The following is a 57,671-nucleotide window of genomic DNA, read 5'->3' as shown; positions in this document are numbered from 1 at the left end:
TTGGATCGTTGCGGGCGTCTTCTACTACGAATGCCTGTTTGGTTATAAGAACCCGTCCATACACATAACCCGCCTCTTTTTTTCCGCCCTCTTCTATCGTATTGATTCTTTTCCTGCACTCTCCTGTTCCAGCCATGACGGTCATTGTTTCATCTATTATTTCTGTTTCGACTTTCAGCGCTGCCGATATCGCATCTGCAATCTGTTGTACAAGCTCCTGTATTCCCTGTAAAAATGTCACGACCTCACTCCTATTCCTCTCAGATTTATCTACCCACTTACTTCTATTTTCCAATTTAAAAACCCTCTTATTTATGGAAGAGCTTACTATGTACGGCTTCTTAGTTCAGCCTTTTAAGGCCAAAAAAGCCCTCTACATTAGCAAAAGACAGGGATTCTCTGTGCAAGTCTAATATAAAAGGCTTTCTTGACTATTATGGACTTATAAACCATTTGTGTGAGAAAAGGTTATACCCGCTCAGTTTCAACCTGGTCTAGTTTTTTACTTTCCGTATGATAAAATTCCATTCTTCTATCTTTTAACGGTGTAACCGTTCCGATATTTCGGCTTCTTCTTAAAGTTTCTAAATCTACTTCCCCAACGATGATCGTTTCAATGTTTGGATTGCACTCACCAACAATTCCTTTTTCCGGAAAAGTAAAGTCACACGGTGAAAAAATACCTGATTGTGCGTATTGGACATCCATATGCGGAACATGTGTTAAATTCCCGGCAGTTCCAGCAATAACCGTATAAACTTGATTTTCAATCGCCCGGGCCTGTGAACAATACCGAATTCTCAAGTACCCTTGTTGGTCCTCTGTTGAAAATGGCGTAAAAATGATTTGTGCTCCCTTATCAACAGCGAGGCGAGCAAGCTCTGGAAATAAAATATCATAGCTAACTAACATGGCGATTTTCCCACAGTCTGTATCAAACACATGAATATTATTGCCCGGCTGTATCCCCCACCATTTTTGGTCATCCGCCGGGATATGAATTTGACGCTGCCTGTCAACCGTCCCATCCCGTCTGAATAGGTAGGCAATATTGTATATAGAATGATTTTCCTCGACAAAGTGAGAGCCGCCGATAATATTTACGTTATACTTGATCGCCAAGTCAGTAAATGTTTTTATATATTGTTCAGTAAAGCTAGTTAATTTTTTCACCTGCAAGCTAGGAATATCTTCTCCAAGAAAAGATAGAAGCTGCATTGTAAAGGTTTCTGGAAATACCACAAAGTCCGATCTGAAATTAGCGCTCGCATCGATAAAGTACTCGCATTGATTCGCAAAGTCAGTAAAGGAGTGGATCTGCTTCATCATGTATTGCACGACTGAAATTCTCACGGGAAAAGCCCTTTTATAATGATGTTGGGCTTTTGGCAAGTAATCGACGTTATACCATTCCATTAGTGTTGCATGTTTAAGAGACGCTTGATCATCTGATAAATAATCGGAATTTACTCGCTTTAATACGAAGCCATTCATCATTTGAAAAGTTAATACCGGGTCATATAGATTTTGCTTCATTACCTCATCAACGTATTCCCTTGCTGATAACCGATGAGCATGCTTACTGTAGTTAGGAATTCTTCCGCCTATAATAATACTCTTTAAATTTCTTTCTCTGCAAAGCTGCTTTCTAGCTTCGTAGAGCCGCTGACCTATTTTCATACCGCGAAAATCTGGATGGACAGCCACATCAATTCCATAAAGATTCAATCCTTTCGGATCATGGTTTCTAATAAAGCCGTCGTCCGTAATCTCATCAAAGCTGTGGTCATCATCATATTCTTCAAAATCAACAATCAAACTTGAACATGACCCAATAATTCTTCCGCCGTATTCCACACAAAATTGCCCTTCAGGGAAGACCTTTAAGTGGCTTTCCAAATGTTGAGCTTCCCACGGCTCCATTTGCGGGAAAGCAATTTTGGATAACTCAATGATCTCATGAAAATCATCTGTTCGAATCGTACGGACAATGATCTTTTTATCAAAGTTTGATGGTTTTTTAACCGGCATAAAAACCGCCCTTTCCTCATTACATCGAAGATCATGCTAATTTATTGCTTTACCTCTGCCCACACACGGTCATAGATTGCTGTTGCTTCTCCTACATCCTTTGCATATATGCCTCTTTTCAGCTCATCTGTAGGCAGCTCGATCAAGCTTCGGAGATCCTCCGGCAGTAGCTTTAAAGCTTCCTTGTTCGGATTTCCATACGGGTAGCTCATAGTAATCTCCTTACTGATTTCAGGCTGCAGTAAAAAGTCAATAAATTTTTCAGCGTTTTCTTTGTGCGGCGCTCCTTTTGGGATCACTAAATTTTCCTGCCATAAAAGAAGGTATTCTTTGGGCAGTACAAGCTTAATATCAGGGTTTTCCCTTTGTGCCAGGATAGCTTCACCCCCATATAAAATCCCTGCCTTCACCTCGTTATTTGCCAGAACGGTTTTAGGACTTTCGTTGTCAAACAGTTTAATATTGGGCAGCAGCTCTTTCATTCGCTTGCCCGCTTCTTCAATTTGTTTTTCGTCCTGTGTGTTTGGATCATTTCCTTCCATAGCGAGCATGGCACCTAAAACAAAGCGCATATCATCGGAAGCAACAATACTGTTTTTAAACTGCGGATCAAATAAATCCTTGTATCCTGTCACTTCCTTATCAATGAGCTTTTCATTGACGGCAATAATGCCTGTCCCCCACATAAAAGGAACAGAGTAGTCATTCTTGGGATCGACGTACAGACCCATAAAATCCTGGTCAATATTCTTCAGGTGAGGAAGATTGTCTTTATTGATCTTTTCGAGCATCCCCTGTTTCTCCATAATTTCCAGGTAATATAAAGTAGGAACCACAACATCATACCCTGATTGACCAGCGCTTAATTTTGCATACATTTCCTCATTAGATGCGTACGTATCATAGTTCACTTTTATTCCCGTCTCTTCTTCAAATTTTTCGATGACGTGATCCGGAATATACTGTGACCAGTTAAAAATATTTACAGCTTTTTCATCTTCTTTTGATTTCCCCTCTTGGTTGCAGCCGCCTAGAATGAACCCAGCCAATAGTATAAGTGAACTGATGCTAAACCAATATATGATCCCCCGCTTGCCTCTTTTCATCTTCTTTTCATCCTCCCAAAGAGTTGCTAAATGTAGAAGACTTTATTGAATAGCTAATTTTCCAGACAATGCCTTTTCATAAACAACAGCTCCGTCCATAATTGTCAGTTTTACTTTCGCCCGCAGGATTTCTTTTGCAGGCAAATTGAACAAATTCCGGTCTAAAACAGCAATGTCGGCCAGCTTTCCTTTTTCCAGCGTGCCAAGTTCATCCTCTGCAAAAACTCCGTAAGCAGAACCGGAAGTGTAGCATCTTATTGCATCAGCCAATTGAATTTTCTCTTCCGGGTTCCATCCTCCATTTGGTTCACCGCTATCATTCACTCTTGTAACCGCCCGATAAATTCCCGGGAGCGGGTTAATTTCAACGATGGGATAATCGCTTCCAAAAGCCAGCTTGGCTCCGGAATCTTGTAAACTTTTAATCGGCCATGTCCGCTTGGAACGTTCTTCTCCAAGACGAGACAAATAAACGTTGTTCGCAAATTCTTCTGTGTTCATATGCTCCGGCTGCATGGATGCCATTACACCTAATTCAGAAAAACGGGGAATATCTGCCGGATCAATAACTTCAATATGTTCAATTGTATGTCGGGCATCCCGGCTGCCGTTGGCTTTCATCGCCTCTTCATAGATATCGAGCCCTAACCGTACGGCCCCGTCCCCGCAAGCATGCAGACGAATTCTAAAGCCCTCTCGATCGGCTTCAGTAACCCACGATTTAATTGTTTCCGGAGGTAAGAAAGGCTCACCTTTGGTTGGGAAGTCTGTATAGTTCTCCAGCAGAAGAGCTGTATAAGTAGCCGGTACGCCATCCAGAAACTGCTTTAAGCCGGAAAACTTCAATTTACTGGAATTAAACAACTGGCGAACTTGTTTAGCATAATCCAGGTTTCCGTTCAACACAGTCAAAAAATTAATTCTTGCCGTTAACTTTTCTTCTTCTTCAAATTGTTTATATAAGTGGATATCGCCTAATTCATACCCTGTAAGCGGCAGCATGTCACTAACACTGGTGATCCCGAAGCTGGCCGCTTTTCTTAAAAACCTCTCCAGCAACCTCTTTTCTTTTTCTTTTGGCAATTGAAAAGCAGCCTGAGCTAAACTGATCGCCGTTTCATAGAGAACACCCGTCGGCTCCCCCGTCTCGTCTTTAAATATTTTTCCAAAAGCCGGTTCTGCAGTATGTCTGTTGATGCCTAGCATTTGCATGGCTCTCGTATTCAACCAGACACCATGTCCTTCTTCATTGACTAAAAGAACAGGCCGATCCGGAATCAACTCATCAAGGGTTTGACGGCTTGGGAGTGTATGATTATCCCAATGGACGTGATACCACCTAAAACCGAACACCCAGGGATCTTCCGGCCGCTGATCGGCAAACTCTTTCACTTTTATGGCGGCTTCCAGCTCCGACTTGGCATCGATGAGTGACACGCTGTCCGCATATAAACTTCCCAAGAATAAATGAAGGTGGAAATCGTGAAACCCCGGCATGATCAGCTCGTCATCAAAGCTATATACTTTCGTGTCGCTGCCAATATAATCTTTGCTTTTTTCTTTTGAACAAATGTCACTAATTCTATTGTCCTTAATAATGACTGCCCCCGAGACGGGTTCATCATTTACTCCTGTAAAAATAGCATTTCCTTTTAAAACGATATCTGCTTTAGCCACTGAGCCTTTTCCCCCGATCTTTTCTTAATTGGATACTATAGGAACCTTGCTATAATTAACTGTTTGTCAGATATGTCGTTGACTTCTCCCTTACATACCACTGCATTCCTCGCTCCTTTAATTTCTTCATAAATACCTTCGGCTCAATTAACTCAGGCGGAATGCAGCCTTTGGCAGCAAGTGTCCCTTCAGCAATCATATCGACGGCCACTACTGGCGGGATACCTGTCTGCCAAACTGTAGCCTGGAAGCCCGACTGTTTATAGACTTCATCATGATTGGCTAGCGTATAAATAAACAGCTCTTTATCTTTTCCATCTTTGGTTCCTTTAACAAGAGCCCCAATACAAGAAAAACCATGAATTTTACCAGCCAATTCTGCTGGTTTTGGCATTAAGGCAACGACCATATCAATCGGCGCTACCTTTACGCCTTTGACTTCTATCTCCTCTTCGCTGTTCAACCCTAGGTCTCGGATGACTTTCAAAGCATGTACCGTGTCATTAGGCAAGGCATATTTAAAATCAACATATTTACAACCTTTTTTTCTACCTATTGTTTCTCCAAGCGTTGTTTGTTCCTCATGGTCGACGTTATACACATTCAACCGTCCAACCGGCTCCGGAAATTCAAATTCTTCCTTGTTTGCGAATGGAACAGGGTAAACCCGCTCGCCTTCTACTATTGTCCAGTAGTTAGGCAGAGCGAGGCATTCTTCAATTGCTGTTTTAGGACTAAAGTACATGCAGAACCCTTCGTAATCCACATTTGAGCAGTCGCCGTCTCTAATGGAAATTTCAGTAACTGTATCCAATTCATCCACACCGTAACGGGCAGCGATGTTGGCAAATCCCGGATCGCATCCCAGACCCATAATTCCCAGAATGCCTGCTTGTTTAAATTTCTTATCCCATGATAGCTGCTTCCACAATGAATCGTTCGATACTGAAGCCATATCAATATAATTGGATTGGGCATTTATGCAAGCCTGCATGACATAAAAGTTATTTTCAGGCAATCCAGTGTGAAGAACTACATCAACCTCCTTAAAAGCAAGAGTCATTTCCTTTACGTTGCGGGCATCTAATTCTTTCACAAGAATTTCGCTCCTTGTCTGTGTCTGCAATTTCTCCCCAATGCTCATTGCAGCTTCTATACAAATGTCCGCTAGCACTAACTTTTCAAGAGACTCTTGCTTGACTAGTTCCGAAGCGCACACCTGGCCTACACCGCCTACGCCAACAATTGCTACCTTCACAGAAGAACCCTCCCTATTGATCAGACCAAAATAAAGTGGCTATTTGCCTTTATTGCTTTAACTCCGCCCACACTCTATCGTAAATAACCGTTGCTTCTCCTACATCCTTCATATATGTGCCTTTCTTTGCCTCTTCTGCTGGAATATCAATTTCTTTTTGAATATCTTCAGGCAAGAGCTTTACGGCTTCTGTATTTGGATTGGCATACGGATAATCCATTACTACCTCTTTGCTTACTTCTGGGCGAAGAATGAAATCAATAAATTTCAAGGCGTTCTCTTTATGCTTCGCTCCTTTTGGGATAACAAAGTTGTCCTGCCACAAACTTAAAAATTCTTCCGGATATATTTTTTCTATCGCCTTATTTTCTCGAATAGCGAGGCTTGCCTCAGCTCCGTAGACAATGCCGCCTTTCACTTCTCCGCTCGCCAATAGTGCTTTGGCGTTATCGCTATCAAACACTTTAATATTCGGCTTTAATTTCTCGAGCCATTTTCCAGCCTCTTCTATTTCTTTTTCATCTGTACTGTTTGGGGAATAACCTAGAACAGCCAGAGCGGCTCCAATGACTGTACGCGGGTCATCCAACATGACAAGACTATTTTTAAATTGCGGGTCCAGCAAATCTTTAATAGAAGTCACCTTTTTATCTACAAGCTCTGTATTCATGACGATCAGTTCCTCTCCCCATAAATAAGGGACGGAATACTTGTCATCGGGATCTGCATCCTTTCCTAAAAACTCTTTTCCAATATTTTTAATGTTAGGGATTTTCTCTTTATCTACTTCTTCAACAAGCCCTTCCTTTATAAGCACATCAACATAATAAAGCGAGGCAACGGCCAAATCATACTGGCCTTGACCGGTATTTAATTTAGCAAACATCTCCTCATTGGAAGAGTAAGTCCCGTAATTGACTTTAATACCTGTTTCTTTTTCAAAATCTTTAATAACTTTTTTCGGTAAATATTCGGCCCAGTTAAAGACGTTGAGCACTTTTTCGTCTGAGCTGTCAGTTGCTTCACTTCCACAGCCTCCCACAACGAGAGAAGTTAACAGCAGCAACACAAGCAGTAAACGACCCTTCTTTCTCGCTTTCACATTCCATTCCCCCGATTCAGTAATTTTCCTTATAATCAACCACTCTTACCTTTTTTTCGTTTGTAACCTTTGAGCCACAATAACAAAGGTAAGAGTGACAACAAGCATTAAAGTCGATAAAGCATTAATTTCCGGCGTTACCCCGTGTCGGACCATCGAGAAAATTTGCAGCGGCAGCGTGGTGCTATCTGGGCCAGCAACAAAAAAGCTGACAATAACATCATCAATTGAAATGGTAAATGCCAGCATAGCACTTGCCGCAATAGCCGGGCCTAAAAGCGGAAAAGTAATTAAACGAAATGTCTGCCATTCGTTTGCTCCTAAATCTTTGGATGCTTCTTCGATGGATTGGTCGAACCCTTTTAACCTTGCATTAATGACAACCACTACAAACGGGATCGAGAAAGTTACATGCGCCACAAGCAGCGTGCCCATTCCTAATGGGATTTGTACCATCGAAAAGAACGCTAATAATGCAATGCCCATGACTATTTCAGACATTACAAGAGGAACATAGAGCATGGCATCTATTATTCCTTTTCCTCTAAATTGATATCGGTACATCCCTACAGCTACCAACGTTCCTAACATAGTGGAAATAGCAGTGGAGAAGAATCCAACGGTGAGGCTGATCTTCGCTGCTTCCAAAATGCTGGTATTGGTCCATAGCTTGGCATACCACTCGAATGTAAATCCTTTCCAAACTGCGTTGAGCTTAGAATCATTAAATGAGTAAGCAACTAATATAACAATAGGGACATACAGGAATGAGTATATAAACGCGGCATAAGCAACAGAAGGCAAACGAGTAAGTTTGCTCATATTACAACAACTCCGTATCATCAGTTTTTCCGCCAGATACTTTCAAATAGAAGAGGATCATCACCAAGGTGAGAACCATTAAAATAATCGAGGCTGCTGAACCAAATGGCCAGTCTCTAGCAGTAAGAAATTGATTTTTAATTAGGTTGCCAATGATCATCGTCTTAGCCCCGCCCATTAAATCCGAGATAAAAAACAGCCCTAAAGTTGGGATAAAAACAAGCAGAGAGGCGGCAACTACTCCGGGAAAGGTAAGCGGCAAAGTGACGTTTAAAAATGTTTGCCATGGCCTCCCTCCAAGGTCGCTCGACGCCTCCAGAAATGTTCGATCCAGCTTTTCAATAGAAGCGTATAAAGGTAAAACGGCAAAAGGAAACAATGTGTATACAAAACCAATCAGAGTTGCTCCACTGTTATAAAGCAAAGTAAGCGGCTCAGCAATCAGTCCAATTTTTAATAAAAGGGTGTTGATAACGCCCTCTGTTCTTAACAAAACGATCCATGCGTACGTACGGATTAAAGAATTCGTCCAGAAAGGAACAATAACAAGCAATAGCAGCAAGGTCCGGTATTTAACAGGTGACTTGGCGATTATATAAGCAAATGGATAGCCGAAGACAACACAGATGAAGGTAGTCGCCGCTGCCATAACAATAGAGACAACAATAATTCGAAGATACAGAGGTTCAAAGAACCGAGCGTAATTCTCAAGAGTAAATGTATATTCAATTCCTCCGTAAGTCCCTCTTGACATCACACTGACAATGAGTATGAAAAAGAGCGGTACAAATAAAAACAACAGCAGCCAAATCGTAACGGGGGAAAGTGTCCAAATCGCAGCAAAGTTAATTTTTTTTTTTGAAGTTTTAACTTTGGGCTTGATAGGAAGATCGGTAGCAATAGTCACATTTTCTTTTTTCAATCGTTCTCACCTGCTTTTCCGTAAATTTTAATGAGGGGCTGTTCCCGGCAGATACACACTCTGCTCTCCAGCCCCATCCATGTGTAAAAGTATTTACATACCGAAAAAAGAGACAGAATATTCAGTTAATTAAGCGTTTGTTAGCTCTTTATTCTTTGCTTTATAGATCGGTGCTGTCTTCTCGATGATGTCCCAATTCATCCCTCTGGCCTTTATTTTTTCTAAGATAGGAGTGGGTTCAATTAACTCGGGCGGGATGCAACCTGTTTGATTCATCAAGCCGGCTGCCATCATATCAACTGCTGCCACTGGCGGAACCCCCGTCTGCCAAACCGTTGCCTGAAACCCGCTTTGTTCATATACCTCGTCATGGTTAGCCATCGTATAGATGAACAATTCCTTCTTCTTCCCGCCTTTTGTTCCTGTTACAAGAGCGCCAATTGCTGAGTACCCATGGATTTTGCCGGCTAAGTCTGCTGGCTTAGGCATGGTTTTCACCACTACATCGATGGGTGCAACGGTTGCTCCTTTCACATTAATTTCTTCCCTGCTATCGAGCCCCAGATAACTTAGAACTTGAAGCGTGTTTACAAAGTCTGGATGAAGAGCATATTTAAAATCAACATATTTACAGCCTTTTTGCTTGCCGATTGTATCTCCAATCGTTACCGGTTCTTCATGTTCTACGTTGTAACAATCCATCCAACCGACTGGCTCGGGAAACTCAAATTCATCTTTATTAGCAAACGGTGTCGAATAATATTGAATTCCCTCTTTGTCTGTCCAGTAATTTGGCTTTGCCAAGCATTCCTCAATTGCCGTTTGCGGACTAAAGTAAGCACAAAATCCATCATAATCAACCTTTGAATTGTCCCCATCCCGAATGGAAATGGACTCTACTGTATCTAATTCATCAACGCCGTAACGAGCGGCGATATTTGCAAATCCAGGGTCACAGCCCAGTCCCATAATTCCCAATATGCCAGCTTGCTTGAAACGATCATTCCATGATAATTGCTCTTTCAAGCCGGCTGGGCTGGCTGCAGCCATATCTATATAATTGGTTTTAGTGTTTAGACAGGCTTCCATCACAACAAGGTTGTTATCTGGAAGTCCTGAGTGAATAACAACATCTACATCTTGAAAGGAGGCTTCGACTTCCTTTAAGTTACTTGCATTTACTTGTTTAACAATAATTTCAGCGTTGGTTTTTTTGCCGTACTCCTTTGCAAGCTCACCTGCATGATCCGTAACAATGTCAGCTAATACTAATTTCTTAAGATAATCTGATTTAACTAATTCCGACGCTACCACCTGTCCAACTCCGCCTACTCCCATAACAATCGCTCTCATGAATATTCCTCTCCCTTTTGGTATTTAATGAAATACAAGTATTTGCCTAACAGATACATCTCTGCATTTACATAGTTTTCCGATTTTCCCACCTCCTTTAAAGCTGCTAGGACGTTAGCAATACAGCATCCTGCGGATGCCAGCCAACATAGAATTGCTCTCCTGTCGCCATTGCTTTTCTGCTTTCTTCTGTCTCATTAACCGTTACATGCTGTCCATTCGGCAGTGCAAAGATTAATTTCGTCACCGAACCAACATAAATCTTTTCTTGAAACAGGCCCTTTATAACCGTCATTTCTTTTTCCGGAGCAGCAAGGACTTTAATCTTCTCAGGACGAACCGTCACATAGGCTTCATCTGATATATGGCTGCCGAATTCGTGACAAACTTTCATTTCGTGGCTGTCGCAGTTAAGAAAGACATATTGATCGTCCGCCCGGACTACAGTGCCTTGGAATAGATTCGTTTCACCGATAAAATCTGCAATAAATCTCGTCTTCGGACGTTCATAAATTTCAGTCGGTGAACCAATTTGCTCAATAACTCCCTCGTTCATGATGATAATTCGGTCTGACATCGTTAATGCTTCTTCTTGATCATGGGTAACGTAAACGAATGTAATTTGAAGTTCTTGCTGAAGATGTTTTAACTCTACCTGCATCTGTTTTCTCAACTTTAAATCAAGCGCTCCTAACGGCTCATCAAGCAGCAGCACCTTCGGGTTATTCACTAAAGCCCGTGCAATAGCAACCCGTTGCTTTTGGCCGCCGCTCAGCTGATCTGGCTTTCTTGAAGCGAACTTTTCCAGCTGTACGAGCTTAAGTATTTTCTCTACCCGTTCTTTAATTTCATTTTTAGGTACTTTCTTCATGCGCAGCCCGTACGCAATGTTATTGAATACATTCATATGAGGGAAGAGAGCATAGTTCTGGAAAACGGTATTTACATCTCGTTTATATGGCTCCACGTGATTGACCATCTGTCCATTCACCCATACCTCACCCTCTGATGGCTGCTCAAATCCCGCAATCATCCTCAAGGTTGTGGTTTTCCCACATCCTGAAGGCCCAAGCAGCGTGAGAAACTCTCCAGGCTTTACAGAAATGTTAATATCTTCTGCAGCGACAAAATCTTTAAATCTTTTCGCTACACTTTTCAATTCAACCATGGGCACACTCAAGTTATCCCCTCCCATTCCTCTTTTTGAAAGTGATCAATCCGCGAACCACCCTGTCGGCTCTACCTTTAATGTATTAATAATTTGTTTCACTTCTGTATACTCATCAAATCCGTAGGTTCCAAGCTCTCTTCCAATCCCGCTCTCTTTATAACCGCCCCAAGGCCCCTCTACTAAATTTTGTTCATACGTATTAATCCACGTCACTCCCGCTCGGATATATTTGGCCATTCGTTCTGCTTTCGCCGTATTTGATGTGAAAATCCCTGCTGCTAGTCCATAAGGAGAGTCATTGGCGATTTCAAGCGCTTCTTCTTCTGTATCAAATGGAATCACACAAAGAACTGGGCCAAAGATTTCTTCCCGGGCAATTGTCGCTTGCGGATCCACATCGATAAAGATGGTCGGCTCAATAAAGTAGCCATATTCACGGCCTTGGTCAAGCAAGCGGCGGCCTCCGCAGAGGAGTGTTGCTTTTTCCTGCTTACCTACTGCAATATATCTTTCTATCTTTTCCATGTGCTGCTTACTGATAACTGGCCCCATCTGTGAAGAAGGATCGGCTCCGTTGCCTACACGGATTTTCTTAGTCGCCTCAGCTAAATCACTAGTAAAGCGATCATAGATTTTCCTTTCAACTAACAGCCGCGAGCCTGCCGAACATACTTGTCCCGAGTTGTTAAAAATAGCGAAGGCCGCATAGTCTAAAGCGCTTTCATAATCAGCGTCAGCAAAAATGATATTTGGAGATTTCCCCCTAATTCAAGCGATACTTTTTTTAAGTTTCCTACTGCTTCCTTCATAATCCTCTTTCCAGTGACAGTGCCGCCTGTAAAAGCGATCTTATCAACGAGAGAGCTAGTAACTAACGGCTGCCCCGCATCCGGACCTGTGCCGTTTATTAAATTGGCCACTCCTTTTGGAAAATCAATTTCATCAATTAGTTCAAAGAGACGGATAGCTGTTAATGGTGTTAATTCTGAGGGTTTTAAAATACATGTATTGCCTGCTGCTAGTGCTGGTGCCAGCTTCCAGGCAGCCATAAGAAGAGGATAATTCCATGGGATGATTTGGCCGCACACGCCGATTGGTTCTCTTACTACACGCGAAACGAGAGGCTCGCCTGTCTCGAAGGTTTCACCTGATGGCTTCGTCGCTAATCCTGCGTAATAACGAAACGTTTTTGCTGCCTCCGCAACGTCTGCTTGTGCTTCTCTCAAAGTTTTTCCATTGTTAGCTGTTTCGATTTCGGCCATTTCTTCCTGATGTTCTTCAATTTTTGCTGCCAATTCCATGAGCATGTTCGCCCGCTCGTGAGCTGACATGGTACGCCACTCGCCTTTATCAAATGCGGATCGTGCTGCGTGTATGGCTCTTTCTGCATCTTGCGCGTTAGCAGAGGCTACTTTAGCAAGCTCTTCACCTGTAGCCGGATTAATAACAGACAGGATCTCCTTGCTAATTGGCTCAATCCATTCACCGTTTATATAGAATTTCTGTAGATTTGTGGCATCTGTCCACTCACCAATTACTGATAACTTTTCTGCCTGGCTCATTCACTATCTATCTCCTTCTTCTTTATTTGAACAGGGCCTTCCACAGCCCTGTTATTAACTAGTTACAGCCGTTTTTTTTGCCAGATTGGCTACATGTTTGTCAATCGCACCAATAACCGTATCAATCTGCTCATACGTAATAACAGCAGGCGGCTCAATGCGGATCACCGTAGCATTATTCAATGTCCCTCCTACGAGGATTTGATCGTTAAATAATCGTTTGGCCAGCTCAAAGCCAATCTCATTCGTGGCGAACTCCATGCCAATTAACAATCCCTTTCCGCGCACGGCGACCATGACTTCCGGATAACTCTTTTGGATTTCAGCTAACTTCTCCACAATATAATCGCCTTTTTCTTTCGCTTGCTCGACGATATTTTCTTCTAGTATCGTTTTGATTCCCGCAATGGCTCCTGCACAACAGAGCGGGTTTCCGCCAAATGTGGAGGAACCGAGCAAGAAAGGATTTTCCTCCATCTTTTTCCATAAATGAGGGCGGGCAACCATAGCAGTGATCGGCATGACTCCGCCGCCGAACGCTTTGCCGAGTGTCATGATATCCGGAACCACATTCCAATGATCTATACCAAACAAAGTTCCTGTTCTGCCCATGCCAGTTTGTATCTCATCAACGATCAGGACACAGTTATGCTCGTCGCAAATTTCTCTTAATCTTGGAAAATAATCAGCGGATGGAATGTTAATGCCGCCTTCTCCCTGGATCGGCTCAACAATAATCCCCGCCACTTTCTCTCCAGTCGCTTCAAGCTGGTTAATCATGTTCTCCATAGCATCGACATCGCCGAACGGCACGTGGTGGAATCCAGGGACGAGCGGTAAATATGGCTCTCTGAATACTGCCTTTCCTGACGAAGATAGAGCCCCAAATGTTTTGCCGTGGAACCCATTTACAGTGGAAATAAAATGAGTTTTTCCTGTGGCGAGCCGCGCCAGTTTAAGTGCCATTTCATTAGCCTCGGCGCCTGAATTCGTGAAGTAAGTATACTGCATATCCCCAGGTGTAATAGCAGCTACAAGCTTAGATAAATATCCGCGCAGCGGATCAACTAACTCCTGGCTGTGCAAAGCATACCGCTTTAATTGCGCTTCTACTGCTTTTACCACTTTCGGATGACGATGCCCCAGCAAGTAAACGCCATAACCGCCAAGACAGTCGATAAACTCCCGATTCTTCGTGTCACGGAAAATAGCTTTCTCATCTTCCCACTCTACAAATGAAAAGTCGGTAGAAGCCGATTTACGGTGATCAAGAATTGCCTTATTTACAAAGTTAGTAAAGTTATAAATCGAATCTTCAATAATTTGATCTTTCTGCTTCTCACTAAGTGAATCGCTTTCAATTAACTCCAATATCTCAGTCGCTATTTGGAGTGCTTCTTCATTAGATTTCCTCATATTTTTCTTCCTCTCCTTTTATGTGTATAGCTACATTTCTATATAATGCAACTGCTATGCCAACTTCTAAAACAAGTGAAATCAGCATCAAACAGATGTGTCTTTCTCATTTATGAGAAGAGAAATACCCACCTTAAAAAATATTCTGAATATTCGTAGGCTTTTCTTTACCTTTTGCTTTTTTCTCATTTATGAGAAGTTATTATCAAAATTGATAAATTATTTATCAAGCTTACACTAACAATAAAAGCTGTCCGGAAAACCAGCTATTTACTGGCTTTCAGACAGCTATGTTAAAAAGCTTACTCAGAAAATGAATTAGAAAAATTTATCTAAAAGCTGATAATAATATTTCATGACACTAACGATCTTGGCGTGCTGACGGTAAAAAGGAATAGGGGTTAAGGTTGTTTTCTCTAGTGGGTTTTTCCCTTCTTCCAGTTGAAGGACGTTCGCTGCGAGTAGTTTCCCCATCAGCGTTGACATGGCTGCTCCATGGCCTGCATATCCAAAAGCAAAATGAGTCCCATCTTCAAGCTGCCCCATGTACGGGATTTTCTCTCTTGTAAAGCCTACCTTCCCGCTCCATTCATATTCAATACGGGCGGTTTCCAAGTCAGGAAATACCCGGTTCATCCCTTCACGAAGTTGGAAGAATAAGCGTCCAGCATCACGCCGGCTCGTTGTTCTCCCCGACCCGCCAAAGGCAAGACGATGATCAGCTGTTTTTCTAAAGTAATACAGCAAATTTTTCGTGTCGTAGACCCCTCGGTTTTTCTTGATTAATCCTTTTAATGTATCAGGTGGCAGCGGCTCCGTTGCAATCATAATACTTTCAATAGGAATAACAGATCTGCCAATGGCTTCATGGAGGCTTCCTGAGTAAGCATTCGTAACGATCACGATCTGATCCGCTGTGATTTTGCCTTCATTTGTTGTCACGGTTACTTTTCCATTCGGGATTCTGTCAATTTTAAGGGCCTCTGTTTTTTCATAAATTGTCCCTCCCAGCTCTTCCACCCGATTCGCCAGCGCCAGTGCATAGTTAAGCGGATGAAAAATAGCGCTGTTTCTATCAATGCATCCCCCAGCATAAAGCGGAGTATTCAACTCCTGCTGCATCTCCGCTTTTTCGACCACTTGCACTTCATAGCTAAAATCCTTCATCAATCTCTCCTGTTCACGCTTCAGTGTTTCTAAATGTGCTGGTTTATAAGCTGCATGCAGATGCCCCTCACGATAAAAGTGACATTTAATGTTATTTTCCTGAATAATCTCTTCAATAAGATCAATGGAATCCAACGTTAATTGCAGCATTTGCTTTGCTGCTGACAGCCCGTATTTTTTGGTAAGCTGGCTTATAGACAGCACATACCCGGTCAAGATCTGGCCCCCATTTCTTCCACTTGCCCCGCTGCCGACCTTTTCTTTCTCAAGGATAACTGTTTGGCAGTTATTTTTTTGTAAATGATACGCTGTTGATAAACCAGAAAAGCCCCCGCCGATAATCACTACCTCACACGTTCTGTCTCCCTGTAAATTCCCCCTATGTGTTCTCTCTCTTTCCGTCGCTTCCCATAATGATATTTGCTTCACACTTTCTCCGCCCTCCTTCCGCTAGCTCTTCTAGCTACATTTCCACGTATGGACCTTGCGAAGGTTTTCCAACGCAAACAAGCATTTTCTTCTCTGAGAGATTCATAATGATAGAAAAGATAGTTTCCATTCTTCTATGAGGAGGTAGCTTGTCGTTGATAAAATGATTGATTGAATCGGGAAAGTTATATTGATCTGAAAGCCATTGTTTAAAACTGGCTTCCCCCGCTTTTTTATTTTGAGCCGCCTGTCCCCTGATTAACTGTCTTGCCCGGTTCATTCTGACCAGTGAGTCTGTTTCAATGTATTCATTTTTATCTGCTATATGAGATTTAATAAATGAGGAACAAATATGGTTCGTATGAACAACATAGCCATCCACGCTTTCTTCAATATCAATGCCGGCTGGGCTCACTTCTACATTCATAACTATGCCGTTTTGATTTTCTGCTGAACCGATTAAAAAATTAGCAGCGGATGCCATGAGACCTTCATCTATTCTCAAAATAGCTTCTGAATAGGTAAAAGAATTTAATACACTTCTTAGCCCTAAATGTATAGGTATACGATTAGACTTCTTGTCTGTTAGCAAGGCATTTAAACAAACACCCAGCCCAGCGGAATTGCAACCGATCTTTCCAATGATCCCTCCCTCTGTCATCATTTTTATATTTGGCTTTCCTGTCTGCTCAATTTCTACATACAGAAGGCTCTCTGACTGTGCTGATTTCCAATCCCAATTCTGTCCAATGATGACACCCGAAGACATAGGGGGCATGACACCAATTGCTGTGCATCCATCAGAAAATTGGCTGTATTTACCGGATAAAGCTATTTCACTTCGTGTATTTAATGCCAAAATATCCTCAAAATCAACGCCAGCTCCAGCAGCGACTCCTTCCATTTCTTTAATTAAATCATCATCATACTTAGAAATGGCTTCCGCGTGCTTCAAAGCCATCTCCCTCGCTTCATTCCAACGAATTTGACTATAATCATAAAAGAGAGTTTCATAAGTTTCCAAACTTTTCAGCACTTCTCTTTTCCCTTCTGAACCGTGCCCTTTTCCTATTTCTTTATAGGAACCTTTTAAGCGCAATTTTTTTATCATCCCATCACCATTTATTAAATATTCTGATTATTTTCCTCACTTTAGAACAAAGTTTATTAACGAAAAGATAAAGCTCTATACTCGGATAAATTATGGAGTAATTTTGTCTATGTTTCTTACAAGTTCTTCTTTCGCGAGTTCTTCTCTAATCGGAATCCGATCTATCTTAATGTTTAGATAGGCGTATACAATAGCGATCAGTGGACTGATCCAGGCAAGAAAAGCATATGGCGCATACTCAAAAGCGCTAACTCCGAGAACACCGAGCATAAAGACGCCGCATGTCGTCCAAGGAATTAATGGTGAACTCATCGTTCCTGCATCTTCTAATGTTCGTGCTAAGACTTTAGGATGAAGTCCTCTTTTTTGTATTCCGCTAAGTACATACGACCTGGTATGATGATCGACATGTATTGTTCACATCCGACTGCATTGGCTGAAAAGCATGTGACAACTGTAGTGGCAATTAAGCTGCCCGTTCTCTTTACTTTCCTTACTAATACTTCCACAATTGTTTCAAGAATTTGCGCTTTTTCAAGCACTCCCCCAAAGCTCATGGCAATCAAAACTAAGGCAATCATGCTCATCATATTTTCAATTCCGCCCTGATTCAACAATTCATCTGTAATCGTATTTCCCGTGTCCGCTGTAAATCCAGTGTGCATGGCAGCAATAACATCCTGCATACCTGCTCCCTGTACAAACAAAGCACATAAAGCGCCAACAATGGACCCAATGGTCAGTCCCGGTATGGCAGGGATTTTTAAAACTAATATGACGATAATAAGGAGAGGCGGGATAAGCAAAAATGGAGAAATAACAAACTGGTCTGTAAGGATGTTTTGAATCAATTCTACATCATTCACACGGGAACCCTCGCCAAAATATTTGATGCCAAGAATGCCGTATAGAATGAGAGCGATGATTAATGCCGGCCCTGTCGTATAAATCATATTCCGTATATGTTCAAACAGACCAATTCCCACAACAGCTGGCGCTAAATTAGTCGTTTCCGATAAAGGAGACATTTTATCCCCAAAGTAAACGCCCGAGACAATGGCACCCGCTACCATTGGCAAAGGGATACCTAAGCCTTGTCCGATTCCCATCAATGCAATGCCAACTGTTCCTGCCGCTGACCATGCATTACCGGCTGCCATGCTCACAATACAACAAATGACACAAGCAGCAAGCAAATAATAGGCGGGAGAAATAATTTCTAATCCATAATAAATCATCGTTGGAACGATGCCCCCGCCAGCCATGTACCCATGAGCGAGCCGATGATCATTAAAATTAATATGGCCTGAAGTGACAACATAATGGTCTTAAAAATACTTTTCTCAATATCTGACCAGCTATGGCCTAATTTTACAGCAATCACCGCAGCGACAATTGTACTAAGAAACAGTGGAATATGTGGATCAGCTTCAAATTTAATGACTGAAATGGATAAAGAAACAATCATAAATAAAACTGGTACTAAAGCTAGCCATATAGATGGCTTTTTTACTTCTCTCCTGGCTTTTTCCTTCATATTTTGACTCCTCTCTCCCCTTATTTTCTCCATCTGCTGTTTTACCAGATCGGCATTTTTCCTCAAAAATAAAACGCTTACAAAATTAATGCAAATTGCATACCAAAAAAACACAGCGCCTCTCTTTAAAAACTTTGCCGATTATTTCTCATTTTTAAGAAGAGAAAACAACCAGCCAACCTATTAGTAGATACTTTTGGTTGTTTTATAGGCTGTTACTAGCAAGAAGCTGCATTTCGCAATTTTTATAATCATTTCTTAATAATGAGAACTCAAGAAGCGATCATGCTCATTCGCTAGCTAATTTCTTTATAACGTATACTCACCGGCAGATTGCTGCAATTTCTTTTTACTCTTATTCTTCTTTACTCCTTATCTACACATCAAAAGAAAGAATGTATCATGCTTTATAAATGAAGAATCCGCGCCTCTTAACCTCCTCTTTCAAACTCCCAGCGCTATATTTTAGGTTTTGTTTCTACCTACATGGTTAGATAGGAAAGCTGCAATTAAAATTTCATCGTCACTCTAAGTGTGTTTTAGCCAGACTTTGTCTATACTCACATTAAGATGAGTTTGTATTTGGATTCACTCTTTGACTGCTCAAGTCACCATCACAGGCCTTTTTCTTTTCCTATGCTAAAATAAAAGATATTCAATTTATGAAAGGCTGATTTAAAATGAATAAATTTGATTCCATAAAACTAACTACTTTGTCTTCAAAAGGCGGCTGTGGATGTAAAATAGGCCCTGCCGACTTGGCTCAGGTTTTGCATACACTGCCGCCTGCTGTATCTGATCCCAATTTGCTTGTTGGACTTGATACGAGCGATGATGCAGGAGTATATCGCTTAAATGATACGACAGCTATCGTTCAGACTGTCGATTTTTTCACACCGATCGTTGACAGGCCCTATGACTTCGGACAAGTGGCGGCTGCCAATGCCATCAGCGACGTGTACGCAATGGGAGGAACACCCATAACAGCATTGAATATCGTTGCCTTTCCTATCGCTACACTAGATAAAGGCATCCTTACTGAAATTTTGCGCGGAGCGGGTGATAAACTACAAGAAGCGGGTGTTACATTGGTAGGCGGTCACTCTATTGATGACAAGGAGCCTAAATTCGGCCTTGCCGTTACAGGAGTCGTTCACCCAGAGAAGGTAAGAACCAATGCTGGAGCAAAGCCAGGAGATCGGCTCATCTTAACAAAACCGATCGGCGTCGGCATCCTAACGACCTCTCTAAAGAAAGATTTATTATCTGAAGAAGAAATCGCACGCGTAACCAAAGTAATGGCTACTCTTAATAAAACAGCCGCTGAAGTAATGGCAGACTATGACGTTCACGCTGCTACTGATGTCACTGGCTTCGGCCTTTTAGGGCATGCTTCGGAAATGGCAAAAGGAAGCGATGTCGGACTGCGAATTTATTCTGATCAAGTTCCTGTACTTCCAAGAGTGAAAGAACTGGCTGAAGCAGGTTCTGTGCCAGGTGGAACAAAAAATAACTTCGAACATGTAAAAGAGATCGTTACTTATCCTGAGTCGCTTGATCAAGTGGATCGTTGGATTTTATGTGATGCTGTAACGTCTGGCGGGCTGTTAATTTCAGTAGCGGGCCATGAAGCGGAGCAGCTTGCTAAGGAGCTTCAAGAGCGAGGCGTAGAGGCGAAAATTATTGGAGAAGTAACGGAAGAAAATAAAGGCCGTATTGTTGTACAACCGCTTAATTAACTATAGAAGGTGAACTAGATGTTTCAAGATATCTCGCTGCCTGATTTATTGGCCTCACAGGAAAAAGAGACACATACACTGGTTGATGTTCGTTCTCCAAAAGAATTTAATGAAGCCACCATCCCGGGCAGCATCAACATTCCTATTTTTAACGATGAGGAACGCGCAGAAGTTGGAACCATATATAAACAGCAAGGGGTGGAAGCAGCAAAAGAAAGAGGACTGCAAATTTTTTCACAAAAGCTCCCCGCATTTATTGCTGAATTTAAACAAATTGAAACGCCTATGACTGTATTTTGCTGGCGCGGAGGAATGCGCAGCAAAACGGCCGCCACTGTTCTTGAATTAATGGGCATCCGTGCTAACCGTTTGATGGGAGGTATCCGCACCTATCGTCAATGGGTCGTCCAGGAACTAGAAAACCAGCAATTCAAACCGAAGCTATTCGTGCTAAATGGATACACTGGCTCGGGGAAAACTGCTATCTTGCAACGGTTATCGAAACATGGTTATCCTGTCATTGATCTTGAAAAAATGGCCGGTCATCGCGGGTCAATTTTTGGACAAATCGGCCTTGAGCCAAGCAACCAGAAAAAATTCGACTCCCTTCTTATCAGTGAAATCCGGCGTTATCAGGATGAACCCTTTGTTTTCATTGAAGGAGAAAGCAAACGAATTGGAAAAGTATATTTGCCTCCTTTTTTGAATGAGAAAAAAGAAAACAGCCTTCAGCTGTTTCTTCATCTGCCTGTCGAAGAAAGAGTGCGAAATATTTTAGAAGATTATCAGCCCTGGGAATATCCACATCATTTCGAGGAAGCCTTTCAACTAATTAAAAAGCGCATTCACACACCTATCGCCAAGCAGATTGAAGAAGCGCTAGAAAGCCATGATTTTGCTTTGGCTATTAAACTTTTGCTTGAATATTATTATGATCCTAAATATGAATATTCAACTAAGCATTACCCTGATAAGCAAAGGATTACTATTGAAGCTGCAACTACAGATGACGCTTTTCAAAAAATCCTGCAAATGGTTAAAGTATCAAATCAGCATAGCAACTAAATCCTTATCTATCAAAAGCAGCTTTTATAAAAGCTGCTTTTTGTGTTTCTTCGTTCAAATGACACCCATCCTCCTAAAACCGAAGAACTATTATCAATCTCATTTATAGATCTATTTACCCATCATCTCATTATTTACACAGTTCTTTTATGCACTCAAGGTTAAATTATTCAAAAATTCATAAAAATTATCTTTTTCTAATATACATGTTCACTATCCATTCAACGGATTTATCGTTTATTTAAACAAATTAAGCCTATGAGCTAATAAATACCACTAATTGGCGCGAAAATTGCAAATGTTTAAAGCGAAGAAATTTTGAAAGCAGCTATCAAAAGGAGGGACTAATGTATGATGAAACGCCCACCTTGAAGCCTCTCTGTAGTTCTGAGTATCCAATAAATGAAAGCGTTTCAAGTTGTTGAATGACACCTTGAGAACAAAAGGGAGAGTTGATATATGTCAGGAAATCATACACTTAAACGTTCACTTGGACTTTGGGCGATTGTTGGTCTCGGGCTCGGTTATATGACTCCAACGGTTGTCTTCGATACGTTCGGCATCGTATCGAAAGAAACAAATGGAGTGGTTCCACTTGCCTACATTGCGGCCCTAGTAGTTATGTTATTTACGGCTATTAGTTACGGAAAAATGGTCCAAGTATTTCCAAGCGCAGGGTCTGCTTATACGTACACAAGAGAAACAATGAACCCTCACCTCGGCTTTTTAGTCGGCTGGTCGTCATTATTGGATTATTTGCTGCTTCCCATGATCAATGCACTAATTATCCGTCTTTATATGGAATCTGTTTTTCCGGATGTTCCTTCATGGATTTGGGTTGTCGGTTACGTAATTATCATCACTGCTATCAACATGTGGGGCATGGGAAAAACATCCAGTCTCAATTCTATTCTCGTTGTATTTGAGGTAGTCTTAATCGCGGCATTTCTATTCCTTGCATTTAAACAATTATCTAACGGTATGGGGCAAGGAACTATTTTCACAACCGAACCATTGTTTCATTCCAATATACATTTAACTGCTATTTTGACAGGGGCCACAGTCGTTTGTTTTTCATTTATCGGTTTTGATGCGGTGACGATGTATACAGAAGAGGCCGTTGACCAGAAGATCATGCCTAAAGCGATTATGCTGACAGTTCTGATTGGCGGAGGAATCTTTTTTGTTTGTAGTTATTTTGCACAGGCTCTTTTCCCGGATTTGTCTGGCTTTAAAGTAACAGACGATACCTTGCCGGAAATCGGATTATTTGTCGGTGGATCTATCTTTAAGCTCTTTTTCTTATCAGGAGCTTTTGCTGCTACTGTCGCTTCCGGACTCGCATCTCATGCCAGTGTTTCCCGCCTTTTATACGTAATGGGCCGGAATGGCGTACTGCCGCGCAGACTGTTCGGCTACGTTCACCCCAAATTTCGAACACCTGCCTTTAATGTCATATTAGTCGGAGCCGTTTCATTGCTCGCCATCGCGCCAAGTCTAGAATTAATCTCAGCGGTCATCAATTTCGGTGCACTAATCGCCTTCACATTTGTGAATTTGTCTGTTATTGCTTACTTTGTGTTCCGGAAAAAAAGATATAAAACATCAAAGGATATTTTTTCTTTCCTAATTATGCCTCTTATCGGAGCTGGCTTAACAGGGATTTTATGGTATCATTTGCACATCGATGCCCTTGTAGCTGGACTTGTTTGGGTAGCCATCGGCATCGTTTATATGCTAGCTCTGGCAAAGTTCTCTAAAAATAAACTATCCGATCTAAATATGGAAGAAGAGAAGGACTCATCCGCTTCACTGTAAAATAAAAGTGAATACAACAAGAAAAGCCGCAGGATAGAAGTCCACCTTTCCTGCGGCTGCTTACTTTCTATCGCCCTTCTTGAGCTGTCTGTTCTTGGGCGATCTGCGGGGAACGGGCACGCTTGAAAGACACTGCTGTTGCTGACACGATCATTGTCACAAAAATCATTAATAGCAATTGTCCCATATTTCCACTTATATTTCCTGAATCCCCGCCAAAGACAATCGTGTAATAGCCATCGGCTGCATAAGTCGCCGGAAGAAATCCTCCAAGGCTACTATACCCATTGGCCAGTACCGCCTTTGGCACAATGACGCCAGAAGTGACTAATTGGAGAGATAACGCCAAAATATTAAATACCATTCCCCCGTTGCCGAACAAGAATACAAACATTTGGGCAAAAGATAGAAAAGCCCAAAATACTAAAGCTTGGAAAAGGTAGATGGCTATGAGTGAATGTTCACCACCAATCTTAAAAATAACCATTAACCCTACTGTTAGAATAACTAGCAAGAAGGATACAGCAATGTTCATGATCTGCCTTGAGAAAAAAAGTTCCCACTTCCCGAAAGAGCTCTTTAACTTTTGTGCTGCATTTTGCAGCTGCATCGTCAGCACCATCGCGCCTACAAATGATGAAAGCACAATCATCATCGGTACCATTGTAGCAGCGAATCCTTTTGCTTTATTTGTTTTTACAATAGAGCTTTTGACAGGCTCATCCTTTACTTGTTTAAGCAGCTCTGTAACCGACTGGCTAACAGCTTCAGCTGACTTTCCAGCAGGCATCATATGAGTAATCTGCTGTTGAAAAGCTCCAGATAACTCGCTCTTTTGGACTAAAAATAAGCTGTTATTCACCTGGCTGGTTACCTGACTAGCTGTGCTTTCCATCATAGACTTCGCCATACTTGCATTTGCTTGATTAATCCAATAAACGACATTTCCAGTGCTTCCAGATTGAATATCTTCACTAAGTGTCTTAGGTATTTGAATAATCATATCAATATGACGCTTATTCATATCCACTCTTGCCTTCGCCAGTGATTCATACTTTTCTAGTTTAAACGGCAGAGCCCTCGCTAAGTTTTGTTCGACGGTTCTTCCAACTCTTGTGTCTTCATTGACAATCCCGATCTGTAAGTTTTCAATCCGTTCATCTACTCCATCATAAGCAGTCATCCACACACAGAAAAAGATAATCTGAAAAGCTGCTGCTGCTAAAATACCAACAAAGGTTTCCGGTTGCCGAAAAAAATATTTAAGTGCATTCATTTTTATCCCCCTGTAAGCAAGTACATACTTGCATATTATTTAAAATTTTTTCTAGGGGGTGATCCCCCTAGAAAAAATATGTACACTGTTTTTTAAATAGTTTTCGATGGATAAAGACGATACTTTTGAGCCAAGCCTTGCCTTTGATAAAAAGAAGCCGAAATTCATATAGATGAACTGTAGAGCCGCTGATTCAATATCTGGACAGTCCACCTTCCCTTTTTCCTCCATTGCTTGAAAATAATCCATCATAACTTTCTTTAATTCTAATGGAATATTGGCGATCTCTTCATCTACTTCCGGAAAAAGCCCCGCTTCCTTAAACCCTATCAATACAAAGTCTTGAATGGAAACTAAATAATCCATATAAGCTTTTGACAGTAAATATAGATCCTCTTCCAACTCCCAGACGACTTTTTCGCGGATCGCTTTAGATAAAAGCGGCACATAAGAAAACCTTTGGACAGCAGATTCTAATATACTCTTCTTGCTGCCAAAGTGACGGAAGATGGTCACTTCATTCACACCGGCTTTTTCAGCGATGGCTTTTGTCGTCGTTGCTTTGTAGCCCTTTTCTCGCACAAGCTCAATGGTTGCATTAATAATTTTATCTGCGGTTTCCTGAGTTGCCATGACATTCACTTCCTCCAAAATGCAAGTATCCACTTGCAATACCTATTATAGCTATCTTTTTATAAATGTCAATATTCGTATCCAGTCTCTTCTTTCTTTCTTCAAATGCGGCTTCTCCGTGACCAAATAACAACTGGGATAAGCAAGAAAGAAAGAAGACCGCCGGTTATCGAAAGAGTGGCATAGCTTGAATGAGCAGCAATCACTCCTGAAAGTCCTCCACCTGCTGCTCCTGATAAAGCGATTAACACATCAACCGTCCCTTGTGTCTTCGCCCGTGTAGACGGGTGAGTAGCATCAACAATAAGCGCTGTCCCGCTAATCAGCCCAAAATTCCAACCAAGCCCCAGCAAAGCAAGTGCAGTAATCAACAGAAACATTGAATTAGCAGGTGCTAGAGCTGCCAATCCTCCAGCTGCAAGCAGAGTAATGCCAGAAGCAATCGCCATAGCCATGCGTCCAACCTTATCAACAAGAAGACCGGTCACAAGAGAGGGAAGGTACATGGCACCAACATGAATACCAATCACAAGCCCCACCTCATTTAATCCATGTCCGTGGTGACGCATATGGACTGGCGTCATGGTCATAATTGCCACCATCACTATTTGCGTTAAGACCATGACTGTTGCCCCCACAATAACTCCTCGACTATTGGCAGCAGGTACAGCGGCCTTTTTAGCCGAAATATCAGGTTCATTCATTATGCGCCTTTCTTCAATAGCTCTTGCCACAACAAAAGGATCGGGGCGCAGCAAGAAAAGAAGCACCAAACCGGCAAGAATGTAGGCTGCCGCCGCCAGAATAAATGGTCCAGATAATGCAGGAACACCAATAGATGTAGCAAATCGCCCTGTAACACCAACCAGATTTGGGCCTGCCACCGCACCGAGTGTCGTAGACACCATTGCCATACTCACCGCTGTTGCCCGCTGTGTAGAACTGGCTAAATCCGTACCGGCATAGCGCGCTTGCAAGTTTGTGGCAGTCCCGGCTCCATAGACGAACAACGAAATAAAAAGCAGGATAACATTGCTTGTTACCGCCGATATAACGACTCCAATGGCACCAATGCCGCCCGCTAAGAATCCTGCTCCAAGCCCTAAACGGCGTCCAAATCGCTGAGAAAGCCGGCCTACAAACAGAGCGGCACCAGCAGAGCCAAGAGTAAACAACGCTGTCGGCACTCCGGCAAAACTATCTGTTCCTAACATACTTTGGGCGAGAAGAGCGCCAACAGTGATTCCCGCTGCAAGCCCTGCCCCGCCAAAAATTTGTGAAAGAATGACAATCATTAACGTCCGCCGGTAGAGCTGGTGCTGCTTCTCGGGTAAATCAATATAGCTGTCCCATCGACCCTCCTGATTAACTCTAGTAACCGCCCCCTCAGTTTTATGCTCCATTCCCTCGCCCTCTTTTCTTTGTTTAAGTTTTTCTGTCTGCCTTATCCCCCTGAACAATTGACAGGATATCTATTAAAAAGAGCCGTCATCAATAATTTTAGAAAAAAATTAAACAATTATCGTTGCGACTCGCCTTTCTCATTCATTTAAGTTATATGTTAATTAATGATCGCATCAGGTAGTTAAGCTATCCTTGATATTTAGAGTATCAGAATCTTTAGTGGAAATCACAATTATTTGGGACACATAACTTTCACACACATATTACCAAAAATGGAAGATAAGAAGCTATACTGATTCTATATACATAAAAGAAAGCGAATTCAAATGGCAAAAAAGTATCTACAGCCACATGAAATTTAGGGGGTTTGAAATGTCTACCTATTCATTAATTGATTTAAGCAGTACAGCGTTATATATTTCTTTTCTCATCTATTTAGTTGCTATTGTGCCGTGGGGATTATCAGTAAAATCAAAAAAGAAGATTTTTTCTCAAATCGGGCTTTTACTAACAATAACTGGATTTCTCTTGCAGCTAGTATATTTTGCGAGTAGATGGTATGCTTCCGGACACGCTCCTGTAAGCAACCTTTATGAATTTATGACTTTCTTTGGAATCATGTTGGTGGGCAGTTTCTTAATCATGTATTATATATACCGCCAGAGTGTAATAGGTCTCTTTGTTCTTCCCATATCTTTGTTGGTCCTTGGTTATGCAAATGCTTTTTCAAAAGAAGTTTCTCCTCTGATTCCGGCTCTCCAAAGCAAATGGCTAACGATACATGTCATTACCGTTGCTTTTTCTAGTGCCGTTTTATCCATATCATTTATTACAGGATTAATTTTTTTATTGAAAACTGTTGATCCACACCGAAAAGGCAAGCAAACATTTTTTTTAGAATTAATTATGTATTTTTTAACAGTCGTTTTAGGATTTATCATTATTACGACGTCCTTTAATGTAACAGATTATACCAAGAGCTTGCGATTCGAGAACCAACAGCAACAAGTGGAGGTCTATCAATACCAGTTGCCCGCTATCACTGTTCCTAAAGGATCGGTTGTTATAGAGTCACCAAATAGCACAAAAGTTCTTAATCATAAAAATGGTCTCATTGAAATACCGGTTTTTATAGATGCTAAAAAATTAAACGCAATTCTTTGGTCATTTTTCACTGGGACCCTAATTTATGCACTCATCCGCTTAACAACTAAACGCAAAATCACTTCTTTGTTAAAGCCCTTTTCACAAAGAGTAAATATTGACTTGATGGATGAGGTTACCTACAGATCAGTGGTTATTGGCTTTCCTTTATTTGCTCTTGGCGGCTTGATATTCGCCATGATTTGGGCCCAAATGGCCTGGAGCCGGTTTTGGGGCTGGGATCCAAAAGAAGTATGGGCACTTATCACTTTTTTATTTTATGCTGCTTTGCTTCACCTGAGAATTGGCAAGGGATGGGAAGGTGAAAGGACGGCCTGGATGGCTATCATAGGCTTTGGAATTATTATTTTCAATCAAGTATTTGTTAATTTAATCATCTCTGGATTGCATTCTTACGCATAATGACAGCTCACCCCGGCCAAGTAATGAATTGGACGGGGTTATTTTTTATCGGCACAATCTTTTGGATAAACCATTCATTAATCAATTCCATGATCGCTTCTTTCGATGAAGGAAAGTGAAAGAAGCGCATCTCGAAAGGCAGATAAGGCTTTAGCATGTCAGAAAACAAGTCGATATCCCCTCTCTCACCTCAACCCACTTTCTGTTAAAATATACGCATATTGGAGGGAGATTTGTATGGAAGAGATTCACTTCGGTCTGTTAACTTTTTTAATGGTAGCGGGCTTTGCTGCTGCTTTTATTGATTCTGTAGTCGGAGGCGGCGGGCTCATTTCCATTCCTGCTTTACTATTTACCGGGCTTCCCCCGTCTATCGCCTTAGGAACGAACAAACTGGCCGCCACGATGGGCGCCTTAACAAGCACCATTTCTTTCTTGCGTTCAGGAAAGGTCAAGAAGCAATTGGTTCTGAAGCTACTTCCTTTGTCGATCATAGGATCTGGAATAGGTGTTTATATAGTTCAGCTTATCCCATCAGAATTTTTAAAACCACTCATCTTAATACTCTTAATTCTAGTAACGATCTATACGCTGTTCAAAAAAGATTGGGGAATGGAATCCACTTTTACAAAGCTGTCCTTTAGAATGACGCTATTTATTATTTTTGCGGCATTCATCATTGGGTTTTATGATGGGTTTCTAGGCGCGGGAACGGGTTCATTCCTTCTCTTTGCTTTTTTAATTTTAGGATTTGATTTTGTTGAAGCAGCCGGGAATGCAAAAGTATTAAACTTCGGGAGTAACTTGGCTGCACTCATTACATTTATTTTATTTGGTTCCGTTCATTTCGCTTATGGAATACCTATGGGCATAGCGATGATCATAGGAGCACTCGCAGGGTCAAGAGTAGCCATTAGAAGCGGTGCTGCCTATGTTAAAGTACTATTTATCGGGATGACGGTTATATTAATCGGCAAAAGCATTTGGGATTATCTGCACGCTCACCTGCTTTCTTAATATGGAAAGAATGAGGGACTATACACATACTTAAAGCCTTTCTGCTTAATTTGTGTCTCCTTTCATCACGCTTGTATGCTTTATAATTAAGTTACCTACGTTACTTGAAAGGATGATGGGCAATGATGGTAAGGGATTTTTTGCAGTTGCCAGTGGCAAAGGGTTTTTCGGTGGTAGCCGGCCGTAATGCATTGCGCAATGTCATTCAGACTGTCGAAATTTTAGACTTTGAATTTGCTGCAGGTATTCAGCAAGTAAGGGATACGATCTTCAACCCCCATAGCCTCGTACTCAGCAGCTTGTTATTTGCTAATCAAAATCCCGGGTGTTTGATTGACACGGTGAAAAAACTGATTGACTTAAAGGTAAGTGCCTTAGCCTATAAGCCAGTCGTTTTTAAAGATCTACCCGATGATGTTCTAGCTTTTGCAAATGAACAAAACTTCCCCATTTTGCGCTTCGGCGGAGATGAGTTTTTTGAGGACATCATTCTAGAAGTGGTGAACCATATAAAGAAAAGTGATCATGCGCTCTTTTTAGAAAATATGATGCGCTGCCTCATTGAAGAGGAGGTAGCAGCTGATCAAATACAGACCTTTCTACAGCAACTAAATAAATCATTCGACGACTATGCGTTTGCGGCGAATATTCATATGAAACAGACGGATAGCGACGAATGGATGTCTGCCTTTTCCCGCCTGGATTCTTTTTTAAAATCGGGCATTGTTTCTACATACAAACAAAGTGTGCTCGTCATTTTTACAGACAGAAACAAGCAGCTGCAATTTGAAAACATACTAAAGGAATGGATGGGGCTCTATGCGATTCCATCAGATGCATTAACAATTGGTTACAGTCAGGCTCACCTTACGCAGACCGGGCTCCACCTAGCCGTCAAAGAAGCTTACTATGCCCGTATTATTGCCGAAATTGAGAGCCGTCCTGTTTGCCATTATAAGCAGCTGGCGTCTGTTCGGCTGTTGATTGAGCTTTATCGAAAAGATGGGCAATTCGCGGACAATTATGTAAAAACGTACTTGGGAGCGCTGCTGGAGAAAGAATCAGACCGGGACTTACTAAATACGGCGATCACCTTTGTGATAAAAAAAGGGAATGTAAAAGAAGTATCTGCCGTCCATCACTGTCACCCCAACACGATTCGTTACCGTCTGGCGAAAATACGCCAATTAATAGACCCTGTTAGCAACGATCTCGTTTTTTATGAAAATTTATCTTCAGCAGTGACATTATACTTGCTGCTCCAAACGATCGAAGAAAAGACTGTAACATTGGAATCCGTCCAAAAATAAACTTAAAAATTTAGAAAAACACTTAAATCATTGTATCCCTTCTCATGATATCCTTATTTTAGTCAGGAGGAGAAGAGATGAAACAATATATAGGGGACGGAATGCTGCTAATTACAGCAGTTATTTGGGGAAGCGGATTTGTTGTCACTGCCATGGCACTCGAATATTTAAACGCTTATCAAGTAATGGCAGGAAGATTTACTTTAGCTACACTCATCCTTGCACTGCTGTTTGGATATAAATTTAAAAAATTCACTAAATCGGTCCTATGGAAAGGAGCCGTTTTAGGAACCATTTTATATATTGCCTTTGCTTTACAGACAGTCGGTTTGCAATACACTACCCCTTCTAAAAATGCCTTTTTAACAGCCGTCAATGTTGTGGTGGTACCGCTTATTGCTTATCTCATTTACAAGCGCAAGCTTGATCGATATGAGGTAGCCGGCTCAATCATGGCTCTTGTAGGGATCGGTTTTTTATCATTGCAAGGTTCCATGACGATCAATATAGGTGATACATTGTCGCTTGTGTGCGCCTTTGCCTTTGCCTTTGATATTTTTTATACGAATCTTTTTGTTCAAAAAGAGGATGCCATTTCACTGACAATGATGCAATTCATCACAGCTACGCTGATTAGCATAGTTGTTGTCTTCATTCGAGGCGACATACCAACAACCATTGAAAAAGAAGCGCTATACTCAATTGGATATTTAGCGGTTTTTTCAACAGCGATTGCCTATCTTTTTCAAAATATTGCCCATCAGTATGCCACAGCTACAAAGGCAGCCATTATCCTATCGACAGAGTCATTTTTCGGTATGCTGTTATCTGTTTTAATTTTACATGAAGTATTAACGGCACGGATGGTAATAGGAGCTGTACTAATTATGACAGCGATCTTAATTGCTGAGGTAAAACCAGCCTTCCCTAAAAAACACGTTGTAAAGAACGTGCGTTAGCGACAAATGAGGTAGCTTATAAAGTATAAAAGGAGGAGAGTTGTTTCCAACAACTCTCCTCCTTTTTTATCTGCTTATTGGAATTTTTGTTTCAATATTCTCTTCCACCCTATTTTCCTTATCCGGAGTAAGTGTAAGGAAAGCTAAACAACAAACAATGCCAAAGACAACGAGCAGCCAGACGACTCCGTCATAGGAACCGTTAAAAAGATCAATCATAAAGCCGATTGATATCGGAGCAACAAAACCGGCTACCTGCATACCAAGGTTAATCATTCCGACAGCTGATCCACCCACCGCCTCCGGCAGGCGCTTGATCGGCAAGCTAAAAATAACAACTGATAGCACCCCCGCGAACATAGGCAATATCGATTGATAGATCACTAACCCTGTAATCGTCTGGGCATTGAACATTAAATGCACCATCACTGCAATTCCTATTCCAGCAGCAGCTCCAAACCATTTTTCATTGCCAGACTTGACTCTATCCAGTACATAACCAGCTAGAAGAAAGAAACCAAATCCCGTGACAGCAGGAATCATTTGTAAGATACCTAAAGCCCGCAAATTAAGCCCTCGTTCATTTACCAAATAAGTCGGCACCCACGAGGCAGTTCCCCAGCTAATAAAACCGTAGGCAAAAGAGGCTATCATTAAGCTCCATACAATAGGATTTTTCAACAACACTTTAAATACACCTTTTACCGGAGGCTCGGCTTGTTCATCCATTGATGGTGAGCTCTCCTGGTGCGGACGCTCTCTTTTCGGCTTTAAGTAATACCAATACAACAAGCCGATTAAAGAGCCGCACACCCCAATGACCACGAACATCATCCGCCAGCCAATTTGAAGAAGCATCGTTGTAGCTAATAAAGGCGCGGCAACACCTGCAATCGTCAGTGCGGAAAGATAAAAAGACATCGCCCGGGATCTTTGCTCTTGAGGAATGGTGGAAGAAATTAATTTTGCCCCTGCAGGGAAAAAACTGCCTTCTGCCAAGCCAAAAATAAAGCGAATGGCAATGAGCGAAGCAAGCGACCAAGCTAATCCTGTCAAGCCAGTGAACAGGGAAAAACCAACGATGGAAAGGAAAAGTATTAATTTAGCACCAAATCGATCAGCTAACCATCCACCGGGAAGCTGCATAATCGCATATCCCAAGAAGAAAATACTTAATATCAATCCTGTTGAAGAAGCGTTCAATTGCAAATCCTTGGAGATGTGTACAATTCCATAATTAATAAGAAAGCGATCCAGACCAGAGATCAAATTACCCATAAATAGCAAAAATATGATCATTTTTGGATTAAGACCATATGTGGATCCGTTCAAATGGATTCCCCCTAAAGTTTATTGGTCCGTAAATAGCTTCAGCATACTGTAAATTGCCCTTAGTCCCTATCTTGCCATGAGAATCAATTTTTTGAGCCATCAGCCTTTTAATAGCCGGTTTAGGAAGTTTTTATCGCTTCATGTCCATAAACTGGTTGTCCGGCAATATAAGTAGCGAGGATGGAAACGTCTTTAATTTCCTCTGGGTGGATTGCTGTAGGGTCTGCCTCCAGCACAGCAAAATCAGCCTGCTTTCCAATCTCAATACTTCCTAAAACGCTTTCAGCAAAGTTTAGCTGGGCTCCGTAAATAGTCATGGCTTTTAACGCTGCGATGACATCAATGCGTTGCTCAGGTCCGAGAATGCTGCCGTCCTTTTTCAAACGGTTCACTGCTGCCCACACAGAAAATAACGGTGAAATAGGCGTAATCGGGCAATCAGAATGAAGCGTAAACAACAAGTTGAACTTAATAGCTTCCGCTAACGGACTGATACGCCTTGCTCGCTCTGGTCCTAAAAAAATTTTTTCATGGCGGTCTCCCCAATAATAGACATGGTTAATGAAAAACGAACCAGCTATCCCAAGCTCCCTCATTTTTGCTAAATCCTCTGATGTAGCGGTCTGGACATGTTCAATGCGGTGCCGATGATCGCCGCGAGGATGCTTAGATAAAGCATATTCATATGCCTCTACTATCGAACCAATAGCGCGGTCCCCATTTCCGTGGGTCGCAATCCGAAAGCCGCGCTGATGAAGATCGGCCACTTCTTCATTAAAGGCTTCCTGTGGATGAATCAAACCACCAGTAACATCAGGATTCTGATAATATGGCTGTCGCAAAGCTCCCGTCAACCCCTGAATAGAGCCATCCTGAAACAATTTCGCACTATCAAGTCTGGCCATACCGCCAGAGCGCTCCCTAATTTCTCTGTCCAGTTCAGCAGCCGAATACCCCTCGAACATGCCTCCTTTACGAAGAAGGTGATGCATAATCAGCAATTGCGTGCGCATAGGGTTTACCCCTTTTTCTGCCGCCTTTAAATGAGCTTCAAAATCATCCTTTCCGAAGATGGCTGCATCTGAATTCGTTGTAATTCCTTGTGCTACATAGTCCTTTGCCGCTTCGCCTAATGCATTGACCATATCATCTACAGTCAGTTTAGGCATCTGATTCATAACTGGCTGCATGGCAGCTGATTCATACAGCACTCCATTCAAGCGGCCTTTCTCATCTCGTCCATAGTGTCCGCCTTGTGGATCAGAAATCGTGTCCGTTAAACCACCTATTTGCAAAGCCAGTGAGTTGACTGCAGCCAGGTGCCCGGAGGTGTGTGTAATGTAAACAGGATGATGAGGAGCCGCTTGATCTAAATCCTTTCTAGTAATATGACGCTTTTCCAGAAGAAGAGTGTCGTCATAGCCATATCCTTGAATCCATTCTCCGGCCGGTATTTCTTTGGCTTTCTCTCGAATAATCTCCACTATATCGTTTATTGTCCGGTTAGGCGGCGTGCCACAGTTCAACTGGTTTTTCATTTGTCCGTATGCCAAAATATGATTATGGGTGTCGATAAATCCCGGAATAAGCGTGGCTCCTCTTAAATCCACCACATCTGTTTGGGCTGTTATTTCCAATTCACTTTTTGAAGGTTCCTTCTCTTTCCAAATGCCAACAATCCTGCCTTCTGATACTGCGACGGAGCCAGCCCGATGATTTTTGCTGTCTAATGTTAGTACATTGGCGTTTTTAAATAAAAGATCGACTTTGCTCATTTGTCATCCTCATTTCTTATATGGATTTGAATATTTTACGGCAGACTCTACAGACACGGCCAACAAGCTTTCCCTCCTAGTTATTTGATCCTGCTTGATGAATTTTCAATACATTTAAGTTATTAAAATTTTAACGTCTAAATTTTGAATATTCAATAAATTTTTACCGTAAATTTATCTGACTACCTCATAACTATTATCGGGAATCTTAATGAATGGCAGAGAAAATGAGAACGCCAAAAGAATGGATTGGCATATAGTATTTTTTATTGGCTTTCAATAAAATATATCTTACCAACTCCTTCTAACTCTTCTCTAAAAAGGCATCAAAAGTACACATTGCCGGGAAACTTCTCTTGAGTTTTCCAACTAAATCTGCCTCATCAGTAGTTACAATGACAACGGTCGTATCAAAAAAACCAAATTCAATTCTTGCTTCTTTAAGCGGAGACTTGTAATTTCTGCTCCAATAGTAACTGTTATCGTTAATAGAAGGAAATTCATTCACTTCATCTATATTAAAATCAAGGCTAACACAGGTAATGACTCCGAATATTAATAGAATGTTATATTCTTGAATAATAGAATAGAGTTCACTTCCTGTTAACACTACGAGATCCCCTTCAAGCTCTGGTAATGTAACCTCCTTCTCTTCATGAAAAATGTAGCCTTCAATATCAGTAAAAACCCAATTAAAGTCTTTAACTTCCTCACCAAAAACAGATAATACTTCGTCAACATAAAAAGGATACGAACCTTCGAAACTCTCTATACAAACTCTCATTTCTTCCCCCTGTTCTCTCCAAAAGAATGGATTTTTTAAGTTCAATCATATATATAAGAGCTGAACGAACCCGCTAACAGCGAATATGGCAGGCAGCCAATAGGATAAAGGCTCCTTGGCTATTGCAGTCTAGACCTCTAAAGTACACAAAGTAAGACTGGTGTCCCACCTTCCTCCTCCTTCACCTTAGCCGCATATTCAAATCTAAAGTTGCCCATATTATCGTACAAAGTATCGTAAATTCTAAAGTGCTCGCTAAAATTAGCTTTTAAATATCATTCTGCTTCCTTGCTTCTTCTTTGGCATTATTCAGCTTCATACTTACAATGATTTTCACTGCAAGCGGACCCTTTCCGTTACAATCGGCAATTGAAAAAAACAGCATGCCTCTTTAACAGAGCCCATTATTTAAGAAAGCAATAAAGCTTTTTCGGGCTTGTTCTTTCTTTATTATTATTGAAATTTGTAAATATCGTCCAGCCTCTCCACAAAATTACTATAAACTATTTGATACTGGTGATCATTTAATTTAGACAGTATTCTATAATTAGACGATAAAAATGAATGTAAGCAGAGGACTGATTACGTGTTTAAATACAATGTTTGTTTTTTAAAAGTCATGATAGGATCTTAATGTTAAACCGCAAAAAGCCGCCTATCATGGGCGTGTGGAACGGTGTTGGCGGTAAATATGAAGCGGGTGAAACAGAGGATGAGGGTGCCATTCGCGAGGTGTTTGAGGAGACTAGCTTCAAAGTAAATCAATATTATTCAAAAGGGATTATTACCTGGGATACGAGTGATCGAAAAAAAGATGGATTATACGTGTACTTATTTGAAGTGGATCCCGCATTAGGAAATGAACCAATAAAAAAACAAGAGAAGGCATTCTCGATTGGAAACACATCGATTGGATAATGAACCCTGACAATTTAGGGATTGCTGAAATGATCAATCAGTATTTGCCTGTTCTATTAGCCGAAGAAGGCGATTATTTATTCGAATATAAAGATGGCAGAGTAACAGTCATAGAGTAAGAAGATTTATTTAAATGTTTCCCATTCAACCACTTGATTGAATGTTTGACTTTTACAGAAAGGAAGATGATTTTATGAGGACAGAAGAATGGGACCTAACGAACTTTAAGCTGCTTCCTTCAGCTAAACCTCCAATGTTTCACGGAAATACGGTCAGAAAGACGGTCACAGACCACCTTTGGAGGAAAAAATTGCGCCCGGCAGTATTGGAGCAGCAAGGAAAAAAATGCTCGATTTGTGGATGGGTCCCTGCGGCTGGGAAGGAAATGAGGCACCTTCATCTTCACGAGATAGAAGAATACGATTTTGCAAATAAGGTGTGCCATCTCATAGATATCCAACTTATTTGCAGAAAGTGCCACTCATTTCAGCACATTATGAGAACTCAATTAGTTTCGACACAGGAGCAATGGGATGACTTGATGCAGCACTTCATAGAAGTAAACGGCTGCTCTCCTGACATCGCAGATCACTTTGATCTTATCATCGCAAGAGCATTACAGCTTGAGGGCTGGCTGAGATTACTTCCTTTGCAGGAAACAATGGGATTAACCCCAAATCCGGTCCGGTATACGATTCATCCCCATCTCCCCTTTGCTGAAGAATTAACCAAACAAATAGAAAAAAAGGGGCTTCTCTATCAACCTGGACTGCAGGGTTAATTGGGCGAGCTCAGAGAAATCAAAAAGCCGGCCTATAAAAGCCAGCTCAAGCAAACTGCTATGAACAGTTAAAGATGCTTCTCCTATTAAATTTGGCTAAATTGAATTTCATCGATTATTTGAGCAATCTTTTGCTCTCCTTCTAGGGCCCAATTCGTTTTCCGATGTATTGGCGCATCCTTGTCATCCGGACTTTGGAATTGATCCAACCCGGTGGATGCAAGCGCCGGGCTTTCATCATCATCTAAGCCAATATTGGCGATATGCTTAATGACAAAAGGTGTTTTGAAGACGAGCAAGGCATCATCTTCATCCAGCATGCCCGACTCTACATCGAATGGCAGGCGCAAGTAAATCGATTCTCCCCCATCACTATACAAGGTCGTATCAAACATTCCGTGATCAAATTCCCAGTTCCCGCCAATGACGAGCCCATGATGTTCGAATAAGCTACATACTTCTCCGTATAATGCCCTCTTTCCTTCCAATTCCGTTTCAAGTTTAATCATTTTGATCTCTCCTCTGCTGTTATTGATTTCCATTTACCCGCATAGAAATGTTTCAAAACTGCATGAATGGAGGAGAGATAATTGCTCCTATGAAGCGTAGAAGGTTTCGCTTTCCCTAGCTTAACTCCTTTAATCGTTTATTTAATAGTTCTGCTTGTATTAGTGCTTGCTGATCTTGTAAGATATCACCCGGCCGGTTGCCTTCTCCTAAAATATAGGTAGAAAAATGCATATTTAAGAAATCAAACGTATATTGGAATTGCTGGATAAGAGGCAGTCCTTTAATTTTTGGTTCATCGCCGCCGACAGCTAGAACGATGGCTTCTACAGATTGTAAATGTTCAGTGAACTGCGGAAACCGTTCATCCCGGATGGCCTGACTGAGCCGATCAACCATATTTTTCATGATCCCCGACATAGTGTACCAGTAGATAGGCGTAGAAAAGATAACGATGTCACTTTCTAAGAAAGCGTTGATGATGATGTCATAATCATCTTCTACTGATTGAAAGCCGCCCTCCGCGTGACGCAAATCGTGAATCGGTTGAATAAATAAATCCTTTAGATAAATTTTTTGATGTTTGATATCTTTCGTTACTAAATCTGCAAGACGTTCACTATTGCTTTCTTTTCTAGAACTGCCTATAAATGTTGTAATATTCATTGATTTCATTCCTTTCTGTATTGCCTTCTCTTCTTTAACGTCTATCAACTACGTAGTATTTCTCATGAGAAATCTTACACTGAAATTGGTTGTGTTCGTATGCATCATAAACGAACACAGCCGATTTAGGTCTATACTATATGGCTCATCATGTGTAAAGAACATCAGTTAAATGAGTTTGCCAGTTTTCTCTTACGATAACTGTCCTTTAATCATCGTAATGCAGTCTCCACTCAATTCCACTGTGTCTCCTTGGATTGTCAGCGTTATTTCGCCCCCGCGCTTTGAGTCTTGATAGGCAATAAATTTCTCTTGGTTTAGGCGGCTGCGCCAATAGGATGCCAAGGCACAATGGGCAGAACCAGTCACATAATCTTCATCGATTCCTATCTTAGGGGCAAAATACCTTGATACAAAATCGTATGTATCTGCTCCTCGGCTAGTAATGATGAGGCCTGATCCTTCTAACTCTTTCACCGCTTCTATATTAGGTATGGTGTTGTGAACCATGTCTTGACTTTCCAGCTCTAAAATATAACGATCTTCTGCCCAGGCAGCTTCTTTTATAGGAAAATTAATAGTCCGCTGTAATTGAGCGATTGCCTCTACATAAGCGGATTCTTTTATAGGAAACCTTAAACTAATTTGTTGCTCTAATCGCTCTGTTTGCAGGAGACCCGACTTTGTGTCAAACGTAATAACCTCGTCCGGAGAAGAAAAGCCCTCGCTCCACAGAATGTGCGCGGCTCCTAATGTCCCGTGCCCGCACAAATCAATTTCTTTAGCCGGTGTGAACCATCTAAGTTGATAGGTATCACTGTCCCCTTTTGTAATAAAAGTGGTGATTGGCTGATTTAACTCTTTCGCAAGTAATTTCATCCATTGTTCCGCTCGCTCTTCTCTCAAGAAAACGATGGCTGCAGGATTTCCTTTAAACGCTTCTTTAGTAAAAGCATTGATCAAATAGAACTGATTTTTCATATACAGTCCCCCTAAATATATTAATTCTCAAAGTCTTCACAGAAAGCGAGTAATAAATTAGGATGTTTCTACTGATCTTTCTATTATACAATGAAATTTGAATACATTTACATTATTGGAATCTCCACTGTAATTAGAAAGAAGGGAAGCTGCCTGAAACAGTGAAAATGCAAAATAAGGAGTGTATAACGATGGATCGGATTTATTTTGTAGATAACCCTTGGCCAAATGGGCATCGAATAGCCCGATTTGAATGGCGGGCTCATTTCAAATATGAAGAAGAAGAGGCCTTAGAAGGAAAAGCAGGATTGTATTTTGATTTTCATTTAGAAACAGCGGATTATGATGAGGATGATTCGGAGGACGATTTAGAAGAAGAGGATCACGAAGAAGCAGACGATTGGCAAGCTAAGATTGTATGGAATAACTATCACAGCTGTACTTTGTCATCCGAAGCTTGGGATAATAAAGGTTTTCGTGTAGGAAGCGATCAGGCACCATTTGATCTGGCCGCATTAGACGGAATGGAATTTAAAATTGATTTTTTATCCGAGAAGCAACAAGAAGAGCTCAATCTAGACCTGACTGCATTTGATGTTTATTTGCTCGGTCACGATGCGTCCGCCTTTCATGAAATCAAATTTACAAAGACTGAACATCAAACTTACCAAATTGATTGGAAAGGAAAGCTGGCACTTGTGTATGCAGGGGATGATGAATTCAAGTATGATTTTCACACCTCTATTTCTTCGGTCTCATTTAGCGGAATTACAATCCCTGATGACATAACGGATGAGGCAGCCTATATACTTCTGAGTCGCTTCGTCAGCAATCCGGCACTATTTGAATTGCAAAATGATCATGGAGAAAGACGATTTATCTTTAAGTAATAAAAGCGCAAAAAGGCCTTCCACTGTTTAATCAGCTCCTGGAGGCCTTCTTGCTAACTGATACCTTTATTACCTGCATTTGGCTGATCGACGCCTCTCACACGGTGCCGCTGGCCATCAACTTTACAATAATAAACATGCCCGCCTTCAACGGAAGTGTAATCCACTAAACCATAAGTATGTTTTGGTATAAATCCATCAACAAAATCCGCCTTTGCAGTCTTCATCATATACTCACTTCTTCTAAAGATAAGAACTGTTAGCGCTGCTGCTCCGCCATTTTCTTATTCAGCCTTTCCTCTAGGACATGAATCATATACAAGAAATGATCCGCCTCCCGCAAAACATGGTCTGCTAATAAAGGATTGATTACATTACGAATCTGGCAAGAGCGAATCAGATCGAGCCCCGTTTTCTTGAATGCTCGCAGTTCTGTAGCAGCATTTTCGCTGTCTTTATTCATTCTTCCGATAATTGGGTATGTTGGCTGTTTATGATACAACATGGATTCCACATCTCTTGCTTGATTTAATAGTGTCTCAAAATCGTCTCCAAATTTTCTCGCGGTGTTAACTAAGTTCCTTTCAGATTGGTCCAGTAATGAAGAAATAAAGCGGGAATGCTCCATCATGATTCTAAGCCAGAAGACATTTTCATTAATTATGGCATCCTGAATAGGCTCTAAAATTCCCTTATTAAACTTTTTTAACGTCCGCATAAAATACTCGGCTTCCCTTGCAATATGGTCAACAAGTAAAGGAAAATTAAAACCGCTCACTTTACAATTTATGATCATGATTAGTAAATTTCTTTTGAAGTTCCGGAAGCCATGGACTAGCTCTATGCTTTCCTCATTTAATTTTCTTACTAGCGCTACATTGTTTGGCACTTGGTGCGCCTTTTTTTCCTGCTGTTCAAAATAGTAGTGAAACCTGTCTGTTTGCTGTATGAGCTGTGTATCCTTACGATTAAACCCTTCTCCCAAAAACAAAGCATGTTCCTTCATAATCCTGAGCCAAAATCTGTTTTCTGTCAGTGAACGCTCAACAAACATCTGTTCAGTAAGAGACTCGGGCTTCGCAGCAAATGATTCAGGAGAGACCAACATCTGGTTAAACTGCTCAGCGCTAACATGGCCAGGCAGCTGTGGCTGGTTCTGCATATTTCACCCCCATGACTTCCACTTTACTATTCATCATATTTAGCTGAAGATAAGATTATGATGTACATCCCAAACATTTATTATTTAAAAGGCAAATCTGTGTTTTCTTCCATCGGCAGGGCATCCATGTCCCCTCGTAACAAAATCGTTTTGCCATTGCCGGTGGTTACGACAAGACCGGCTTTTCCTACTTTTTTGGTTTCATTCCCATATCAGTCAATATTTTTTCAACGTAAGCGACAGTGTTAGGAAGTTCAAATCCAATTTCGGGGTTTTGATGAAGGTATCTGCGATAGCCTACTAGCTCATTCCTCATCTCATTTGCCTTTACTAAAATTTCATGACTCATTTTTCTCTCCCCTTTTCCTTTGAAACCTTTGCTCAATTCATAAACATATGCTTTCTGCATGGCCGCTAAAAACAGCTAGGCATGCTGCCTTATGTGTGAGCTGTTAACCCGTCTATCCATTCCGGCAATCGCTTTCAAAAAAGCACAGCTTATCTGCAGATTGGTTTTTTTATCCACTTTATTAGATTGCAATTTTCATGCCAACCTTTAACCCCTTAAGGAACCTTGTGATTGTAAGGTTTTATACAGAAAAGGAAAGTTTTTTACTTTTTGAGAGGGACAAATTTTCACCCCTTTATTTTATTAACTGTGAAAATCCCTCCTCATGTTCCATGCTCTTAAGTGCACAAACAACGAAACAAGCATCTTTTCTTTAATTGAAGAACGAAAAAACCACATGCATTCCACTTTACGGTAAAGTGGAATGCATGTGGTTTCTTACACAATTGGAGGGATAAATGAAAATTCGTTCAGTGAGAGGTCCTGATTATTACACCATTTCTCCCCTAATCAATGAATGGTGGGGGGAAGGAATATGGCTGATATGTTACCAAAATTATTCTTTGACCATTTTACACATACAAGTTTCATGGCAGAAAAGGATGGCAAGCTTGTGGGCTTTCTAATAGGCTTCCTTTCTCAATTCCACCCAAATGAAGCCTATATTCATTTGGGTGGAGTTCATCCTGATTACAGAAGGCATGATATTAGAAAGCATTTGTATAATCATTTTTTACTGCCGTTATGCAACATGGCCGAAATGTAGTCCGCTGTGTAACCTCCCTTGTCAATAAGGCTTCGATTGCCTATCATGCCAAGATGGGCTTTGCTATTGAAGAAGGCGATAAAAAAATCGATGGCGTTTCAGTTTACTCTAACTATGACGGACTGCATCGAGACAGGGTTTTATTTGTGAGACATTTAGTTTAATCAAGCGCTCCTTCTCAAGTGAGGAAATACGTTTGAGCTTTTCCTATTTTTCTAGGTACAGCAAAATCCCCTCTCACTTCCAGTGTAATGCCTGCAAACACTGGAAGTGAGAGGGGACGACCATTTATTCACTGCTCGTTTACTTCAAATAGGTTCTTTTTCTCTAGTTATTTCTTGTCCTTGCAATCAGGACATCACAGGTAGCATGACGGATAATCGCTTCTGATACACTTCCGATTAATAATCTTTCTACCGCATTTAAACCCGTTGCCCCTACAACAATCAAATCTGCTTCATATTTGGCTGCAATGTTTTTTGGAATTTCCATTCTAGGAGAGCCAAACTCAAGGACTGTGCTAATATTCTCTGCGCCAAATTTTTTTGCTTCTTCTTTATAGTTATCAAGCATCTCACGACCATGTTTTTCTGCCTCAGACACGATAGAACGCTCATACAATTCCAATCTAGTAAGATATCTAAGGTCCGCTACGTGAACAATAATTAAGTGGGCATTATTTTCGGCTGCCATGCCTGCTGCTTTTGTTAATGCCCGCTTTGCTTCCTCTGATCCATCCACAGCGACGAGAATGTTTTGGTACTTTTCCATAAGTATCTCCCCCATAAAAATGTTGTTTTCTCAGTTCTTATAATAGAGGATAGAATGTTTTTCAGGTATCGGGATATTCCCTGATTCTGCATCAATACTTGCTTATCTAACGCTTCTTTTTATGATTACTCTCTCGCGATTAAAACATCACATGGGGCATAGCGAATAACTGCCTCCGATACACTTCCTAATAAGAAGCGCTCTAGTGCATTTAAGCCAGTCGCGCCTACGACAATCAGATCCGCTTCATATTTTGTCGCCACCACCCCGGGAATCTGTCCTTTGGGAGAACCAAATTCAAGAGCCGTCCTAACGTTCTCTACACCAAATTCTTTTGCTTTCTTTTCACAGCGGTCAAGCAGCTCCCGGCCGTATTCCTCTGACCCTGCTGTAATGATATCTTTGTATTGCTCTACCGGAAGGAAAACTGTAGCATCTACTACATGCACAATCGTTAAGCGGGCTTTCTGGTTAACTGCCATATCTAATGCTTTTGCGAACGCCCGCTGTGCTCCCTTCGAGCCATCCACAGCGACGAGAATATTCTCGTACTTTGTCATATATATCTCCTCCATTATCTTCTTATTGTTCTTCATTCCATCATATAAAAAAGAACACCTTTCGGGTATCAGGGCATTCCCTTAGTTACGATGAAATTTCCCTTTATTTCCTGATTTCTAAACACAGATTTATGGAATGGCCCATTATTTTTTTGTAAAATGAAACGAAAAAGAACGCTTGCTAACGAAAAGGAGAACACAATGAATCCTAAACAGGAGCATGGATGGGAACAAATTGCCCAATTGGTCATTGATCATGTAATAGACGGAATTATTACGATCAACCGGCAAGGACTTATAGAATCATTCAACCCAGCTGCAGAAAAGATATTTGGCTATTCTTCTGGGGAGATTATTGGAAAAACAGTAAATACATTAATGCCCGAGCCTTATAAAAGCCAACATGATACGTATATCGACAACTACATGGAAACCGGTGACGCCAAAATTATCGGAATTGGGCGTGAAGTAACCGGAAAGCGCAAAGATGGGACCACTTTCCCGATGGATTTAGCTGTTACACAGTTTTTCATTGAGGAAGATATGCATTTTGTAGGTATTGTAAAAGACATTACAGAAAGGAAAAAAACAGAAGCAGCTTTGGAAAAAGCACTCAGAGATAATTTTGAGCACACGGTAAAAAACCTGCAAAATCTAATATTTAAATTGAAAAAAGATAGAAACAGAAAAATCGTTTATACGTTAATGGCAGGACAAAACGCTCAAGAAATTGGCTTGACGACCATGAACACTTTAAACAAAACGCCATCTGACATCTTTCCTAAACATATAGCTATGGAATTAGAAAGCTATCATGAACGAGCCTTTCAAGGAGAAAATGTAAACTATGAATGGTCGTTTGCCGGAAAGGTATTTTACATCTCCCTTTCCCCTATTTTTGAAAGCAACTTTGTCATCGAGGTAGTCGGATCTGGCATTGATATTACAGACCGCAAAAAAATGGAAGAGGCGCTAGCACTAGCCCGAGACCACGCTCTTGAATCTTCGAAGTTAAAATCACAGTTTCTTGCAAATATGAGTCATGAAATCCGGACACCGATGAACGGTATTATTGGAATGGTTGATGTATTAATGGATACACCCCTCAATCATAAGCAACGGGAATATATCAGCATTATTCGAGATTCGTCTCAAGCTCTCTTGACGATTATTAATGATATTCTTGATTACTCCAAAATGGAAGCGGGAAAAATGACGATAGAGCACGTCTCCTTCACCCCTACTTCATTAGTGGAAGGAATTGCAGAAATCTTATTGCCAAAGGCTCGCCATAAAGAGATATCGCTTCTAACCTATATAGATCCTTCCATTCCAAACGTGCTTATTGGTGATCCCGGGAGGCTGCGTCAAGTTCTTTTGAACCTTTCCGACAACGCCGTTAAATTTACGGAAAAAGGAAATGTCCTTATACGCGCGATCTTAAAGGAAGTCAAGGACGGGAAAGCCGTTATCCATTTTGCCATTATTGACACAGGAATTGGCCTTTCAGATGAAGAACAGGATGGCTTGTTTCAACCTTTTGTCCAGTCAGACGGTTCGACCACTCGCAAATTCGGCGGGACTGGCCTTGGACTGGCCATATCAAAACGGCTAGTAGAACTGATGGACGGAGAGATAGGTGTAGAAAGCGAGAAAGAAAACGGATCAACTTTTTGGTTTAACCTGCCGTTTTCGATCGAGGAGTCATCTAAGCAAATGGAACAGCGCATGGTTGATATGCCCTTGGAGCATCTGCGCCTATTAATTGTAGATGATCATCCAGAGGAATGTGAGATTTTGCAAAAGTATGTTAGCTCATGGGGAATGATGAACAAAAGTGTTGATAATGGCATCGATGCACTGGCAGAGCTGCAAAGAGAAGCTGTTAACGGACAGCCTTATCACCTCGTTATCGTTCATCTGGAGAATCTCGGAATGAACCCTGCTACGTTTATCCAAATCGTTAAGCAAACTCCCTATTTGTCAAAGCTTCATCTCATTTTAATTAATGATTTTAATGAACAAAACAACGATTTAATTGTCTCTGAGTATGACGCATGCCTTTCAAAGCCAGTGAAACAATCACAGCTCTTCGATTGTATAGTCAGCCTAGCCCATCCTCTACCAAAAAAAGGCACAAATGAGGAAAGGAAAACGAATAGCATGACCGGTCAGCATGAAAGAATAAATAGGAACCATCCAATTCTTCTAGTAGAAGACAACCCGATGAATCGCAAGGTGGCCTTATTTCAATTGGAAAAATTAGGGTATACGGCGGATGTCGTCACTAACGGGCAAGAAGCGGTTAAAAAAATAACTACACATGACTACGCTTTAATTTTAATGGATATTCAGATGCCCATAATGGATGGAATAGAAGCGACAAAAGCAATCCGAAACAGTCCCCCATTAGAGAAACGAATACCAATCGTCGCCATGACCGCCAATGCTATGAAAAGCGATAGAGAAAAATATTTGAAGGCAGGCATGGACGATTATTTAAGCAAGCCGGTCAAACTTGAGAAGCTGCGTGAAGTCCTTGAGCATTGGATGCCGAAAAGCGAGTCGCCTCTCCCGGAGACAAAAGTGGATGTACTTAGTAAGGGTCAGGAAAGTGCCCCTATTGCTATCCATCGGCTGGAGAAAAGCTACGGAGACAGCAGCATGGTAAAGGAGCTTCTGGAGATGTTTTTATCAGCAACTCCAGATTTAATGGAGCGCCTTCATCAATCGATTGTGGAACGTTCAGAAGATTTGGCTGTAAAAACTGCGCATAATTTAAAAGGCTCTGCAGCTATCATTTATGCAGAGCAATTCACCCAATTGAGCAAAGGTATAGAACAAGCGGCCAAAGCAGAAAATTGGGATACAGCTTTATCCACTTATAACCAGCTCGTGCAACATTTCAGACACTTACAAAACTTTATACAGCAGTTAAAATATTAATGCTCATGGTTGTTCTTTAAAGTGAAAACAGGACATTTTGCTTTTTGTGTAATTAACTTTACACTCTCTTCACTTGCAGTCTTTGCAATAACCAACAAATCATAGCAATCCGACTGGGTGATTAAAGCGATTTCTTGAGAAGGGTTCCCCATTCGAACCATTTTCTTGTGGTTTATTTGTAATTCGTTGAGATAGTTGCCTGCTTCCTGAAAAAATTCTGAGTAGTGATGAAGCTTCTCCGCAAGCTTCACTCCCTCCTGAAAAACTTCCTGCAGATGATCGGAAACAGGAAGGATATAAAGAAAAGTAATGGTTGCTGTGGAAGGGCCGGACTCGCACTTTACAACACGCTTAACAGCTTCTAGTGCATGCTCGGCATTATCTGCATAGACCAATATATTGTTATCCATACTTCATCCTTTCCTTTCATAACTTTTTATTTATTATAAAGGCAGAAAACACAAAAAAATATCAGGGCTTTCCCTGATATTCTCTGGTTCGTTATATAGTTTATAAGGGATGATCAAGACTGAGCATCCCCTTTTTCATTGCATAGGCAACTAGTTCATGTCTTTTTTGAAGGCCAAGCTTATCCATTATCCGGCTTTTATGAGTCTCCACCGTTTTTACACTAATATATAAGATCTCAGCGATTTCTTTATTGCTGTAGCCTTTTGCAATGAATACGAGTATTTCCTCTTCCCGGTTGCTTAACAATTTATAAGTATAAAGATCTTCCCCGCAGTTCACTCGTTTCAAAAAATCTTCCACTAATGATTTAGCTGCAGAGGGATGCAAGTAAGCTTGCCCTTCCCATACGGCATTAACGGCGGTAAGCAATTCTGAATCAAGTGCATTTTTCAAAATATAGCCTGAAGCGCCTGCTTGCAGCACCTGAAACAAATAATCCTCATCATCATGCATGGTAAGTATTAAAACCTGGGTTTCAGGAAGGGATTGTTTTAATTCTCGTGTGGCTTCTAAACCATTTTTGCCAGGAGGCATGCTGAGATCCATAATAACGAGGTCCGGCTTTAGAGACAACGCCTTCTCAACAGCTTCTTGCCCATCAGCCGCTTCACCCACCACTTCAATATTTCCCTGCTTTCCGAGAAGCATTTTTACACCCATTCTAACGATAGCATGATCATCTACAATCAAGGTGCGAATAACCTGCATCACACTTTACCTCCCCTGCCTCTAAACCTCTGTCACTTGTATTCTATCATTTACCAGCAAAGGTGACGAGCCAAATCCGGTTAACTGTAATAAGTAAAAAGGAGGCTTTTAACAAGGGGATAGAGAAGGGATTAGCTTCTTTCTCTATTACCCAATACCTTTTCCTATCAGGCCTTAGATAGTTTTTTTACCCTTAGAACTAAAAGAAGAGAGATGATTAATAATCCTATAGTAAAGCTTGTCACTCCAGACCACCCAAAGAGCGACCAAAACACACCGCCTGTTGCTCCACCGACACTTGATCCTAAATAATAGGCAAATAAATAAAGGGACGAGGCTTGAGCAATATCGTGCGTAGCATGTCGGCTTACTAGCCCGCTTGCAACAGAATGGGCGCCAAAGAATCCGAATGTAAATATCACAATACCAATCAGTTTATAAAATATTGGTATGGGCAAGGTCAGTAACACACCGCACAGCATAAGCACTGTGCCCGTCAGTATCAATAAAGGGCGTCCATACCTGTCAGCAAGTATGCCAAACCAAGTTGAACTAAATGTGCCTACTAAATAAACAAGAAAAATCCAGCCGATAATTGTCATGCTTAAATAATAAGGCGGTTCCGTCAGCTTAAAACCAAGATAATTAAACACAGTTACAAAACTGCCCATCAAGAAAAAAGCGATCAAGAACAATGACACCAAGACCGGGTCTTTCAAATGAGACATGAGCGACCGGAACAGCGGCCTTAAAGCTAATGGCTGTGAGACAAAATGCTTGGAAGGCGGAAGCGCCCACATAAAATACACACAGGCAATTAGACTGATGCTTCCTAGCAAAATCATACCTGCTGTCCAGGAAACAAGATCAGTTATCGTTCCCATAAGCACTCTTCCTGCAAGTCCACCGATGGAATTTCCACTAATATAAAGACCCATGGCCACACCTAAGCTTCTTCCCTCTATTTCTTCTCCTAAATAAGCCATAGCAATAGAAGGAATTCCAGCAAAAGCAAACCCCTGTATAATCCGCAGCATAAGAAGAAGCTTAAAAGACGGTGAAAATGCGACGACCAAAGTTAACAGAGAGGCTATGACAATGCAAATGGACATGATATTTTTTCGTCCCCATGCCTCGGAAAGAGAACCGAAAATAAGCAGACCAAATGCCAGCGAAAGTGTAGTTAACGATAAAGACAAGCTGGCCATTGTTGGTGTGACATGGAACTCTTTCGTGAAGATTGGCAAGAGCGGCTGGGTAATATATAGGTTGGCAAACGTAATAAAACCAGCGGCAAATAATGCAAAATTAGCTTTTTTGAAGGCTGGCGTGCCTTGTTGGATATGCTCTTTGTTCATGGCAGCCTGTTTGTCTTTACTCATGGTTATCATCAGATTCACTCTGTCTTTTCCATTCGAGGGAATCTAGAAACATACGGACGTCTTCATACACCTGTTGGCGTTCCTTCCCTAGTGTAATAATATGACCCGAATCTTCATACCAGCGAATAAGCTTATTTTCTACATTCACTGTATTGAAGATAATATCCGCACTTTCTCTATAGACAGGATGATCCAATCTCCCCTGCAAAACAAAAACAGGAGAGGCAATCGCCTTTAAGCTATTTTTCACCTGACTAATAAGTTGCTGTAAGTCCTGCAAAGAAGCCACTGGCATGTTAGTGAAGTCTTTCATTTCAACTCGTATTTGTCCATCGCTTTTCCCTTCAAATTTTTTATATCCTTCTGCGTAATCGTTCACACGTCTATATAAACCCTCGATATCTTTTGCTAAGACAGGGGCACATATCGAGACAACCGCCTTCACTTTTAAAAAAGAAGCCAATTTTAAAGCGAAGGTTCCTCCCAATGAAATACCAATAACAGCGATTTCCTCATATCCCTCTGAAGTCAGATGGTCATACCCATCTACTGCATCTCTCCACCAATCTTCAGGACCTGTTTGAATGAGTCGATCTGGATCTGCTCCATGCCCTCTATATAAGGGAGCATGACAAGTGTAACCGTATTCCTGCAAATACCTTCCGAGCATTTTGACATCAATCGTATTGCCGGTAAAACCATGAAGTAAAAGAACAGCTCTTGTCTTTGCCTTATACATAAAAGGCTTTGGTACAACAATTTTCATGTTTATAACTCCCTGTTAGTCATCTGTTGTGAAATCTGTAGATTTTTATTCCTCTATATAAAGAATACAAAAGTAAAAACAATAAATATAATATATAATTTATATTGTTTTATAAATTATATTTATAGGTAGGGATTTAAAGATGAATATACACGCACTTCGCTTATTTACAAAAGTGGCTGAATTGAAAAGTGTTTCCAAAGCAGCAGCTATCCTTAGAATTAGTCAGCCAGCTGTTACCATTCAAATTCGGAATTTAGAAAAAGAAATGGGATTTACGCTAATTGAATCAAAAGGAAGAGGAATCACCCTTACACCTAATGGTGAGTTTCTCTATAAACAAGCACAGAGACTGTTTGATCTGGAGAATGACATAGAAAATAAGATAGACCAAATAAAAGATTCAGGAGTAGATGACTTAAATATTGCCGCCTCCTACGTGCCGGCCAATTTCCTATTGCCTAAATGGTTGTGTCATTACAAAGAAACGTATCCATCTGTCATGATTAATGTAAAAACAGAAAATACACAGCAAGTCATCGAGCAGCTGCTCCACTATAAAGCCGATCTAGCTTTCGTTATTGAAGAAAGCAAGCATCACCCCGATTTGGATTATCAATTCCTAATGGATTTGGAATATTGTTTTATTGTTCCCTCCCATCACCATCTTGCTGAAGAAACCATTTCATTTGAAAAGTTAATGGATGAGCCATTTATTTTAAGGGAAAAAGGCAGCTCCACTAAAGATTTGTTGCTTGCCTTATGCAATCTTCATAAAACCCCTCTGCCAAAGATCGGCATGCAGCTATATGGATTAAATGAATCGATCCGAACAGTTGCCGCGGGTTTTGGCGTCATGCTGGCTCCCTCCATCGCTGTAGCCGACTATATTCAGCAAAAACAGGTCGCAAGGGTCTATGTTAAAGATATTGATATTAAGCGGCCTACCTATCTTTGTACAAGAAAAAAGGAAATCGACATGCTGCCTCATGTCTCTCATTTTGTGGACATTGTCATGAATAATTAATACTTTGCTTATCGTTGTGTAATGGACTAAATTTACGAACAGCTTAAAACAAAAGATGAGCGATACACGGTGCCCTGTAGAAAAAGGCAAATAACTCAGTACAAGCATCCATACATCTGTCCTCCACCGTACATATCTTAACAGTAGATAAATGATTAAGGAGGGGTTTAAGTGGCAGGGAAATTTGGCAAACAACAGGATTCAATCACAAGAACCAGTATGGACCTTTTGATTGGTGAATTGTTTAAGAAGCATGGGGCAAAAATGAACAAACCAAAACTAAGTGCACGTGAAAAGAAAGAATTACAAAATCTCTTAAAAGATTTAAAAAAGAACGTAGAGAATCTAACAAAAAATGTCGAGAAATAGGTCATTAGGAAAAATAAAAAATGATAAGGAGAAATAAAGAATGAAGGAAAGTAGGGTATGGGCCGGTGAAGCCCCTGAAGTGCAGGGTATGGATCTAACTGAAAGAAGATGCCATAGAAGTTGGAGTGCGTTAGACCCCTCATCAAGTCATCCATTAAGCAATGAGAATCAGGATTTAACTGGGACAATTGAAACAATCCAACAATCTTTTGAGCAGATTATCGTCATTGACTCGGCAGATGTGGAGATTGTAACAACTGACACACAAGCTGCACTCTCTGTGCAAGTAGCGCTCCAAGCTGCCATCGCATTAGTTATCAGCATATCAATTGCGGATAGTGAAAAAGCCGAAAGAATTACACAAGATTTATTAGGAAGACTAAAATCAAGCCAAGTAAATCGGCAGCAAACATACGTTGAGAACTCAAGAGGCGTCAGAATTACAACAACTGATACTGACCTAGTTGTAAATATTCAATTGCTGTTGCAAGTCCTCATTGCACTTCTTGTAAGAATTAACATTTTATAAAGTTTTTATTACTCTCTTTTGTATCCCCTTATGAATAGCACTAGTAGAATAAGATCCATCGCAGAATCATTATATTAGAAAATAAGGAAAGAGAGAATGATTGGTTATATAGATGAGAAAGTCATCAGTGTGTTGATGTGTGCTTCTCTTTGACTGTCAAGATATCCCACGAAAAGTCATTTAGCAAGCCAGAAACACAAGCACTCCCCAGGATCATGTTTAATAGACGTTGCTCTTTGGATTTAAGTCCTCTTTAAATGCTTCCTACTCAATACACTCTATCACAACAACTTATTAATACGAGTCTGTCTAAGCTGCGGTACCGCATAATCTCTGTTGTCCCCTATAACAAGACAAGATCATAAAATGCTTTTCCCCCTTATTCCTTAACTATCATACTTTGAAGGCCAGGTAGTCCGCCTGGCTTTTTTACCTTTTCTCTGAAGATTATTTTTCCTTTATGGAAATATATTCAAACCCATAGGAACGATGTTTACTATAGAAAAAAGAAGCTGTTCTAAAAGTCATGTTTACTGACTAATAGAACAGCTTCCTCATTTTATTTATTATCATCGTCGTTCTCACGCTGTTCAGCGCGTGCTTCGCCGCCTTTTTCTCCAATTTCCTGGTAAAATTCCTTGCCATGTTTACGGGCTGTAGTCTCTCCGCCTTTGCGGCCAGCCTCTTCGACTGTCATTTTATCTTTCTCATTGTTATTAGCCATGAAAGACTCCTCCTTCTATCTATTTTCTTCCGTCCTGCGCTTTTCCCTTTTCTCTATTTCCTTAAACCAACGTTAATCGAATAGCTATCATTTAACCTTTATATTTAAATCGCCCTTTGTAACCGGTTCAAATGCCGCTTTCTTTTTGACTGTTATACTTCCATCCTTTTCTAAATATGCATGTTCCACTTCATTGATGGAAAAGATGCTTTGCTTTCTTAATGCTTCTTTTAAATCTCTCAAATCCAGGCAATTCTTTTCGAGCATCTTATGATCAAGTTCTCCATCACGAATAATTAAAACTTCCTTTCCAGATATAAAAATTTCCACCTTATCTGTATGAAACATAATTTTATCAAACAGTAATTTGATCGCACACCATGCCAGGAGCATGATCAACACGACATACCATTTCACTTGTGGATCATAAAGGCCGTTTCCGAATATTTCCGAAAGCATAATACTCCAGATAAAGTCAATAGGAGTCAAATTAGAGATTCCTTTTGTACCTGTCCACTTCATACAAATCACAAGAGCCACAAAACCACTGGCAAGTTTAATTAACATCATTCCAAGTCCCATCTTTTTACCCCCTTCTCTCTTTTGTAAAGAAAGCAGAAGCCAAGAAGATCATTAGAACAATTCCCAGACTGATAAATAGGCCATATCGCTCATTAGCTCGGAGAAGCGCGCCGCATAGAACAAAGGCAATTAATAAAATTCCAGTATAGGAGGTAAAAGGTGCCCCCGCCATTTTAAAAGTGTGTACAGCTTCCCTGGTCATATAAGTCTTCCGGTGTTTAATTTGGGAAGATAAAATGATACACCAATTCAAAATCAGCGTTACTCCTGCTGCGGTGGTTAGATACTCATACACGGTACTCGGCAGAAAGAAAGAAACAATAACAGACGCAGCCAGCCCGGATATTCCAAGGATCAGCGCTCGCAAAGGAACTCCTTTTTCGGTTATATGAGACAACGACTTTGGTGCATCCCCATCCTTTGACAAGGAGATTAAAACCTTTGTAATAGAAAACAGCGACCCGACCATCGTTGAAAATGCCGCACTAATAATAATGATATTAAAAATGGTCCCCAAATAAGGAATCGGGAAGTTTGATAACGCTGTTACGAATGGACTCTCTCCCTCGCCAATCTTCGTCCAAGAAACCATTGATACAACCATAAAGAGAGAAAAGACATATAGACATACTAATGCGATGATTAAAGCAATCCCTGATTTACTGACATCTTCCTTATGCTTAAGCTCGGTGGAAGTCACTCCAATGACGGCAATTCCCCCAAAAGAAAATAGGGCAAAAATAAGAGAAGACCACCAGCCGGTAAAGCCATGCGGAAACATATTAGACATATGAAAAACAGACCCTGCATGCATCTTGGCGGCCCCCGGGGAAATAACCCCTAAAAGAAGCAAGACGCCAAACAAGATAAAAATCACTAAAGTGGACAATTTAATCACAGCAAATACCGTCTCGACTTTTCCGAAGTTGCTCATCCCTAAAAGATTGATTCCAAGGGCGAGCACCGAATAAATAATCGCAAAAACCCATAATGGAACATCGTGAAACCAGTACTGAGTGAAAATGGACAAAGCTGTCACTTCACTCGACATAATCAGCACACCGGAAATCCAATACATCCATCCGCTGACAAATCCCATCCGATGCCCAAAAGCGAGTTTGGCATACGTCCGGAATGAGCCTTCCTGAGGATCGTGAACTGACATCTCCGCCAAAGCACTGAAGGCCAGGAACGCAATAATCCCTCCTAAAAGATAAGCAAAAATCATAGAAGTGCCGGCCGTCTTAATGGTAAGTCCCGTCCCTAATAAAAAACCCGCCCCGATAATCGAGCCGATGCCAATCAGCGAAAGCTGCCACCACTGGATTCCTTTCGTGTTCCCTTTCGCTTGTTCTTGCTTCTTTGTCTCATTCACCATCTGCTTGACAACATGTTCATTATGCATTTTGCACCCTCCTCGCGTTGTGTCTGCTACTCCTTTAGACCGCCTTCTAGAGGAATAAACATTAAAAACAAGAAAGATGACAGAAATTCGCTTTTACCTCAGCAAGTTAAAAGGAGCAAGGAATGGCAAGAAATCAGAGCAGAGGCCATTACTTCTTGCTAAAGAGAATAAAAAAAGCCAAGAGATGCAGTCTGGGACTGGGACTGACCCCATAAAGTGAGACAAATAAAAAAACACCTTTAAGTTGAAAACGGGTATGGAATACTCGAAAGTAACTTGGAGGTGTTTTTCTATGGGTACAAGAGTCAGTTATCCAGCGGAAGTAAAAATGAAGGCTGTAAAAATGAGATTGTCTGGGGTGCCGGTTAAAGAAGTCTTGAAGGAATTAAACATTCGAAATAAGACACAACTTAAAACATGGATGAAATGGTATAAAGCAGGAGAGTTTCATCGATTTGAACAGCCAGTAGGCAAGCAGTATTCCTTTGGAAAAGGGACTGAGCATGAAAGTGAAGCGGAGAAGTTGAAGGCAGAAAATCGGTATCTGAAACAACAGATTGAAGTACTAAAAAAGTACAAAGAATTGGAGAGGAAGTGGTCCCAGAAACAGCCGTAGAATTAGTGAAAGAACTCAAAACCAGCATGCCCGTCAGGGAAATATGCCGGCATCTTGGCATTGCTAGATCCACTTATTATCGCTGGAAGAGCAGGAGCCGGGAAGAAACATCCAGGCAGATTGTTGAACGAAAAATCGGCACGTTGTGCCGGGATCATAAGTTTCGATACGGTTATCGTAAAATCACAGCCTTATTAAAACGAGAGATGTCTATTAACCATAAAGCGGTACAGCGTGTGATGCAAAAGTATGGCTGGCAATGCCGGGTAAAGGTGAAGAAACGCAAACGAACAGGACAGCCCTGTCATATTTCCGATAATCTGTTAAAAGGAGATTTCCAGGCAAATCAGCCTCTTCAAAAGCTCGTCACAGATATTACATACTTGCCTTTTGGCCAGAAACAGCTGTATCTTTCAAGTATCCAGGATTTATTTAACGGCGAAATCATTGCCTATTCTATAGGAAGCTGCCAAAACACAGATTTCGTGCTGCATACGCTGACCCAGCTGCCCCCTCTCCCCAAAGGGTGTATCTTGCACAGTGACCAAGGATCTGTTTACACATCTTATGCTTATCAACAGGCAGTCAAAGGAAAAGGCATTACCATGAGTATGTCCCGGAAAGGGACACCCTCTGATAATGCCTCCATCGAATCGTTTCATTCCTCGCTAAAGTCTGAAACGTTCTATCTCGACGAGTTGAGAAGCACTACGACGGCCATCGTAGTGCAAACTGTCGAAAACTATATTCACTATTATAACCATATCCGTATTCAAGCGAAACTAAACAACCAGCCACCGGTCAAGTATCGGCAGCTGGCTGCTTAAAGGTGTTTTGACCCCTGTCTCAAAAATAGGGGTCAGTCCCCGTCTACGCACCCTTGGCTTTTTCATTGTTTAATATTTACTTCGCAGTACTTGTCTCGCCGAAAAATTTTACAAGCTCGGTCAAAGCTTGACTGAATGTCTTTAGGTGTTCCTCTACCCTTCCAGGAAACTCTCTTTCAATGAAATCTAACGTGTCATTTGAAGTATGCCATACACCTCCATGCTTGACAGTTTGAGTATAACCATCCATGTCTCCGATTTCCCAGTTCGTTGATTCAAAGTAAGCATACGGAATGCCCAGTTCATTAAATGGTGCATGGTCACTCCAATCTCCCGTTGTCCCTGCTGGATACTCTGGGTTTACCCCCGGATTGGTGCCAATATCCAGCTTTTTCTTTCCGGCGATTTTGAGAGCCTGGTCGCGGATAAAGCCTTTATCCCCTAGGTTGCCATAGACATACATATGATCACCAACAGCTAAACTATCCAAATTAATCATTCCGACTGTATGATGAATCTCCTGTTCTGTCATTTGGCCAGCATAATAGGTTGAACCTTTCAATCCTGCCTCTTCTGCACCGAAAGCAATGAATTTCACGGAATAAGGGGTCTTGATATTTTTTAATACTTCAGCTGTTTCCAGCATGACACCAATACCAGAAGCATTGTCATCCGAACCTTTCCCGGCTGCAACTGAATCGTAATGGGCTCCTACAATGACTTCCTTACTAGACTTCCCTTTTTTATAAGCAATCACATTGGATGAATGGTACTCCACCCCTCTTCTCGTGTAAGAAAACGGTTGAACAGTCGTATTATATCCCATTCTTTTAAATTGGCTCTCCACATAATCCCTTGCCTCTGCTTCTTTTGCTGTACCGGCTACACGGCTGCCAATTTTGTAGGTTAAATATTTGGTATGTTCATAAGCCATCTTCCCCGTCTTATGAACAAGGGATGGATGATATGTGACAGTAGAAGCTGAGGCGCTTCCGACAGCACCAAGTAACAGTAGAACGATCATGACGATGGGTAAATAAAAACGATTTTTCATTTCCACCTCTCCTATTCTCCAATTCATAGTCTACTTATAGTATTTCAACCTCCATACAAACATGCAATACTTTTGTTATATAATTTAGAAAAAATGGAATCATCCCACTTCTTAATCATATCCTTCTCATGTCCATTAATGGCTTAATCTGATCAGCCTGACAGCCCCTTCATATATCACAATAAAACCAGTATTCAAGAAAATGATTAATTCAGTGAACCATATTTTTGAACGGAGGATAAAATAAAAACAAAACAATAGCCATATAAAAAGCTGGCCTCCCCGTTATTTGGCATAAGGGACAGCTTATATGCTAGAACAATCATATAAAGCTTTTGATCCATTTGTTTTGTCTAGGAAAGGAGATGATAACCGCTCATGCTGGAGATAGAAGATAGAGTAAAATGCATAAAAAAGAGGCTGAGCCAAAATGGCTCAGCCTCTTTTGCATTTATATTATTCTTCATCCATAAATGGATAAGCAACATCTGTAGTTGGTGCAAAGTTTTCTTTGATAACGCGAGGGCTTGTCCAACGAATCATGTTAAAGACAGAACCTGCTTTATCGTTTG

Annotated in this window: 51 protein-coding genes and 5 pseudogenes (2 of these 56 only partly in view); 16 read left to right on the top strand and 40 right to left on the bottom strand. The window is 41.1% G+C overall.

All coding sequences use genetic code 11. The annotated features are described in order from the left end of the window. The 16 genes and pseudogenes from CJ483_RS16135 to CJ483_RS24760 all read right to left on the bottom strand — a co-directional run. A protein-coding gene (locus tag CJ483_RS16135) for a sigma-54-dependent Fis family transcriptional regulator (RefSeq protein ID WP_120036160.1) crosses the window boundary here: on the bottom strand, positions 1-241 show its 5' portion. Its footprint begins 1,586 nt before the window's first position; only the first 241 of its 1,827 coding nucleotides appear in the window; it begins with the start codon at positions 239-241; its stop codon lies beyond the left edge, outside the window. A 227-nt stretch (positions 242-468) separates the two neighbouring features. Continuing rightward, positions 469-2,031 carry a bifunctional GNAT family N-acetyltransferase/carbon-nitrogen hydrolase family protein gene (locus CJ483_RS16130; RefSeq protein ID WP_120036159.1) on the bottom strand — a complete coding sequence of 521 codons (1,563 nt, stop codon included), beginning with the start codon at positions 2,029-2,031 and terminating at the stop codon, positions 469-471. Between the two features lie 41 nt (positions 2,032-2,072). Further along, positions 2,073-3,137 carry an ABC transporter substrate-binding protein gene (locus CJ483_RS16125; protein ID WP_120036158.1) on the bottom strand — a complete coding sequence of 355 codons (1,065 nt, stop codon included), beginning with the start codon at positions 3,135-3,137 and terminating at the stop codon, positions 2,073-2,075. Between the two features lie 42 nt (positions 3,138-3,179). Next, positions 3,180-4,814 (bottom strand): amidohydrolase, encoded by a 1,635-nt coding sequence (locus tag CJ483_RS16120; RefSeq protein WP_120036157.1) that lies wholly within the window; start codon positions 4,812-4,814, stop codon positions 3,180-3,182. A 55-nt stretch (positions 4,815-4,869) separates the two neighbouring features. Beyond that, complete coding sequence (locus CJ483_RS16115) at positions 4,870-6,072, bottom strand: saccharopine dehydrogenase family protein (protein ID WP_120036156.1); 1,203 nt, start codon at positions 6,070-6,072, stop codon at positions 4,870-4,872. A 49-nt stretch (positions 6,073-6,121) separates the two neighbouring features. Then, the gene (locus tag CJ483_RS16110; protein ID WP_120036155.1) at positions 6,122-7,174 is read right to left on the bottom strand and encodes an ABC transporter substrate-binding protein; all 1,053 of its coding nucleotides are present in this window, start codon (positions 7,172-7,174) and stop codon (positions 6,122-6,124) included. 45 nt (positions 7,175-7,219) lie between these two features. Continuing rightward, positions 7,220-7,996: an ABC transporter permease subunit gene (locus tag CJ483_RS16105; RefSeq protein ID WP_120036154.1), complete on the bottom strand. Its 777-nt coding sequence runs from the start codon at positions 7,994-7,996 to the stop codon at positions 7,220-7,222. 1 nt (position 7,997) lies between these two features. Further along, on the bottom strand, positions 7,998-8,831 hold the full coding sequence (locus tag CJ483_RS16100; protein WP_259455814.1) for an ABC transporter permease: 834 nt from the start codon (positions 8,829-8,831) through the stop codon (positions 7,998-8,000). Positions 8,832-9,047: 216 nt separating this feature from the next. Further along, positions 9,048-10,271: a saccharopine dehydrogenase family protein gene (locus tag CJ483_RS16095; protein WP_120036153.1), complete on the bottom strand. Its 1,224-nt coding sequence runs from the start codon at positions 10,269-10,271 to the stop codon at positions 9,048-9,050. Between the two features lie 106 nt (positions 10,272-10,377). After that, the gene (locus tag CJ483_RS16090) at positions 10,378-11,466 is read right to left on the bottom strand and encodes an ABC transporter ATP-binding protein (protein ID WP_481747721.1); all 1,089 of its coding nucleotides are present in this window, start codon (positions 11,464-11,466) and stop codon (positions 10,378-10,380) included. An 18-nt stretch (positions 11,467-11,484) separates the two neighbouring features. Further along, positions 11,485-13,004 (bottom strand): annotated as a pseudogene (locus CJ483_RS16085) (aldehyde dehydrogenase family protein). 54 nt (positions 13,005-13,058) lie between these two features. Beyond that, positions 13,059-14,435 (bottom strand): annotated as a pseudogene (locus CJ483_RS16080) (putrescine aminotransferase); the annotation flags it as partial. A 303-nt stretch (positions 14,436-14,738) separates the two neighbouring features. After that, positions 14,739-16,016 carry an NAD(P)/FAD-dependent oxidoreductase gene (locus tag CJ483_RS16075; protein WP_120036150.1) on the bottom strand — a complete coding sequence of 426 codons (1,278 nt, stop codon included), beginning with the start codon at positions 16,014-16,016 and terminating at the stop codon, positions 14,739-14,741. Between the two features lie 34 nt (positions 16,017-16,050). Next, positions 16,051-17,127, bottom strand: a complete 1,077-nt coding sequence (locus CJ483_RS16070; protein ID WP_120036149.1) for a C45 family autoproteolytic acyltransferase/hydrolase — start codon at positions 17,125-17,127, stop codon at positions 16,051-16,053. 90 nt (positions 17,128-17,217) lie between these two features. Further along, a pseudogene (locus tag CJ483_RS25140) lies at positions 17,218-18,155 on the bottom strand (Na+/H+ antiporter NhaC family protein). Positions 18,156-18,361: 206 nt separating this feature from the next. Beyond that, on the bottom strand, positions 18,362-18,664 hold the full coding sequence (locus CJ483_RS24760) for a Na+/H+ antiporter NhaC family protein (RefSeq protein ID WP_220702332.1): 303 nt from the start codon (positions 18,662-18,664) through the stop codon (positions 18,362-18,364). A 680-nt stretch (positions 18,665-19,344) separates the two neighbouring features. Between CJ483_RS24760 and selD the strand changes: the two genes are divergently transcribed. The 3 genes from selD (at position 19,345) to CJ483_RS16050 (ending at position 23,286) form a co-directional block, all read left to right on the top strand. Next, the gene (gene selD / locus CJ483_RS16060) at positions 19,345-20,403 is read left to right on the top strand and encodes a selenide, water dikinase SelD (protein WP_120036148.1); all 1,059 of its coding nucleotides are present in this window, start codon (positions 19,345-19,347) and stop codon (positions 20,401-20,403) included. Positions 20,404-20,421: 18 nt separating this feature from the next. Beyond that, a complete protein-coding gene (gene mnmH / locus CJ483_RS16055) occupies positions 20,422-21,468 on the top strand; it encodes a tRNA 2-selenouridine(34) synthase MnmH (protein ID WP_120036147.1) in 1,047 nt (348 codons plus the stop codon). Between the two features lie 459 nt (positions 21,469-21,927). After that, a complete protein-coding gene (locus CJ483_RS16050; RefSeq protein ID WP_120036146.1) occupies positions 21,928-23,286 on the top strand; it encodes an APC family permease in 1,359 nt (452 codons plus the stop codon). A 67-nt stretch (positions 23,287-23,353) separates the two neighbouring features. Here CJ483_RS16050 and CJ483_RS16045 read toward each other — a convergent pair whose 3' ends face one another. The 3 genes from CJ483_RS16045 to CJ483_RS16035 all read right to left on the bottom strand — a co-directional run bounded on the left by CJ483_RS16045 (position 23,354) and on the right by CJ483_RS16035 (position 26,598). Beyond that, positions 23,354-24,562, bottom strand: coding sequence for a YhgE/Pip domain-containing protein (locus CJ483_RS16045; RefSeq protein WP_120036145.1), 1,209 nt, complete (start codon positions 24,560-24,562; stop codon positions 23,354-23,356). A 51-nt stretch (positions 24,563-24,613) separates the two neighbouring features. Beyond that, positions 24,614-25,195: a TetR/AcrR family transcriptional regulator gene (locus tag CJ483_RS16040; protein WP_120036144.1), complete on the bottom strand. Its 582-nt coding sequence runs from the start codon at positions 25,193-25,195 to the stop codon at positions 24,614-24,616. Between the two features lie 101 nt (positions 25,196-25,296). Continuing rightward, positions 25,297-26,598: an MFS transporter gene (locus CJ483_RS16035; protein ID WP_120036143.1), complete on the bottom strand. Its 1,302-nt coding sequence runs from the start codon at positions 26,596-26,598 to the stop codon at positions 25,297-25,299. Between the two features lie 373 nt (positions 26,599-26,971). On the opposite strand from CJ483_RS16035, the gene ccsB reads away from it, so the two are divergent. After that, entirely contained in the window at positions 26,972-28,165 is a 1,194-nt protein-coding gene (gene ccsB, locus CJ483_RS16030) for a c-type cytochrome biogenesis protein CcsB (RefSeq protein WP_120036142.1), read from the top strand. Positions 28,166-28,172: 7 nt separating this feature from the next. On the opposite strand, the gene CJ483_RS24600 is transcribed toward ccsB, so the two are convergent. Further along, a complete protein-coding gene (locus tag CJ483_RS24600) occupies positions 28,173-28,334 on the bottom strand; it encodes a hypothetical protein (RefSeq protein ID WP_182917082.1) in 162 nt (53 codons plus the stop codon). Positions 28,335-28,402: 68 nt separating this feature from the next. Here CJ483_RS24600 and CJ483_RS16025 point away from each other — a divergent pair, with 68 nt between their 5' ends. The 3 genes from CJ483_RS16025 (at position 28,403) to CJ483_RS16015 (ending at position 31,451) form a co-directional block, all read left to right on the top strand. Continuing rightward, positions 28,403-29,182, top strand: coding sequence for a sulfite exporter TauE/SafE family protein (locus CJ483_RS16025; protein WP_120036141.1), 780 nt, complete (start codon positions 28,403-28,405; stop codon positions 29,180-29,182). 122 nt (positions 29,183-29,304) lie between these two features. Then, positions 29,305-30,492, top strand: coding sequence for a PucR family transcriptional regulator (locus tag CJ483_RS16020; protein WP_120036140.1), 1,188 nt, complete (start codon positions 29,305-29,307; stop codon positions 30,490-30,492). Positions 30,493-30,569: 77 nt separating this feature from the next. Then, positions 30,570-31,451 carry a DMT family transporter gene (locus CJ483_RS16015; protein ID WP_120036139.1) on the top strand — a complete coding sequence of 294 codons (882 nt, stop codon included), beginning with the start codon at positions 30,570-30,572 and terminating at the stop codon, positions 31,449-31,451. 66 nt (positions 31,452-31,517) lie between these two features. Here CJ483_RS16015 and CJ483_RS16010 read toward each other — a convergent pair whose 3' ends face one another. The 3 genes from CJ483_RS16010 to CJ483_RS16000 form a co-directional block, all read right to left on the bottom strand. Then, the gene (locus CJ483_RS16010; RefSeq protein ID WP_120036138.1) at positions 31,518-32,783 is read right to left on the bottom strand and encodes an MFS transporter; all 1,266 of its coding nucleotides are present in this window, start codon (positions 32,781-32,783) and stop codon (positions 31,518-31,520) included. 119 nt (positions 32,784-32,902) lie between these two features. Next, complete coding sequence (locus tag CJ483_RS16005) at positions 32,903-34,558, bottom strand: amidohydrolase (RefSeq protein ID WP_120036137.1); 1,656 nt, start codon at positions 34,556-34,558, stop codon at positions 32,903-32,905. Between the two features lie 304 nt (positions 34,559-34,862). Further along, positions 34,863-35,342: a hypothetical protein gene (locus CJ483_RS16000; RefSeq protein ID WP_120036136.1), complete on the bottom strand. Its 480-nt coding sequence runs from the start codon at positions 35,340-35,342 to the stop codon at positions 34,863-34,865. A gap of 633 nt (positions 35,343-35,975) precedes the next feature. Between CJ483_RS16000 and CJ483_RS15995 the strand changes: the two genes are divergently transcribed. Together CJ483_RS15995 and CJ483_RS15990 are read left to right on the top strand one after the other, a co-directional pair. Then, positions 35,976-36,260 (top strand): NUDIX domain-containing protein, encoded by a 285-nt coding sequence (locus tag CJ483_RS15995; RefSeq protein WP_259455685.1) that lies wholly within the window; start codon positions 35,976-35,978, stop codon positions 36,258-36,260. A 193-nt stretch (positions 36,261-36,453) separates the two neighbouring features. Then, on the top strand, positions 36,454-37,041 hold the full coding sequence (locus tag CJ483_RS15990; RefSeq protein WP_120036135.1) for a hypothetical protein: 588 nt from the start codon (positions 36,454-36,456) through the stop codon (positions 37,039-37,041). Positions 37,042-37,127: 86 nt separating this feature from the next. Here CJ483_RS15990 and CJ483_RS15985 read toward each other — a convergent pair whose 3' ends face one another. From CJ483_RS15985 to CJ483_RS15975, 3 genes are all read right to left on the bottom strand, one after another. Further along, positions 37,128-37,550, bottom strand: coding sequence for a YugN family protein (locus CJ483_RS15985; protein ID WP_120036134.1), 423 nt, complete (start codon positions 37,548-37,550; stop codon positions 37,128-37,130). A gap of 115 nt (positions 37,551-37,665) precedes the next feature. After that, on the bottom strand, positions 37,666-38,214 hold the full coding sequence (locus CJ483_RS15980) for a flavodoxin family protein (RefSeq protein WP_120036133.1): 549 nt from the start codon (positions 38,212-38,214) through the stop codon (positions 37,666-37,668). A gap of 192 nt (positions 38,215-38,406) precedes the next feature. Then, the gene (locus CJ483_RS15975) at positions 38,407-39,195 is read right to left on the bottom strand and encodes a PhzF family phenazine biosynthesis protein (protein ID WP_120036132.1); all 789 of its coding nucleotides are present in this window, start codon (positions 39,193-39,195) and stop codon (positions 38,407-38,409) included. A 191-nt stretch (positions 39,196-39,386) separates the two neighbouring features. Between CJ483_RS15975 and CJ483_RS15970 the strand changes: the two genes are divergently transcribed. Continuing rightward, entirely contained in the window at positions 39,387-40,085 is a 699-nt protein-coding gene (locus CJ483_RS15970) for a hypothetical protein (protein WP_120036131.1), read from the top strand. 53 nt (positions 40,086-40,138) lie between these two features. On the opposite strand, the gene CJ483_RS24595 is transcribed toward CJ483_RS15970, so the two are convergent. The 3 genes from CJ483_RS24595 to CJ483_RS24590 all read right to left on the bottom strand — a co-directional run bounded on the left by CJ483_RS24595 (position 40,139) and on the right by CJ483_RS24590 (position 41,596). Next, positions 40,139-40,315, bottom strand: coding sequence for a hypothetical protein (locus CJ483_RS24595; protein WP_182917081.1), 177 nt, complete (start codon positions 40,313-40,315; stop codon positions 40,139-40,141). A 29-nt stretch (positions 40,316-40,344) separates the two neighbouring features. Continuing rightward, positions 40,345-41,247 carry a DUF2935 domain-containing protein gene (locus tag CJ483_RS15965; protein WP_120036130.1) on the bottom strand — a complete coding sequence of 301 codons (903 nt, stop codon included), beginning with the start codon at positions 41,245-41,247 and terminating at the stop codon, positions 40,345-40,347. A gap of 187 nt (positions 41,248-41,434) precedes the next feature. After that, positions 41,435-41,596, bottom strand: coding sequence for a hypothetical protein (locus tag CJ483_RS24590; protein ID WP_182917080.1), 162 nt, complete (start codon positions 41,594-41,596; stop codon positions 41,435-41,437). Between the two features lie 458 nt (positions 41,597-42,054). On the opposite strand from CJ483_RS24590, the pseudogene CJ483_RS15960 reads away from it, so the two are divergent. Continuing rightward, a pseudogene (locus tag CJ483_RS15960) lies at positions 42,055-42,526 on the top strand (GNAT family N-acetyltransferase). Positions 42,527-42,689: 163 nt separating this feature from the next. Here the strand turns inward: CJ483_RS15960 and CJ483_RS15955 are convergent. After that, positions 42,690-43,133, bottom strand: coding sequence for a universal stress protein (locus CJ483_RS15955; RefSeq protein ID WP_120036129.1), 444 nt, complete (start codon positions 43,131-43,133; stop codon positions 42,690-42,692). Positions 43,134-43,258: 125 nt separating this feature from the next. Then, positions 43,259-43,693, bottom strand: coding sequence for a universal stress protein (locus CJ483_RS15950; RefSeq protein WP_120036128.1), 435 nt, complete (start codon positions 43,691-43,693; stop codon positions 43,259-43,261). A gap of 201 nt (positions 43,694-43,894) precedes the next feature. Between CJ483_RS15950 and CJ483_RS15945 the strand changes: the two genes are divergently transcribed. Beyond that, the gene (locus tag CJ483_RS15945; RefSeq protein WP_182917079.1) at positions 43,895-46,639 is read left to right on the top strand and encodes a response regulator; all 2,745 of its coding nucleotides are present in this window, start codon (positions 43,895-43,897) and stop codon (positions 46,637-46,639) included. Here the strand turns inward: CJ483_RS15945 and CJ483_RS15940 are convergent. The 4 genes from CJ483_RS15940 to CJ483_RS15925 form a co-directional block, all read right to left on the bottom strand. Then, positions 46,636-47,049: a universal stress protein gene (locus tag CJ483_RS15940; RefSeq protein ID WP_120036126.1), complete on the bottom strand. Its 414-nt coding sequence runs from the start codon at positions 47,047-47,049 to the stop codon at positions 46,636-46,638. The genes CJ483_RS15945 and CJ483_RS15940 overlap by 4 nt on opposite strands. A 100-nt stretch (positions 47,050-47,149) precedes the next feature. Continuing rightward, positions 47,150-47,818: a response regulator transcription factor gene (locus CJ483_RS15935; protein ID WP_120036125.1), complete on the bottom strand. Its 669-nt coding sequence runs from the start codon at positions 47,816-47,818 to the stop codon at positions 47,150-47,152. Between the two features lie 167 nt (positions 47,819-47,985). Continuing rightward, the gene (locus CJ483_RS15930; protein WP_120036124.1) at positions 47,986-49,209 is read right to left on the bottom strand and encodes an MFS transporter; all 1,224 of its coding nucleotides are present in this window, start codon (positions 49,207-49,209) and stop codon (positions 47,986-47,988) included. Continuing rightward, positions 49,193-49,966: an alpha/beta hydrolase gene (locus CJ483_RS15925; protein WP_120036123.1), complete on the bottom strand. Its 774-nt coding sequence runs from the start codon at positions 49,964-49,966 to the stop codon at positions 49,193-49,195. The genes CJ483_RS15930 and CJ483_RS15925 overlap by 17 nt, the downstream gene beginning before the upstream one ends. Before the next feature lie 142 nt (positions 49,967-50,108). Here CJ483_RS15925 and CJ483_RS15920 point away from each other — a divergent pair, with 142 nt between their 5' ends. The 3 genes from CJ483_RS15920 to CJ483_RS15910 all read left to right on the top strand — a co-directional run bounded on the left by CJ483_RS15920 (position 50,109) and on the right by CJ483_RS15910 (position 51,891). Next, positions 50,109-50,993: a LysR family transcriptional regulator gene (locus CJ483_RS15920; RefSeq protein WP_120036122.1), complete on the top strand. Its 885-nt coding sequence runs from the start codon at positions 50,109-50,111 to the stop codon at positions 50,991-50,993. Between the two features lie 171 nt (positions 50,994-51,164). Then, positions 51,165-51,362, top strand: a complete 198-nt coding sequence (locus tag CJ483_RS15915) for a hypothetical protein (protein ID WP_120036121.1) — start codon at positions 51,165-51,167, stop codon at positions 51,360-51,362. 40 nt (positions 51,363-51,402) lie between these two features. Beyond that, the gene (locus tag CJ483_RS15910) at positions 51,403-51,891 is read left to right on the top strand and encodes a spore coat protein (RefSeq protein ID WP_120036120.1); all 489 of its coding nucleotides are present in this window, start codon (positions 51,403-51,405) and stop codon (positions 51,889-51,891) included. Between the two features lie 574 nt (positions 51,892-52,465). On the opposite strand, the pseudogene CJ483_RS15905 reads toward CJ483_RS15910, so the two are convergent. The 3 genes and pseudogenes from CJ483_RS15905 to CJ483_RS15895 all read right to left on the bottom strand — a co-directional run. Beyond that, positions 52,466-52,615: pseudogene (locus CJ483_RS15905) on the bottom strand (KGG domain-containing protein); the annotation flags it as partial. Between the two features lie 87 nt (positions 52,616-52,702). Next, the gene (locus CJ483_RS15900) at positions 52,703-53,197 is read right to left on the bottom strand and encodes a DUF421 domain-containing protein (protein WP_120036118.1); all 495 of its coding nucleotides are present in this window, start codon (positions 53,195-53,197) and stop codon (positions 52,703-52,705) included. Between the two features lie 4 nt (positions 53,198-53,201). Continuing rightward, complete coding sequence (locus CJ483_RS15895) at positions 53,202-54,602, bottom strand: amino acid permease (protein WP_120036117.1); 1,401 nt, start codon at positions 54,600-54,602, stop codon at positions 53,202-53,204. A 292-nt stretch (positions 54,603-54,894) separates the two neighbouring features. On the opposite strand from CJ483_RS15895, the gene CJ483_RS15890 reads away from it, so the two are divergent. Continuing rightward, positions 54,895-56,045, top strand: a protein-coding gene (locus CJ483_RS15890) for an IS3 family transposase (protein ID WP_120034252.1) whose coding sequence is annotated in 2 segments (ribosomal slippage) — positions 54,895-55,168 and positions 55,168-56,045 — 1,152 coding nt in all. Because the reading frame shifts where the segments join, the coding sequence is not laid out codon by codon here. 76 nt (positions 56,046-56,121) lie between these two features. Here CJ483_RS15890 and CJ483_RS15885 read toward each other — a convergent pair. Both CJ483_RS15885 and pruA read right to left on the bottom strand, forming a co-directional pair. Continuing rightward, entirely contained in the window at positions 56,122-57,099 is a 978-nt protein-coding gene (locus CJ483_RS15885; RefSeq protein ID WP_120036116.1) for a M20/M25/M40 family metallo-hydrolase, read from the bottom strand. A gap of 456 nt (positions 57,100-57,555) precedes the next feature. Then, a protein-coding gene (gene pruA, locus CJ483_RS15880; RefSeq protein WP_120036115.1) for an L-glutamate gamma-semialdehyde dehydrogenase crosses the window boundary here: on the bottom strand, positions 57,556-57,671 show its 3' portion. The gene runs 1,516 nt beyond the window's last position; the window shows 116 of its 1,632 coding nt (coding positions 1,517-1,632); its start codon lies off the right edge, out of view — the gene reads right to left on this strand; the stop codon is at positions 57,556-57,558.

The organism is Bacillus sp. PK3_68 (assembly GCF_003600835.1).
Classification (GTDB): domain Bacteria; phylum Bacillota; class Bacilli; order Bacillales; family Domibacillaceae; genus Pseudobacillus.
Note: the sequence above shows the minus strand (reverse complement) of the source record. Positions and strands in the feature narration are given on the sequence as shown.

What these genes read in the sequence shown, in the direction of transcription:
- CJ483_RS16130 (WP_120036159.1), bottom strand. Translation starts at nt 2,031, where the DNA reads ATGCCGGTTAAAAAACCATCAAACTTTGATAAAAAGATCATTGTCCGT.
- CJ483_RS16125 (WP_120036158.1), bottom strand. Translation starts at nt 3,137, where the DNA reads ATGAAAAGAGGCAAGCGGGGGATCATATATTGGTTTAGCATCAGTTCA.
- CJ483_RS16105 (WP_120036154.1), bottom strand. Translation starts at nt 7,996, where the DNA reads ATGAGCAAACTTACTCGTTTGCCTTCTGTTGCTTATGCCGCGTTTATA.
- CJ483_RS16095 (WP_120036153.1), bottom strand. Translation starts at nt 10,271, where the DNA reads ATGAGAGCGATTGTTATGGGAGTAGGCGGAGTTGGACAGGTGGTAGCG.
- CJ483_RS16090 (WP_481747721.1), bottom strand. Translation starts at nt 11,466, where the DNA reads ATGGGAGGGGATAACTTGAGTGTGCCCATGGTTGAATTGAAAAGTGTA.
- CJ483_RS16070 (WP_120036149.1), bottom strand. Translation starts at nt 17,127, where the DNA reads ATGATAAAAAAATTGCGCTTAAAAGGTTCCTATAAAGAAATAGGAAAA.
- CJ483_RS24760 (WP_220702332.1), bottom strand. Translation starts at nt 18,664, where the DNA reads ATGAAGGAAAAAGCCAGGAGAGAAGTAAAAAAGCCATCTATATGGCTA.
- selD (WP_120036148.1), top strand. Translation starts at nt 19,345, where the DNA reads ATGAATAAATTTGATTCCATAAAACTAACTACTTTGTCTTCAAAAGGC.
- mnmH (WP_120036147.1), top strand. Translation starts at nt 20,422, where the DNA reads ATGTTTCAAGATATCTCGCTGCCTGATTTATTGGCCTCACAGGAAAAA.
- CJ483_RS16050 (WP_120036146.1), top strand. Translation starts at nt 21,928, where the DNA reads ATGTCAGGAAATCATACACTTAAACGTTCACTTGGACTTTGGGCGATT.
- CJ483_RS16045 (WP_120036145.1), bottom strand. Translation starts at nt 24,562, where the DNA reads ATGAATGCACTTAAATATTTTTTTCGGCAACCGGAAACCTTTGTTGGT.
- CJ483_RS16040 (WP_120036144.1), bottom strand. Translation starts at nt 25,195, where the DNA reads ATGGCAACTCAGGAAACCGCAGATAAAATTATTAATGCAACCATTGAG.
- CJ483_RS16035 (WP_120036143.1), bottom strand. Translation starts at nt 26,598, where the DNA reads ATGGAGCATAAAACTGAGGGGGCGGTTACTAGAGTTAATCAGGAGGGT.
- ccsB (WP_120036142.1), top strand. Translation starts at nt 26,972, where the DNA reads ATGTCTACCTATTCATTAATTGATTTAAGCAGTACAGCGTTATATATT.
- CJ483_RS16025 (WP_120036141.1), top strand. Translation starts at nt 28,403, where the DNA reads ATGGAAGAGATTCACTTCGGTCTGTTAACTTTTTTAATGGTAGCGGGC.
- CJ483_RS16020 (WP_120036140.1), top strand. Translation starts at nt 29,305, where the DNA reads ATGATGGTAAGGGATTTTTTGCAGTTGCCAGTGGCAAAGGGTTTTTCG.
- CJ483_RS16015 (WP_120036139.1), top strand. Translation starts at nt 30,570, where the DNA reads ATGAAACAATATATAGGGGACGGAATGCTGCTAATTACAGCAGTTATT.
- CJ483_RS16005 (WP_120036137.1), bottom strand. Translation starts at nt 34,558, where the DNA reads ATGAGCAAAGTCGATCTTTTATTTAAAAACGCCAATGTACTAACATTA.
- CJ483_RS16000 (WP_120036136.1), bottom strand. Translation starts at nt 35,342, where the DNA reads ATGAGAGTTTGTATAGAGAGTTTCGAAGGTTCGTATCCTTTTTATGTT.
- CJ483_RS15995 (WP_259455685.1), top strand. Translation starts at nt 35,976, where the DNA reads ATGTTAAACCGCAAAAAGCCGCCTATCATGGGCGTGTGGAACGGTGTT.
- CJ483_RS15990 (WP_120036135.1), top strand. Translation starts at nt 36,454, where the DNA reads ATGAGGACAGAAGAATGGGACCTAACGAACTTTAAGCTGCTTCCTTCA.
- CJ483_RS15985 (WP_120036134.1), bottom strand. Translation starts at nt 37,550, where the DNA reads ATGATTAAACTTGAAACGGAATTGGAAGGAAAGAGGGCATTATACGGA.
- CJ483_RS15980 (WP_120036133.1), bottom strand. Translation starts at nt 38,214, where the DNA reads ATGAATATTACAACATTTATAGGCAGTTCTAGAAAAGAAAGCAATAGT.
- CJ483_RS15975 (WP_120036132.1), bottom strand. Translation starts at nt 39,195, where the DNA reads ATGAAAAATCAGTTCTATTTGATCAATGCTTTTACTAAAGAAGCGTTT.
- CJ483_RS15970 (WP_120036131.1), top strand. Translation starts at nt 39,387, where the DNA reads ATGGATCGGATTTATTTTGTAGATAACCCTTGGCCAAATGGGCATCGA.
- CJ483_RS24595 (WP_182917081.1), bottom strand. Translation starts at nt 40,315, where the DNA reads ATGATGAAGACTGCAAAGGCGGATTTTGTTGATGGATTTATACCAAAA.
- CJ483_RS15965 (WP_120036130.1), bottom strand. Translation starts at nt 41,247, where the DNA reads ATGCAGAACCAGCCACAGCTGCCTGGCCATGTTAGCGCTGAGCAGTTT.
- CJ483_RS24590 (WP_182917080.1), bottom strand. Translation starts at nt 41,596, where the DNA reads ATGAGTCATGAAATTTTAGTAAAGGCAAATGAGATGAGGAATGAGCTA.
- CJ483_RS15955 (WP_120036129.1), bottom strand. Translation starts at nt 43,133, where the DNA reads ATGGAAAAGTACCAAAACATTCTCGTCGCTGTGGATGGATCAGAGGAA.
- CJ483_RS15950 (WP_120036128.1), bottom strand. Translation starts at nt 43,693, where the DNA reads ATGACAAAGTACGAGAATATTCTCGTCGCTGTGGATGGCTCGAAGGGA.
- CJ483_RS15945 (WP_182917079.1), top strand. Translation starts at nt 43,895, where the DNA reads ATGAATCCTAAACAGGAGCATGGATGGGAACAAATTGCCCAATTGGTC.
- CJ483_RS15940 (WP_120036126.1), bottom strand. Translation starts at nt 47,049, where the DNA reads ATGGATAACAATATATTGGTCTATGCAGATAATGCCGAGCATGCACTA.
- CJ483_RS15935 (WP_120036125.1), bottom strand. Translation starts at nt 47,818, where the DNA reads ATGCAGGTTATTCGCACCTTGATTGTAGATGATCATGCTATCGTTAGA.
- CJ483_RS15930 (WP_120036124.1), bottom strand. Translation starts at nt 49,209, where the DNA reads ATGATAACCATGAGTAAAGACAAACAGGCTGCCATGAACAAAGAGCAT.
- CJ483_RS15925 (WP_120036123.1), bottom strand. Translation starts at nt 49,966, where the DNA reads ATGAAAATTGTTGTACCAAAGCCTTTTATGTATAAGGCAAAGACAAGA.
- CJ483_RS15920 (WP_120036122.1), top strand. Translation starts at nt 50,109, where the DNA reads ATGAATATACACGCACTTCGCTTATTTACAAAAGTGGCTGAATTGAAA.
- CJ483_RS15910 (WP_120036120.1), top strand. Translation starts at nt 51,403, where the DNA reads ATGAAGGAAAGTAGGGTATGGGCCGGTGAAGCCCCTGAAGTGCAGGGT.
- CJ483_RS15900 (WP_120036118.1), bottom strand. Translation starts at nt 53,197, where the DNA reads ATGGGACTTGGAATGATGTTAATTAAACTTGCCAGTGGTTTTGTGGCT.
- CJ483_RS15895 (WP_120036117.1), bottom strand. Translation starts at nt 54,602, where the DNA reads ATGCATAATGAACATGTTGTCAAGCAGATGGTGAATGAGACAAAGAAG.
- CJ483_RS15885 (WP_120036116.1), bottom strand. Translation starts at nt 57,099, where the DNA reads ATGAAAAATCGTTTTTATTTACCCATCGTCATGATCGTTCTACTGTTA.